The sequence below is a fragment of the Nocardioides sp. YIM 152315 genome, assembly GCF_029210375.1.
Taxonomy (GTDB): Bacteria; Actinomycetota; Actinomycetes; order Propionibacteriales; family Nocardioidaceae; genus Nocardioides.
In genome coordinates this window covers 274270-329884 of the sequence record NZ_JARGER010000038.1, presented here as the reverse complement: position 1 = coordinate 329884, position 55615 = coordinate 274270, and the positions used below count along the sequence as shown (strand labels likewise).

Below are 55615 nucleotides of genomic sequence, written 5' to 3'. Positions count from 1 at the left end.
CGCACCAGGTCGCCGTCGAGACCATGGTCCTGCATCAGGTAGGTCAGGATCGAGGCGCCGCTGCCGCTGTAGTGGGGGTAGCGGTCCTGGAACGCGTCGCGCTGCTCGTCGGTGAGCTGCCAGGTCGCGTGGCGGACCAGATCCTGGCCGAAGCCGTGGTCGTCGAAGGACGGGTCGTCACCGGCGGTGCCGAGGGTACGCCGGATGTCGGCCGCCAGGTCGGCCACCTTGTCGGGGTCGGTGCCGCCGAGGCGCAGGTAGCTCTCGATGCTGCCGAGGGTGGCGACGGTGCCGTCGGCGCCGAGGTCCTCGTAGAGCGACGACGCGATCTCCGGGTCGCCGCCGTAGGAGTCCAGGAGCGTCGACAGCCGGTCGACGGTCTCGTCGTCGAGGTCGAAGTCGTCGTCGTTGACCTCGCTGTCGAGCAGGTCGGACAGGCCCTGGCCCAGCTCGTGCTTGAGCGGCTCGGGGAGGCTCGGCACCAGGATGTCCGCGAGATCGGGGTGGTCGAGGAGGTAGTCGACCTGCTCCTCGGTGGTCAGCCCGCGCAGCGCGTCGGGCAGCGCCTGGTCATCGAGACCGCCGCCCGCGTCGACGTCGCTGGTGCGGGCCGACCGGAGCGACGCGGCCAGCGCGCTGTCGGCCTCGGCGGCGTCGGCGAGGGCGTCGGTGATGGCCTGGGCGATCTCGTCGGCGATCCGCTGGGCGTCGGCCTGCTCGTCCTCGTCGGTGAAGGTCCGGTCGCTGGTGACGGTGCCGCTCGAGCTCACGGTGAACCCGTTGCTGCTCGCCCGGGAGAGGGCGTCGTCGAGGGTGGTGCGGGCGCTGCGGACCTGGCCGCTCGCGGTGTCGAGCGCGGAGATGACCAGGTTGAGCTCGGCGACCTGGTCGGTCAGCCGGTTGGCGAGCTGGTCGTGGTCCTGCTCGGCGTACACCGAGGCGCCGCCGACCCAGGACGCGGGCGGACGCCCGGCGTCGACCTCGTCGGCGAGGTCGGTGAGCGAGCCGCGGCGGGTGTGCAGCTCGTCGGCGACGACGCCGAGCCGGTCGGCGTCCCACTGCTTGAGCTGGTCGATGGTGACCATCACATCCCCTCTCGCGCGAGCCGCTCCATGCGCGCCGCCTGCGCGAGGTCGGTCTCGACCCAGTCGTCGGCGTGCCGGCGCAGCGACGCCACGTGGGCGGTGCCGTCGGTGACCCAGGTGCGGTACGCCGTGCGCCAGGTCTCGGACAGCGACGTCGCCGCCCCCGCGCTCTGGCTGCCGGGGAGGGCCGTGCTCACGGCGCTCACCCCGGTCGGGATGTTGGCGTCCACCGCGGTGACGGCGGCCTCCATCTTGTCTGCAGCTGCACGGATGTCCTGCGGGACGATCTCGGTCATCGCGGCCCCCGAGTCGGATGCTCCTGTGGTCGCGGACCTCATTCCCAGTCGCGCGGACCGGGTAAACCCGCGGCGGGGCGGGCGGCGGCGGGAGTCACTCGAACGGGTTGGGCAGCGCGCCGGGCAGCCCGGCGAGCAGCTCGCGTGCCTGCGCGGCCACCTTGTGCTCGACGAGCACCTCGTAGCGGGTCGCGACGACCTGGGTGACCGAGGAGAAGTCGCGCCGGCCGCGGGTGAGCGCGTAGCCGAGCAGGGCCCAGACGACGCCGAAGACGGCTCCCAGCAGCACCGTGGAGAGGATCATCGCGAGGATGTCCTCGTCGACGAAGAACGAGAAGATCAGCCCGACGAAGAGTCCCAGCCACAGGCCGGAGAGCACCCCGCCGAGGGCGACCCGGCCGGTGGTGAGTCGGCCGGTGATGCGTTCGACCCGCTTGAGGTCGGTGCCGACGATCATCAGGTGCTCGACGGGGAACTTGCTGTCGGAGAGGAAGTCGACGGTCTTCTGGGCGGCGGCGTAGTCGTCGTACACGGCCAGCGACTGCGGGAACTCCAGGCGCAGCGGGTTGGTTCCCGGGAATCCTGTGGGCAGGCTCATGCCGCCCAGTCTGCCGCACCCTTCTAGAATGAGCGCGTGCCTCGCGTAGTCGTCGACGTCATGCCCAAGCCGGAGATCCTCGACCCCCAGGGCAAGGCGGTGCACGGAGCCCTGCCGCGGCTGGGCTTCTCGGGCGTCACCGACGTGCGTCAGGGCAAGCGGTTCGAGCTGACCGTCGAGGGCGAGGTCACCGACGCCGTCCTCGCCGAGGTCGACAAGATGGCGGAGACACTGCTGTCCAACCCCGTGATCGAGAACTACACCGTCCGCGTCGAGGCCCTCGCCGACGAGGTGTCGGCGTGAGGGTCGGGGTCGTCACCTTCCCGGGGTCGCTGGACGATGTCGACGCGCAGCGCGCGGTCGTCCTCGGCGGCAACGAGGCCGTCCCGCTCTGGCACGGCGACCACGACCTGCGCGGCGTGGACGCCGTCGTCCTGCCGGGCGGGTTCTCGTACGGCGACTACCTGCGGTGCGGCGCGATCTCCCGCTTCTCGCCGGTGATGGCCGAGGTGGTCGCCGCCGCGGGCAAGGGCATGCCGGTCCTCGGCATCTGCAACGGCTTCCAGATCCTGTGCGAGTCCCACCTGCTCCCGGGTGCGCTGATCCGCAACGACCACCGCAAGTTCGTGTGCCGCGACCAGCGGCTGCGCATCGACAACAACCGCACGCCGTGGACCTCGTCGTACGACGAGGGCGCCGAAGTCACCATCGTCCTCAAGAACGGCGAGGGCGGCTTCGTGGCCGACGCCGACACCCTCGACCGGCTCGAGGGGGAGGGCCGGGTCGTGGCGCGCTACCTCGACGCCAACCCCAACGGCTCGGTGCGCGACATCGCCGGCATCTCCAACGACCGCGGCAACGTGGTCGGCCTGATGCCCCACCCCGAGCACGCCGTCGAGAGCCTCACCGGCTCCGGGACCGACGGCCTCGGTTTCTTCACCGGCCTCGCAGAGCGGACCTTCGCATGAATCCCACCCTTCTCTTCCGTCGCGTCGCGATCGCCGAGGCGATCACGTGGGCGCTGCTGCTCCTCGGGATGTTCCTCAAGTACGTCACCGAGACCACCGAGCTCGGCGTCCGGGTCTTCGGCATGGTCCACGGCGTCGTCTTCGTCGCCTACTGCCTGACCACCGTGCTCGTGGCGGTCGACCAGCGCTGGTCGGCCGGCCGGGCCCTGCTCGGCCTCGCCGCCGCGGTCCCGCCGTTCTTCACCGTGCTTTTCGACCGGTACGCCGAGCGGCGCGGTGCCCTCGCCGACACCTGGCGCCTCACGACCTCGTCGCCGCAGCGGGGCCTCGACCGGCCGGTCGCCTGGCTGCTGCGCAACCCGGTCCGCGGTGCCGCCACCGGCGTGGTCGCCGTCGCCGCCCTCACCGGCCTCGCGCTGCTGGTCGGCCCTCCCGCCAGCTGACGGCCGCGCCCGCGCCTGTCGGGTGGTGCGGGTGCCGGTGGCGGCGGTTCATCAAGGGATGAAGGCGAAGTCGCGCTTCCCTTGCCGGGCTCGTCGCGGGAACCGCGGCTTGACCTACATCCCTTGATGAACCGCGACCGCCGAGACCCCCGAAACCGACGGCCGAAGCCGACCGCCGAAGCCGACGGCCGGCACGAGAGCCGACGTCACAGCAGGTCGGCCAGCATTCGAGCGGCCCGCGCCGCCCCGTCGGTCTCGACGGCCCGGTAGTCCACGTCGCGGCCGAGCTCCTTGACGATCGCCTCCGCCAGGCCGTCGGGGTCCAGGGCGGCGGCGTAGTCGAGGCAGGTGCCGGCGCGGTACTGCTCGAGCCGGCGCCGCACGTGGAAGCTCTGCTCGAAGTGGTGCCGCAGCGGCAGGTAGAGGAAGGGCTTGCGCAGCGCGGTCAGCTCCATGCAGGTGGTCAGCCCGCCCTGCACGACCGCGACGTCGCACGCGGCGAGATGAGCGGTGAGGTCGGGCAGGTAGCCGCGGACCCGGGCGCCTCGCCGTCGCGGCAGTGCTGCCGGGTCGATCCGCGGGCCGGTGACCACGAGGAAGCGCAGGTCCGGCGCCAGCCGCCGCGCCAGCGGGATCGCGTCCATCACCCGACGCAGCAGCGGCAGCCCGACCCCGGAGCCGCCGACCGTCACCACGCACACCCGCTCGTCGGGCCGGTAGCCGAGCCGCGCGCGGACCTCCTCGGGCTCGCCGTACTGCCGCGGGTCGAAGCCGGTCACGTAGCCGGCGAAGTCGAAGTTCTGCTCCGTCCACTCCCGGATCGCGGGGAGCCCCGGTCCGAACGTGTCGGGCACGATGTCGTCGGCGCGACCGACGAAGATCGAGCGGTCCCGGAGCCCGCGGTGGCGGGCCCGGTGCTCGATCATCTCGGCGTTGAGGTCGGCGGTCAGCGCCGCCTCGCGGTCGCCGCCGTCGGGCATGGGCAGCCAGCCCACGAAGTCGGTGAACCAGGCGTACGCCGACCGCTTCAGCTCCGGGTTCTCGTGCAGGAAGTAGTCGACGTCCCAGGCCTCGTCGCCGATCACCAGGTCGAACGGCTCCTCCTCGAGCAGCTCGTCGAAGACCATGAAGTTGTTGACCAGGATCTCGTCCATGCGGCGGATCGCCCGAAACGCGTGCAGGTCGTGCTCGCCGGACTCGTGCTCGACGTGGCCGGACTCGCTGGCGAGGTGGGCCGAGGCGGGGTGGACGTGCTCCCCGCGGTCCGCGAGCACCAGGGTGACCGGGTCCTGGGCGAGCCACTCGATCCGCAGGTCGGGGTGGAGGGCGCGCAGCTCGTCGGCGACGGCGACGTCGCGGCGCGCGTGGCCGAGACCGATCGGCGAGGAGAGGTAGAGGGCCCGCTTCGGGCGGCTGCGGCTCCTGGTCCAGGTACGCCGACGCACCGGCGCCTCGATCCGCTCGGCGAACCTCCGGATCTCGTGGTTGACCAGCACCGGGTCGCGGGCCAGGACGCCGTGGCCGCCGCCCTCGACGAGGATCAGGGTGCCGTTCGTCAGCTCGGCGAGGCGCTCGCCGACCCGCCAGGTCCGGATCTCGTCGTCGGAGCCGTGCAGCACGGTGACCGGGCAGTGCACCTCGGCACACAATGCCTCGACGTCGTGGCAGACCACTCCGTCGCACCCGAGCCGGGCCGCCGTCGTGTCGACCAGGACCCGCGGCCCGGCGTCGAGGCCCCAGGCGACCGCGTCCTCGATCTGCTTCGTCGAGTGCGGCTCGGTGTACATCCGCTCGAAGAAGAACCGGACGAACTCCTCGAAGTCACCCTCCAGCCAGTTGAACCGGTTGTACTTCGCCCAGCCGTCGGTGTGCGGGTAGCGCCGGTCCCAGGCGTACTGCTCCCGGGCCTCGTCGTGCACGCCGATCCCGCAGGCCGGACCCATGACGAAGAGGCCCTGCACCCGGTGCGGGTGACCGGCGGCCACCTGGATCGACCAGGTGCTGCCGCAGGAGAGCGACACCAGCACCGCACGGTCGACGCCGGCGGCGTCCATGACCGCGAGCGTGTCGGCGGCGTACTCCTCGTCGGAGTACGCCGCCGCACCCGCCGGCCGCGACGACCCCCCGCTGCCGCGGCCGTCGAAGGTGACCACGCGGAAGTGGCGGGCCAGGTAGGGCACCTGCGCCTTCCACATCCGCGACGGCACGATCGACCAGGTGGGCATCAGCACCAGCGTCGGCGCGCCGGTGCCGTAGCTCCTCCACGCGATCGACACGCCGTTGCGCTCGGCGACGCCCTCCCGGTCGGGGAGCCGGGCGCGGCTCGCGACGGCGGAGGCGTCGCCGAGCGCGGTGCTCACCTGCGCACCTCCAGCACGTTGTTGAACGGAGTCTGCGCCGCGATCCGGAAGCCCGAGAATCCGGCCGCGGTGACGATGTCACGGATCCGGGCCGGCCCGGCCTGGGTACCGATGGCGAGGCCGACGTCCTGGGAGAGCGACCCCGGCGTGCACAGCAGCGTGGAGAACCCATAGTAGGCCCGCCCGACGGGGTTGAAGTTGTCCTCGATGCGGTCGCCGGCGGCGGGCTCGACGATCATCCAGGTGCCGTCGGGCGCCAGGAGGTCGTGCACCCGTCGTGCCGCGCCGACCGGGTCGCCCATGTCGTGCAGCGCGTCGAACGTGGTGACCAGGTCGAACCCCTCGCCCGAGACCTCCGTCGAGGACGCGGTCTCGAAGCCGATCCGGTCGGCCACGCCGGCCGCCGCGGCCCGCGCGCGGGCGATGTCGATCGAGCCGGCATGCGCGTCCGAGCCGGCGAACGACGAGGCCGGGTAGGCCTGCGCCATCAGGATCGTCGACGATCCGTGGCCGCAGCCCAGGTCGTGGACCCGCGCGCCGCGCTCCAGCTTCTCGACGACGCCGTCGAGCGCCGGCAGCCAGCTGGGCACCAGGTTGGCGGCGTACCCGGGACGGAAGAAGCGCTCGCACCCGTCGTGCACGTCGCTGTTGTGCTCGCCCCACCCCAGGCCGTCGCCGTCGCGGGCGAGGTCGAAGATCCGGTGCGCGTCCCGGATGGTGCCGAAGGCGATCTGGAAGAAGCCGGGCAGGTACGCCGGGCTGGTCTCGTCGGTGAACGCCACCACCTGCTCGGGCGGCAGCGTGTAGCTGTGGGTCGCCGGGTCGTAGGTGACGATCGCGCCGGCGGCCTGGGAGTTGAGCCACTCGGTCGCGTACTTCTCCCCGGTGCCGGTGAGGCGGGCCAGGTCGGGTGCCGTGACCGGTCCGTGGTCGGCCATCGCCTGGTAGTAGCCGAGCTTGTCGCCCATCACGACCAGGGCGCAGTTGAGCGCTGCCCCGACCTCGTCGACGCAGCGGAAGACGAAGCTCATCAGGGCGGCCTCGTCGAGCGGGGCGGTCGCGGTGGGCGTGGTGGGCGTGGTGGGCGTGGTGGTGTCGGTGCTCATCGGTTCTCCTCGGGTCGTCCGGTTGACCCGACCGACGGTGCCGCCGCACGCCGTCCCCGCGCATCAGGGGACCCCCCTGGTCCGGCGCACGACACTAGACTTCGACCATGCTGGTCGGCCGGCATGAGGATCAGCGCACCCTCGACGCGCTGCTGGCCGGCGCGCGGCTCGGGCACAGCGGCGTCCTGGTGATCAGCGGGGAGGCCGGCATCGGCAAGAGCGCCCTGCTGGGCTACGCCGTCGACGAGGCGCGTGGGTTCCGGGTGCTGCGGGTGACGGGCACGGAGTCCGAGCGCGACCTCCCGTTCGCCGGGCTGGCCCAGCTGCTGCGACCGATCGTCGAGCGCGTCGACCTGCTGCCCGCCCCCCAGGCGCACGCGCTGTCGGTGGCGCTGGCGCTCGAGGAGGGGCGGGAGGTCGACCGGTTCGCCGTGTCGGCCGCGGCGCTCGGGCTGATCACCGCCGAGGACAACCCGATCGGCATCGTCGTCGACGACGCGCACCTCGTCGACCGCCCCTCGGCCGAGGCCCTCACCTTCATCGGTCGGAGGCTGCTCGCCGACGCCGTCTTCCTGCTCGCGGCGGTCCGGCCGGGCGAGTCCCAGGTCTGGTCGCAGAGCGGGCTTCCGGAGCTGGCCCTCGGGCGGCTCGGTCCGGATGCCGCCGCCGAGCTCGTGGCCGCGGTGGCGGCCGAGCCGCTGGCCCGCGACCAGGTCACCCGGATCGCGGAGCTGGCAGCCGGCAACCCGCTGGCGCTCCGGACGCTCGCGGCCGCGCCCGAGGCGCTCGCCGCGACCCCGGACGGCGGGCCGGTCCCGGTGCCCGCGATGGTCGTCGACGCGTTCGCCCGCCAGCTGGACCGCCTCGACCCGCCCGCGCTGCACGCGCTCCGCGTCGCCGCGGTCGTCGGCAACGACCTCGCGGTGGTCGCCCGGGTGTGCGCGCCCGCGGGCGTGGGGGCGCTGGGCCGGTCCGAGGAGCTCGGCCTGGTGGCCGTCGCGGGGGACCGCGTGGAGTTCACCCACCCGCTGGTCCGGTCGGCGGTCTACTCCGGCATCCCGGCGGAGCAGCGGCGGAGGATACACGCCGCGGCCGCGGACGCCATCCCCGCGGCCGATCCGGACCGCCGCGCCTGGCACCTCAGCGCCGCGGCGTTCGGCCCCGACGAGGAGGTGGCCGCGCTCCTCGACGACGTCGGTCGCCGCGCCGAGCGCCGTGCGGCGTACGCCGTGGCGGCGTCGGCGCGTGAGCGGGCGGCGCGGCTCTCCGGGTCGGATCCCGCGCGGGCGGCGCGGTTCCTCGCGGCCGGCGAGGCGGCCTGGCTCGCCGGGGAGGACGCCCGGGCGACGGTGCTCGTCGACGCGGCGATCCGCCACGGCAGTGCGCCCGACCTGCGGGCCGGCGCCCACACCCTGGTCGGCCTGGTCGCCGCGCGGAGCGGTCAGCTCGCCCGCGCGCGCGACCTGCTCCTCGCGGCGGCGGAGGAGGCGGAGGGGAGCGCGCCCGCCGAGGCGCTCCAGCTCTACGCCGAGGTGGTGGACATCTGCTGGTACCTGCTCGACATCGTCGGCAGTGCCGCCGCGGCCGACCGCGCGCAGCGGCTGCTCGACGCGCGCGCCGCCGCAGGCCTCCCGCCGGACCGCGCCGAGGCGGTCGCCTCGATCGCCGTCGGGATGGCCCGGATCTTCGAGGGCGGCGCCGGCGCGGACGCGATCCGTCACGGCGTCGACACCCTGACCGCGCTCCCCGCCTCCGCCCGGCCGACGCGCTCGGCCTGGGAGATGATCGGGCCGCTCTACCTGCGCGAGTTCGGCGCCGGTCGCGAGCTCGTCCTCCAGGCGCTCGAGCAGCGGCGCGCGGTCGCCGCGCTCGGCACCCTGCCGCACCTGCTCTTCCACCTCGCGCGCAACGACGCGACCTCGGAGCGGTGGGCGCAGGCGGAGGCGGCGTACGGCGAGGCGGTCGCGCTGGCCCGCGAGTGCGGCCAGGCGACGGAGCTGGGGATGTCGCTGGCCGGCCTCACCTGCCTGCTGGCCCGTCAGGGGCGGACCGAGGAGTGCCGGTCGGTCGCCGCCGAGGCGACCGAGGTCGCGCGGGGACGGCAGCTGCACGTGGTCACGGCCTGGGTCGAGTTCGCGCGGGCCGAGCTGGAGCTGTCCCTGGGAGACGTGGCGTCGGCGGTCGACGGCTTCACCCGGCTCAAGGAGTTCCTGACCGAGCGGGGCGTGCTCGACCCCGACCTGTCACCGGTCCCCGAGCTCGTCGAGTCGCTGGTGCGCAGCGGCGACCACGAGCGCGCGCGGACCTCCGCGGGGTCCTTCCTGGGCCGCGCCGAGCGCAAGGCGCTGCCCTGGTCGCTGGCGCGGGCGGCGCGGGTGCAGGCGATGCTCGCGCCCGACGACCTCGCCGACGAGCGCTTCCGCGAGGCGCTGGCCTGGCACGGCGCCACCCCCGACCGGTTCGAGGCGGCGCGGACCCGGCTGCTGTACGGCGAGCGGCTGCGCCGGGCGCGTCGGCGTACCGAGGCCCGAGAGCAGCTGCGCGCGGCGCTCGACGACTTCGACCGGCTGGGCGCCCACCGGTGGGCGGACCTCGCCCTGGCCGAGCTGCAGGCGAGCGGGCAGACGGCCCGGCGCCGCGAGACCGGCCCCGTCGTCGACCTGACCGCGCGCGAGCTGCAGATCGGGTTGCTGCTCGCCGACGGCAGGACCACGCGCGAGGCGGCCGCGGCGCTCTTCCTCAGCCCGAAGACCGTGGAGTACCACCTGCGCCACATCTACACGAAGCTCGACATCGCCTCGCGGGCCGAGCTGGCCGAGCGGCTGCGAGACCGTCCGGACTGACCGGCTACCCCCGCTTGCCCGCCTGCAGGGCGGCCCAGGTCTCGGTGCCGGCGACGCCGGAGACCTCGACCCCCACCTTCTTCTGCCACGCGCGCAGGGCCGCTCCGGTCCGCGGGTCGAAGACGCCGCTGGCGCGGACCGCGCGCGACACGGCGCTGCGCCTGCCGGCGGCGACGAGTGCCCGCTGGAGGCGACGCACCGCCGGGCCGGTGGAGCCGAACTTGACGACCGGGGTGTCGCCGGCGCTGAGCAGCGACACCCAGCTGCGCATCGTCCACCTCGGGCGGACCTTCTGACCGTGAGCGCTCTGCCACGCGTTCACCGCGGCGACGGTGGCCTTGCCGAAGCGACCGTGGATCCGGCGGTCGTAGAGGCCGTGCTGCTGCAGCACGCACTGCAGCGCCTTGACCTGGGCGCGCGGTGGGACGTAGGTCGCCGTGGCCCGCTTCAGCACGGCGTACTTGCGGGAGACGAGGCGTACGCCGCCGCAGTTGATCTCACGCGGGGCGACGGCCCCGGTGCCGAGCTGGAGGTAGTTGCGGTCGATGTTGATCGTGACGCCGCCCCACTTCTCGTTGTGGCCGCCCTGGTACTGCTTCACGCGGGCGTTCGGCCAGCCGTCGGAGCGGATGTAGTGGGTGCTGGTGTTGGCGACGCCGTCCCACCGGGCGATCCAGATCTGGTCGGGCAGCACGTAGGCGGTGGGGCGGTTGACGCGCGCGTTGTCGAGCATCTTGATGCCCGAGCCGGCGCTCGAGTAGACGCCGGAGACGTAGCCGAGCGCGTGGATCTGGGTGGTCCAGCCGCTGAGGAAGGACAGCGCCGACTCGCGGCACGGCGTGTTCGCCATGTTGAAGCCCTCGAGGTCGTACCACAGCGTGCTGCCCGGCACGATCCCCAGGCCGCCGGCGACGCCCACCGACTGGGTGGCCTGGGCGACGCCCTGGTTGTAGGCGTTGACGAACGTCCTGGTCACCGGGTCGCGGGTCGGGTCGATCGTCGGGTCGTCGCCCCAGCGCGGGAAGCGCGGCTGGCACGACGCCTGCGGTCCGAGCGTGATCGGCAGCAGCGCCCAGCCGTTGGCCAGCTGCGTGCTGATCCACTGCGGCGTCAGGTTGGGCTGGTCGCGGCAGAAGCGCGAGGCCCCGTCGATGTAGATGCCGACGGCACGGAACGGCGAGCTCTGCAGCCAGGCGTCCATCTTCGCCTGGTCGGGCGCGTGGCACTGGTCGAAGCCGTAGCCGGTGAAGTTGCCGGGCGTCACGACGTTCGCGCGCTTGGCCTTGGCGCCCTTCGCCGCCTTCGGTGCGTGGGCGACCGAGCCGGAGGCGGTCGGCGCGGCCGACACCGCCCCCAGGGTGCTCACCGCCAGGACGACGGCGAGCAGGGCTGCGTGGAGGGGGGAGGTACGGCGGGCGGTGGTGCGGGCCGGGCGAGGCATGTCGTGCTCCAGAGAAAGCCGGGGGAAGCCAGGGGATCGGTGGTCTGCCTCGCGGCGAGGCCACGTCACCATAACCTCAGAAATCACACGAGTAACAGCAATCCGCCCTAACTACAGGCGTGTAGTTAGCGCGACGCCGACCCGCCCGAAAGTTTCGGGCGGGTCGGCGTCGGTGGGGTCAGGCCGCGTCGGCGACCACCGCGGCGGCGAGCTCCGGCTCCGGGGCCTCGGCCGGGCGGGTGCGGCGACTCGGGCGCAGCACCGCGAACGACACCAGCACCGCCAGCGCCGCGAACGACGCGGAGGTGAGGAACGCCGCCTGCATGCCCGGCACCAGCTGGCCGGGCACCGCGCCCGCGGCGTACGCCGACACGATCGCGGCGACGCCCACGGCACCGCCGAGCTGCTGGGTGGTCTGCAGCAGGCCCGAGGCCGCCCCGGCGTGCTCGGGCTCGACTCCGGAGAGCACGACCACGGTGACCGGCATGAACACCAGCGCCGACGAGACACCCGCGAGCACCATCGGGCCGAAGACCGCCGCCAGGTAGGTGTCGTGCACGCCGATGGTGCTCAGCCAGGCGTACGACGCCGCCAGGGTGGCCGTGCCGACCAGCATCATCGTCCGCGGGCGGAACCGGCCGAGCAGCGCCGGGGTGACCCGCGAGGTCGCGAAGATGCCGAGGCTGAACGGGAGGAACGCGACGCCCGCCATCAGCGGCCCGAACCCGAGGACGCCCTGGACGTACTGGACGACCAGGAAGAACATCGAGAGGTTCGCGCCCATCAGCAGGGCCATCACCGCCAGGGCGCCGACCCGGTTGCGGTCGCGCAGCAGCCGCGGCTGCACCAGCGGGTGCGGGTGCCGGGTCTCGGTGCGGGCGAGCAGGGCGAGGAGGGCGAGGCCGACCGCGAAGCCGCCGATCGTGCGCGCGGACAGCCAGCCGTGCTCCGGCGTACCGATCAGGGACCACACGAGCAGGACCGCGCCGCCGGTCGCGGCGAACGCCCCGACCACGTCGAAGCGCCCGGTCCGGCGCGGCGTCTCGGCGACGAACCGCGGCGCGAGCACCAGCACGGCGAGGCCGATCGGCACGTTGATGAAGAGCGTCCAGCGCCAGGAGCCGACGTCGGTCAGCAGCCCACCGAGGATCAGCCCGATGGAGGCGCCGCCGGAGGAGACGGCCCCGAACAGCGCGAACGCGCGGTTGCGCGCGGCGTCGTCGGGGGCGCTGGTGGTGAGCAGGGCGAGGACGCTGGGCGCGGCGAGCGCGGCCCCGACGCCCTGGAGCGTGCGCGCGGCGACGAGCTGGCCCGGCGTCTGGGCGAGGCCGCCGAGGGCGGACGCGACCGTGAACGTCGCGAGCCCGATCTCGAAGACCTTGAGCCGGCCGAGGACGTCGCCGAGGCGACCGCCGAGCAGCAGCAGGCCCCCGAAGGCGAGGGTGTAGGCGTTGAGGACCCACGACAGGGACGCCGGGCCGAAGCCCAGGGCGGCGTCGATGCGGGGGAGGGCGACGTTCACGACGGTGGCGTCGAGGACGATCATCAGCTGGGCGACCAGGACGATCGCGATGCCGGCGGCCGCGCGGCCGGCGTTCGGCGGCAGCTCGGTGGGCAGGGTGGTGGTGCGAGACGACATGGAGAGAGGTCCTGTTCTGGCCTCGTGGGCCGAGGTACAGTAGATCCGGAGGATGACTCCGCTTCCCGAAGAACAATACGGAGACTGTCTCCGTTTAGCAAGGGCATTGGTGAGATTTCGGTGCGTGCCGACGCGAAGCGCAACTACGACCGGATCGTCGAGGTCGCGCGCACGGTCTTCCGGGAGCAGGGGTACGACGCCTCGCTCGACCTCATCGCCAAGCAGGCCGGCGTCGGTCCCGGCACGCTCTACCGCCACTTCCCCAAGCGCGACGACCTCATCGACGCCGTCATGCAGAGCTGGGTCGACGGGGTCAACGAGACCGCGGAGAAGGTGCTCGCCCACCAGGGCAGCCCCCGTGACCTGCTCCTCGCGTGGTTCGAGGAGTACGTCCGGCTGATCAGCGTCCACAAGGGCGGCCCCGCGAAGATCACCTGCGCGATGGGCGACGACGGCTCCCCGATCCGCACCAAGTGCGAGGTGCTGCGCGCGGCCGGCGACCGAGTGCTCGACCGGCTCCGGGCCGAGGACGCCGTCCGCGACGACGTCACGGCGCTCCAGGTGGCCCGCCTCGTCGGCGGGGTCGCGACCGTGGCCGACCAGTCCGAGCTCGACCTGGCCGCCGTACGCCCGATGCTCGAGGTCGTCGCCGACGGCCTGCTGAAGTAGCGGTCATCGGCGCTCGAGGTGCGTGGGCCGCTGGGCCCGAGCCTCGAAACCACCGATAGATTGACGCCGTGCTGGACACCGTCGCTGTCGCCGCCGAAGACCCCCACCGCGAGCAGCCGTGGGCCGACCTCGGCCTCAAGGCCGACGAGTACCAGCGGATCCGCGAGATCCTAGGTCGCCGGCCCACCAGCTCCGAGCTCGCGATGTACTCCGTCATGTGGAGCGAGCACTGCTCCTACAAGAGCTCCAAGGTGCACCTCAAGCAGTTCTCCGAGCTCAGCCAGGAGACCTCGGTCGGCAAGATGCTGGCCGGCATCGGCGAGAACGCCGGCGTCATCGACATCGGCCAGGGCTACGCGGTCACCTTCAAGGTCGAGAGCCACAACCACCCGTCGTACGTCGAGCCCTACCAGGGCGCGGCGACCGGCGTCGGCGGCATCGTCCGCGACATCCTCGCGATGGGTGCGCGCCCGGTCGCCGTGATGGACCCGCTGCGCTTCGGCCCGCTCGACGCCGACGACACCCACCGGGTGCTGCCGGGGATCGTCGCGGGCGTCGGCGGCTACGGCAACTGCCTGGGCCTGCCCAACATCGGCGGCGAAGCGGTCTTCGACCCGACGTACGTCGGCAACCCGCTCGTCAACGCGCTCTGCGTCGGCGTGCTGCGGCACGAGGACCTCCACCTGGCCAAGGCTTCCGGCGTCGGCAACCAGGTGATCCTCTACGGCGCGCGCACCGGCGGCGACGGCATCGGCGGCGTGAGCGTCCTCGCGAGCGAGACGTTCGACGCCGACGGCCCGGCGAAGCGGCCCAGCGTGCAGGTCGGCGACCCGTTCATGGAGAAGCTGCTCATCGAGTGCACGCTCGAGGTCTTCGCCGCCGGTTTGGTCGCCGGCATCCAGGACCTCGGCGGTGCCGGGCTCTCGTGCGCCACCTCCGAGCTCGCCTCGGCCGGCGACGGCGGCATGCACGTCGAGCTCGACCGGGTGCCGCTGCGCGACTCCACGCTCGCGCCGGAGGAGATCCTGATGAGCGAGTCGCAGGAGCGGATGATGGCGGTCGTCGAGCCCGGCGACGTCGAGGCCTTCATGGCGATCTGCGCGAAGTGGGACGTCGAGGCGGTCGTGGTCGGCGAGGTCACCGACACCGGCCGGCTCGAGATCGACTGGCACGGCGAGCGCGTCGTCGACGTTCCCCCGCGCTCGGTCGCGCACGACGGCCCGACCTACCACCGGCCCCTGGCTCGACCCGAGTGGCAGGACGACCTGCAGGCCGCCGCGGCGGAGACGCTGCCGCGACCGGCCTCGGGTGACGACCTGCGCACGACCCTGCTCACGCTGCTCGCGAGCCCCAACCTCTGCGACAAGTCCTGGATCACCGACCAGTACGACCGCTACGTCCGCGGCAACACCGTGCTCGCGCAGCCCAGTGACAGCGGCATGATCCGCGTCGACGAGGAGACCAACCTCGGCGTCGCGGTGTCGACCGACTGCAACGGACGGTTCGCCAAGCTGGACCCGTACGCCGGCGCGCAGCTCGCCCTCGTCGAGAGCTACCGCAACGTGGCGACCGGCGGCGCCGTGCCGCTCGCGATCTCCGACTGCCTCAACTTCGGCTCGCCGGAGGACCCGGCGGTGATGTGGCAGTTCGCGGAGGCCTGCCGCGGGCTCAGGGACGCGTGCGCCGAGCTCGGCGTCCCGGTCACCGGCGGCAACGTCAGCCTCTACAACCAGACCGGCGAGACCGCCATCCTGCCGACCCCGGTCGTCGCCGTGCTCGGCGTGATCGAGGACGTGACCCGGCGTACGCCGTCGGCCTGGTCGGTCGCGGGCGAGCGGGTGTTCCTGCTCGGCGAGACCCGCGAGGAGCTCTCCGGCTCGGAGTGGGCCCACGTCGTGCACGGTCACCTCGGCGGGCTGCCGCCGCAGGTCGACCTCGACGCCGAGCGCTCGCTCGCCCGGTTGCTGCACGCCGGCGTCGGGCTGCTCACCTCCGCGCACGACCTGTCCGACGGGGGTCTTGCCCAGGCGCTCGCGGAGGCCGCGCTGCGCCACGGCGTCGGTGTCTCGGTGACGCTGCCCGGCGACGCGTTCCTCGGCCTCTTCAGCGAGTCCGCCGGTCGGGTGCTCGTCAGCGTGCCCGACGGCCACGCCGAGCGGCTTGTCGAGCTCGCGGACGAGCACGGCGTGCCCCTCACCGCGCTCGGCGTCACCGGTGGCGACTCCCTCGCGGTCGACGGGCAGTTCGAGATCCCGCTCGACGAGCTGCGCGCCACCTGGACCGCCACCCTCCCCGCCGCGCTCGCATGAGGCGGATCCCGTACGGCGACCACCCGTCGCAGTTCGGGATGCTTTCGCTCCCGGCCCATGACCCCGTCGGCGTGGCGGTGCTGGTGCACGGCGGGTTCTGGAGGCCGGCGTACGGGATCGAGTACGCGCTCCCGCTGGTGCCCTCCCTCCTCGACCGAGGCTGGGCGACCTGGGTCGTCGAGTACCGCCGCGGCACCGGCGCCGCCGACACCCTCGCCGACGTCCGCGCGGCCCTCGCCGCCTGCCCCGTCGACTCCGGCAGCGTCGTCGGGATCGGTCACTCGGCCGGCGGCCACCTCGTCGCCTGGGCGGCCGGGCACGGCGGCCTGACCCATGTCGTGAGCCAGGCCGGCGTGCTCGACCTGCGGGCGGCGTACGGCGCCGGCCTGGGCGACGGCGCCGTCGAGCGCTTCCTCGGTCACCCGCCGACCGCCGCCGACGACGACGTCGACCCGATCCGCCAGGTGCCGCTCGGCGTCCCCGTCTGGTGCGTGCACGGCAGCGACGACGACGTCGTGCCGATCTCCCAGTCCCGGGCCTACGTCGGCGCCGCCCGCGCGGCCGGTGCCACCGCCGAGCTCGTGGAGGTCGACGGCGACCACTTCACCGTCGTCGACCCGGACTCCGCCGCCTGGGAGCAGACCCTGGCGATCCTCGACGGGTCGAATCGGGACTTCTGACGGTTGAATCGGGACCTTTCGTCAGTTGGGTCCGGACTTTCTGCCGCCGGGTGTCCAGAACTCCCGATTCGAGTGACCGAAAGTCACGACTCAACGTCGGGGAGGTGCTCGGCGAGGCGGAGGGCGGCGTGCCGGACCAGGTCGGCCATCTCGGGGTCGGTGACGGCCTTCTCGGGCGCCTGTCCGAGCGTGAGCGCGGCCGGCTGGGTGAGCCAGGCCCACGCGCGCCAGGGGTCCATCCCGGCCGCGAGGAGTGGCTCGAGCAGTGGAGCGACCTCCGGGCGCACCTCGCCGTCGGAGCCCAGCTGGAACGCCGGGACGACCACCCGCTCGTCGACCGGCACGACGAGCAGCCGATGCGTCTGGGCGGCCTTGTGCACGGCGTACCGCGTCGCGTCGACCGACGCGCCCCGCACCTCCGCGAGTGTCTCGTAGGTGAACCACGGGCTCTCGAGGAGCTCGGTCCGCAGCCGCGCCTGGCGGGCCAGCAGCACCAGCGCGACCGGTACGGCGTGCTCCGGCTCGCTGCCCTGGCCGCGCAGGGCGCGGTCGAGCTCGGGCACCCGGTCGGGTTCGCTCCAGACGGCTCGTCCCGACGAGTCGCGGGTGAAGGTCGGCAGCCCGGCCTCGGCCAGGGCGTCGGCGAGCCCGAGGTCCTCGAGCCAGGTGGCGAGTCGCTCGCCGTCAGTACTCACGCCGCAACCCTCTCGCACGGCCGTCAGTGGACGTGCATCCGCTCCCCCTGGGGGCCGTAGAGCGCGAGCACCTCGGTGGTGTGCGGGCCGGGGTTGCCGATCCAGTGCGGGGTGCGGGTGTCGAAGTCGACGACCTCGCCGGGGCCGAGCAGCAGGTCGCGGTCGCCGATCACCAGCCGGAGCTGGCCGGAGAGGACGTACATCCAGTCGTAGCCCTCGTGGGTCCGCAGGTCGACGATCGCGGAGGGCTCCGGGGGGAAGACGATCTTGTAGGCCTGCAGCCCGCCCGGGCGCTGGGTGAGGTGGAGGTAGGTGCGGCCGTGCCGCCTCGACGTGCGCAGCTGCACGCGGGGGTCGCCGGTCGCCGGGGCGTCCACGAGCTCGTCGAGCGAGACCCGGTGGGCGCGAGCCAGGGGGAGGAGCTGCTCGAGCGTCGGTCGTCGCTGCCCGGACTCCAACCGCGACAGGGTGCTCACGGAGATGCCGGTCTCGTCGGCGAGGTCACGAAGCGTGACGCCGCGCTCCTGGCGCAGCGCGCGCAGCCGCGGTCCGACCCGGGCGAGCTCGTCCATGGGTCCAGTTTGCCAGGCCGGCAACAACTGTTGTTGATCCGCAAACCGACCGCTCATACTCGGGACATGAGCAGTGAGCACCAGCATGCCGAGATCACCCGCGAGCACTTCGAGCAGCCGTCCTGGGACGAGCGGTACGGCGGCGAGGGCCGCACGTGGAGCGGCCGGCCGAACGCCGTACTCGTCGTCGAGGCGAGCGACCTGCGACCGGGCCGCGTGGTCGACCTCGGCTGCGGCGAGGGCGGCGACGCGATCTGGCTGGCCGAGCAGGGCTGGCAGGTGACGGCGATCGACTTCTCCGAGGCCGGGCTGCGCAAGGCCGCCGAGCACGCCGCCGAGCGCGGGGTCGCCGACCGCATCGAGTGGCGGCACGCCGACCTGCGCACGTGGACCCCGGACGGCGAGCAGTGGGACCTGGTCACCTCGTGCTTCCTGCATCTGCTCGACGACGGCATGCTCCGGGCCACCGGCGCGATGGCCGAGGCGGTCGCGCCGCGCGGGACCCTGCTGGTCGCCGGCCACCACCCCGACGACGAGCACACCGGCCTGCGCTGGTCGCTGCCCGGCGTGCTCTTCTCGGCCGATGACCTGCTGCCGGCCGTCGACCCGGACGCCTTCGACGTCCGGGCCGAGGCGCGCACGCGCGACGAGGTGCGCCACGAGGAGAGCCACCACGTCACCGACGCCGTCCTCGTCGCCCGGAGACGCTGACCCGCCCGAAACTTTCGGGCGGGTCGGCGCTCAGCTGGAGCGGTTCATCGCGCGGACGCCGATCAGCAGGCCGGCCAGGGCGGTGACGCCGGCGGCCACGAAGCCGGCCAGCACCGTGTCGGCCGGGAACGCCCCGGTGAAGAGTGCGCGCTCGGCCTCGACCACATAGGTCAGCGGGTTGACGTGCGAGGCCACCTCGAGCCACCTCGGCGCCTCGTCGAGAGGCAGCAGCACGCCGGCGGTCAGCAGCAGTGGGAAGATCAGCGTCTGCTGCACCGTCCAGAAGAGCCACTGCTGCTCCTTCGACACGAGCGCCAGCGTGAAGCTGAGCGCCCCGATGCCGACGGCGAGGAGCGCCAGCACCAGCATCCCGACGAGCACGCCACCGAGGTGCAGGTCGAAGGAGAACGGCGTGACCGCCACCAGGATGATCGCGGTCTGCATCAGCATCGGCACGACCTCCTTCAGCGCCCGCCCGACCAGCTGGGCCGGACGCGACAGCGGCGACACGAGCAGCCGCTCGTGGGAGCCGGTCACGATCTCCTCGGTCAGGTTGGCGCCGGTGAAGCTGGCGCTCATCAGCGCGGTCATCGCGACGATGCCGGGCACGAACCACTGGAGCGCCGAGCCACCCGGCCCGCCGTCGGGCAGCAGCGGCGCGAAGAGCGCCAGGAAGACCAGCGGCTGCACCATCGCGAAGAGCACCGAGACCGGCTGCCGGAGCACCGGCCGCAGCTCGCGGGTCATCACGTTCCACGTGTCGGCGAGGAAGCCGGGGTCGCGGGCGGGGACGGTCCTCAGGGTGCTCATGCTGCCGCTCCTTCGAGCTCGGACCGGTCGGGCTGGTCGGCTGGGGTGGACTCGCGCAGGCTGCGTCCGGTGAGGTCGAGGAAGACGTCGTCGAGCGTCGGGCCGACGACCTCGATGCGGCTCACGGGGGTGCCCGCGGCGGCGAGGTCGGCGACGAGGCCACCGGCGAGGTCGCGCCCGTGGGCGACGCGGATCGCCACGTCGGTCCCGGACACCTCGACCTGCGCGCCGTCGAACCGCTCCGCGCGGGCGGCGGCCGCGGCGGCGTGCGCCGGGTCCGCGAAGCCCAGCGACACCAGGTCGCCGAGCGCCGACTTCAGCCGTGGCGCGCTGTCGTCGGCGATCACCTCGCCGTGGTCGATGACGACGACGCGGCCGGCAAGGGCGTCGGCCTCCTCGAGGTAGTGGGTGGTGAGCACGATCGTGGTGCCGAGGTCGGTGTGGAGGCGGCGCACCTGCTCCTGGAGGTTGACGCGGTTCTGCGGGTCGAGCCCGGTCGACGGCTCGTCGAGGAAGAGCAGCGGCGGCGCGGCCACGAGGCCGATCGCCACGTCGAGCCGCCGGCGCTGGCCGCCGGAGAGCGTCGCGACCGGCCGGCCGGCGTGCTCGGTGAGGTCGAACGCCGCGAGCAGCTCCTCCGCCCGCGCGTGCGCGGCGCTCCGGGACATGCCGTAGGCGCGCGCCTGGCTCACGATCTCGTCCCGGCCGCGCTGCTGATGGCCGGCGGCGTTGCCCTGCCCGACGTACCCGATCGACCGGCGCACGGCGGCGCGCTCGCGCACCACCTCGTGGCCGACGACCTCGGCCGTCCCCGACGTCGGCGCGATCAGTGTCGTGAGCATCCGCAGCGTGGTCGACTTGCCGGCGCCGTTCGGGCCGAGGAAGGCGACGAGCTCGCCGGCGGCGACCTCCAGGTCGAGGCCGCGCACGGCCTCGATCGTGTGCTTCTGTCGGGTGAAGCTCCGGGTCAGCCCCCGGGTCCTGATCATCGGTGGAGTGGTCATGGGGCCACGCTAGGAAGTATTGCGGCCAGTTCCTGGCCTCAATCAGTTCTATCCTCGATCCATGAGCACGAGCGCCCGGATGCTGCGCCTCCTCTCCCTGCTGCAGACCCACCGCTACTGGCCCGGAGGCGAGCTCGCCGGGCGGCTCGAGGTCAGCCCGCGCACGCTCCGCCGCGACATCGACCGCCTGCGCGAGCTCGGGTACGACGTCGACGCCGTCCGCGGGGTGTCGGGCGGCTACCAGCTGCGCGCGGGCGGGGCGCTGCCGCCGCTGCTCCTCGAGGACGAGGAGGCGGTCGCGATCGCGGTCGGCCTGCACACCGCCGCCTCCGGCGCGGTCGCCGGCATGGAGGAGACGGCGGTGCAGGCGCTGGCCAAGGTGATCGCGCTGATGCCGCCCCGCCTGCGCCGGCGCATGGACGCGTTGCGGTCGCAGACCGACGGCGTCCCGTGGGGCGGTGGCCCCGCCGTCGACGCGACCGTGCTGTCGGTGCTCGCCCAGGCCTGCCGCGACGACGAACCGGTGACCTTCGACTACACCGCCCGCAACGCCGAGCCGTCGCAGCGTCGCGTCGAGCCCCACCGCCTGGTCTCGCTCGGCCGCCGCTGGTACCTCGTCGCCTACGACCGCGACCGCCAGGACTGGCGCTCCTTCCGCGTGGACCGCATGTCCGACGCGGCGGCCACGGGTCAGCGGTTCCGGCCGCGCGAGCTGCCCGCCGCCGACGCCGCGACGTTCGTGCAGGCCGGCGTCCGCTCGGCGCCGCAGCGGTACGACGTCCGCGTGCGGCTCGACGCCGACGCCGAGACGGTGACGGCGTTCGTCGGTCGCTGGGCCACGGTCGTGCCGGACGGCACGGGGTGCGTGATGCACATGCCCAGCGACAGCCTCGACTGGCCGCTGATGGTGCTCGCCCACCTCGACAGCGACTTCACCGTCGAGCACCCGCCCGAGCTCGTCGACGCCGTCGCGCGGGCGGCGGAGCGGTTCGGCCGGGCGGCGCCGCAGATGTAACGGGGTGTCGTGGGCACTTCTGCCCCGTCATAACGGGTCAGCAGACCCCACGACCCACCGTTACATCCGACGACGGCGACCGGCTCAGGCCGCCACGGCGTACCGCTCCCACGCCGCGGGCCGGGGCACCGAGCGGACGCTGAGCGACAGGGTGGGGATCAGCGCGACCAGTGCCGTGAACACCCCGAGCGCGGCGATCGCGGCGCCGCCGCCGACGCCGGTGAGGAGGGCGCCGGCGAGCACCGGCGCGAGCGGCATCGCCGACATCGACACGAACTGCGACGTCGACTGCACCCGGCCGAGGAGCGCCGGCGGGGTGATCGCGATCCGGTAGGAGCTGATGCCGGCGTTGCCGGCGGGGTTGAGCAGCATGCCCAGCGACAGCGCGGCCGCGACGACCGCGGGGGTGTTCCAGAAGATCATCGGGACGACCAGCGGGAGGAAGCTCCACGCGATCGCGATCGTCAGCCAGCCGGTCGCCATCCGGTCGATGATCCACGGCGCGACGACGGCACCGACGATCCCGGCCAGCCCGGCCGCGGTCTCGACCAGGCCGATGTGCAGCGGGTCGAAGCCACCCTCGATCAGCCGCAGCACCGCGACGAAGAACAGCGCGTTGATCGCCAGGTTGGTCAGCGCGCCCCACACGGTCAGCACCCGGAAGAACGGCCGCGACGCGATGAAGCGGATCCCCTCGGCGAGGTCCTGGCGCGGCCGCCGGCGCGGACCCTCCACGCTCGGGGCGGCCAGGTCGGCCCGGACCCGGCCGAGCAGCAGCCAGGAGACGGCGAAGCTGATCGCGTCGGCGGCGAAGGGCAGCCACCGGGCGGCGGCGTACAGGATGCCGCCCACCGGCGCGCCGAGCAGCCCGGCGACGTGTAGGCGCGCCTGGTTCTGGCTCAGCGCCGTCGGCAGGTCGTCGGTCGGGACGACGGTGCGCACGGCCGAGATCTCCGCGGGCGCGAAGAGGCCGGCGCCGGCGCCGGTCAGCAGCGCCACGACCATCAGGTGGGGGACCGTGAGCGCGTCGGCGATGCCGGCGACGGCGAGCGAGGCGTAGAGCAGCACGCCGGAGCCGCTGGCGACCCTCATGATGCGGCGCCGGTCGAACCGGTCGGCGAGCACGCCGGCCGGCAGCAGGGTCCCCGCCAGGCCGAGGAGGTGCACGGCCTCCGCGAGGGCCGCCAGCAGCGCCGAGCCGGTCATCGCGTAGGTGATGAGCGGGAAGACGAACATGCTCACCCGGCTGCCGAGCTCGCTGATCGTCTGGCCGATCCAGAGGACGGTGAAGTCGTGGTTGCGAGCGAGGCTCCGGTAGCTGGTCATATCCGCAACTTATAGTGCGCACCACTAGATGCGCAATAGAACGTGCGCAACTAGTGGTGCGGGTTTCGCCTAGACTGGCGCCCATGGCGACGTACGACGACCCGCGCATCCTGCGCGCGATCGCCCACCCCACCCGCAACCGGATCCTGGCCGAGCTGCACGCGTCCGGATCGATCCGGGCCGCCGACGTCGCGCGGATGCTCGACATCCCCGCCAACCAGGCGAGCTTCCACCTGCGCCAGCTCGCGAAGTACGGCGTGGTCGAGGAGGCGCCGGACGAGGCGCGCGACAGGCGCGACCGGGTGTGGCGGCTCGTGGACGCGGACGGCATCCGGTTCCGCACCCAGGACCTGCTCGACCAGCCGGGGGGCGAGGCGGCGTGGGAGGTGTTCCGCCGCAACGCCGTCGCCTGGGGCCACTTCCTCGTCGACCAGGCCCTGGGCGCCCCCGACCCCGACAACAGCCGGAGCCTGACGGACTCCTCGCTGCGGCTCTCGAAGGACGAGGCGGACGAGCTGCTGGAGGAGCTGGGCGCCGTCGTCCAGCGCTGGCGAGCGCGCACCCAGGGCACCGGCGACGGCCGGGTGACGTACTCCGTCTACCAGCTGATCCAGCCCTACCCGGTGCCCGCCGGGACCGCGGAGGACGCCTGATGCCGGGCCGGCTGCGCCGGCTCACGTCCGCCGAGCTCGCCGTCGCCACCGAGGCCGGCGACCTGCGCGCGCTGACCAAGCACTTCCTCGCCGTGCTCGAGGAGCGCGCGCCCGGACACTCGGTCGAGGTGCGGGTCCCGCCGTACGCCGCCGTGCAGGTCGTCCCCGGCGTCCGCCACACCCGCGGCACGCCGCCGGCCGTCGTCGAGATGGACGCCCGGACCTGGATCGACCTCGCGACCGGCGAGCTCGCCTGGCACGACGCCGAGGAGGCCGCCCGGGTCCGCGCCAGCGGCGAGCGGGCCGACCTCTCGCCGTACCTGCCGCTGCGATAGTCCCTGACGTGTCTCCGGGGTCAGCGCGCCCGGTCGACCCCGAGAACGTCAGGGACTATCGCGACGATCTAGGGTCGCCCCATGAGCGACGACATCCGCAGCAGGGTCCAGGCCATCCTCCCGAGCGTCCGGTCGGACCTCGAGGACCTGGTGCGGATCCAGTCGGTGAGCGCCGACCCGGAGCGACTCGGCGAGGTCGAGAAGAGCGCCCGGCGCACGGCCGAGCTGTTCGCCGCCGAGGGGGTCGACGTGGAGATCGTGCGCGCCTTCGACGGCGCCCCGCCGGCCGTGGTCGGCGAGAAGCGGGGGCCGGAGGGCGCGCCGACGGTGCTGCTCTACGCACACCACGACGTGCAGCCCGAGAACGATCACGCCGACTGGGACTCCCCGCCGTGGGAGCCGACCGAGCGCGAGGGCCGCCTCTACGGCCGCGGCGCCGCCGACGACAAGGCCGGGATCATGGCCCACGTCGGCGCACTGCGGGCGCTCGGCGACGACCTGCCCGTCACCGTACGGCTCTTCATCGAGGGCGAGGAGGAGGTCGCGAGCGCGACCCTGCCGCAGCTGCTCGAGCAGTTCCAGGACCGGCTCAAGGCCGACGTCATCGTGATCGCGGACTCCGGCAACTGGGACATCGGCGTGCCGGCGCTCACGACCAGCCTGCGGGGGCTGATCCGCGTCGACCTCGAGCTCCGCACTCTCACCCACGCCGTCCACTCCGGCATGTGGGGCGGCCTCGCCCCCGACGCGATCATGGCCCTGATCCGGCTGCTCAACAGCCTGTGGACCGAGGACGGCGCCCCGGCCGTCGCGGGCCTGGCGAGCGGCCCGGCCGCCGACGTGGAGTACCCCGAGGACCGGCTGCGCGCCGAGTCCGGCGCCATCGCGTCCCTGGACTGGGTCGGCCAGGGCCCCGCCGTCGAGCGGCTCTGGACGCAGCCGGCGATCACCGTCACCGGCTTCGACGCCCCGAAGGTCGCCGGCGCGTCCAACACGCTCAGCCCGGTCGCCCGGGCTCGCGTGACGATCCGCATCGCGCCCGGCGACACGGCCGACAACGCCGTGGCCCGGCTCGAGGAGCACCTGCGCGCGCACGTGCCGTGGGGCGCCTCGCTGAGCACGACCGTCGTCGACACCGGCGAGCCGATCGCGCTGCCGGCCGACGGCCCGGCGTACGACGCGGCGCGCGCGGCGTTCGCGGAGGCCTGGGACGGCACCGCGCCGGTGGACATGGGCGTCGGCGGGTCGATCCCGTTCATCGCGGAGTTCCTCGAGGCGTTCCCGGAGGCCAGCGTCCTCGTGACGGGGGTCGAGGACCCGGACACGCGGGCCCACGGCGCCAACGAGGGCCTGCACCTGGCCGAGTTCGAGCGGGTGGTGCTCGCCGAGGCGCTGCTGCTGACGAACCTGGCGCGCTGACGGCTCACGCCGAGGCGGGCAGCCGCACCCGGAAGGTGCTGCCCGCCCCCAGCGCCGACTCCAGCTCGATCCGGCCGCCGTGCCGCTCGACGACCCGGCGCACGATCGCGAGCCCGAGGCCGGTGCCGGACTGCTGCGACGCGGCGGGGTCCGTGGAGCGATAGAACTCCTCGAAGACGTGCTGCTGGTCGGCGTCGGAGATGCCGATCCCGTCGTCGCTGCAGGTCAGCACGACCTCGCCGTCGGCGTTCTCGAGGCGTACGTCGACCCGCCCGCGGTCGCGCGTGTACTTCACGGCGTTGCCGACGAGGTTGGCGACCACGTGCTCGAGCTCGTGGGCCACCCCGGTCACCGGCGCGACGCTCGGCTGGAGGCTGGCCGCCACGGTGATGCCGCGCGACTCCGCCGGACCGCTGTTGAGCTCGATGATGTCGGCCACGAGCGGGGAGAGGTCGACCGGCTGGGCGTGGTCGAGCCCGGTGGCGTCGGCGGTGTGGTGCAGCACGAGCAGCTCCTCGACGACCCGGGAGAGCCGCGTGCTGCCGCGCTCGATCGCCGCGATCGCCGTGCGCGAGCGCTCCGAGAGGCCGGGGTCGCCCGCCAGCAGCTCGAGGTAGCCGACGATGCTCGTCAGCGGGGTCCGCAGTTCGTGGGAGACGGTCGCGACGAGGTGGCTCTTGTAGTCGGCCACCTCCTGCAGCTCCTGGACCAGTTGGTGCTCGCGCTCGAACATCCGGGCGCTCGCGAGGGCCCGCCCGAGGTCGCGGCCGATGTCGAGCGCCATCGCGGCCTCGGCCTCGCTCCACTCGGCGCCGCCGTGGCCGCGACTCATGCCGATCCAGCCGAGGCAGTCCGGTCCCGAGCCGAGCGGGGCGAGCAGCAGCGACTCGGCGTGCGTCTGCCCGAGGAACGCCGTCATCGCGGCGTGGTCGGCCACGTCTCGCGACGGCGGTGCCGGCCGGTCGGGTGCGAACACCGCGACGTCCTGGGTCTCCCACAGCGCCCGCGCGTAGCGTTCGAAGACCGCGACGGTCTCGGGCGGCGGCGCGACCGGGGCGTCGTCGTGCACCGCGCGCGGCTGCTCGCCGACCAGCTGGGTCCACAGCGCCTGCGCCCGGAAGCCGTCGACGATGGCGGTCGCGCACTCGGCCAGGGTCCGCTCGGCCGACATGGACGCCGCCGCGCGACGCACGATGTCGGCGGCGGCCGCCGCCAGTCGCACCTGCTCGGCCATCCGCTCGCGCTCGAGCGTCGCCACCACCGCGCCCGACGCCTGCCGGGCGTAGACGTCGAGCAGCGGCCGCTTCGACTCGTCCGGGACCAGCCCGTCGCGAGGCACGTCGAGGCCGAGCACCGCGATCAGGCGTCCGTCGTCGCCGTGCAGCGGCGCCACCAGGACGTCCTCGGGGTGCCAGACGCCGTCGGGTACGTCGCGCGGCCCGTCGGAGGTCCAGCCCCACCTCTCGATGTCGAGTGCGTGGCGATCGTGTCGCACGTACTTCAGCCGGCCCCAGTCCTCGGCGTCCTCGAGCGCCTCCAGCAGCGGCGCCAGGGGTGCGAGCGTGTCGGCCAGCGTCTCGCGCGCGTCCTCGGGCCCGACGACGCACAGCAGCTGCAGGTAGCCGTCGTCGCGGACGGCGCTGACGCCGACGACGTCGAACCCCGCGACCTCGCGGATCGCCTCGATGATCGACTGCAGGGCCTCCCGGGAGCTGTCGTCCGACCAGCGGGAGCCGCGCACGGGCCGCTCGGCGCCGGGGGCGTCGGTCATGGCCGGTCCCTGCCGTCAGGCGGCCGGCAGGTGCACGGTGAAGGTGCTCCCGCGGCCCAGCTCGGACTCGATGTCGATCCGGCCGTCGTGGCGATCCACGATCCGGCGCACGATGGCGAGGCCCAGCCCGGTGCCCGGCTGGGAGACGGCCAGCGGGTTGGAGGAGCGGAAGAACTCGGTGCCGAGGCGTTCGAGGTCGTCCTCCGAGATGCCGATGCCCTGGTCGGCGCAGGTGAGCACCACCTCCTCGGCGACGCGTTCCAGGCGCAGGGTGACCGCGCCGCCCTCGGGGGTGTACTTCACCGCGTTGCTGGCGAGGTTGGCGCACACCCGGTCGAGCTCGGTGGCGTCACCCAGGGCGACCACGGAGTCGTCGGGCAGCTCGACCCGGAGGTCGATGCGCTTCTGCTGCGCGGCCAGGCCGACCAGGTCCACCACGTCGTCCACGACCTGGCGCAGGTCGACGGGCCGGGCGATCACCGGGTTCTCGGGGTCGCCGACCTTCGAGAGCAGCAGCAGGTCCTCGATCACCTTGACCATCCGCTGGGCGCCCCGCTCCATCGCGGCGAGCGACCCCTTCGTCGTACCGGACAGGTCCGGGGAGGACTCCAGCATCTCGAGGTGCCCGAGCACGGAGGCGAGCGGGTTCTTGAGCTCGTGGGCGACGGTCGCGATCAGCTGGCCCTTGTAGGCGTCGAGGGCCTGCAGCTCCTGGACCAGCCGGTGCTCGCGCTCGAAGGTCCGCGCGTTGAGGATGGCGCGGCCGAGGTCGTGGCCGATGTCCAGCGCCGCCGCCGCCTCCGCCTCCGTCCAGTCGGGTCCGCCCCGGAGGCGGGTGAGGGCCAGGTTGCCGACGCACTCGGGCCCGGCGCCCAGCGGGACGAAGAGGATCGACGCGACGTCGATCGCCCGCATGAAGCTCAGGACGAGCTCGTTCTGGTCGTCGTCGAGGGGCGACTCGCTCGCGCGTCCCGGCGCGATGACGGCGACGTGCTGGATCCGCCAGGCCTCGTGGGCGGCGGCCTCGGCGATCCGCCGCAGCTCGTCGGTCAGCACGACGTGCGCGCCGTCGGAGGAGTAGATGTGGCCGGGGCTGTCGTCGTTGCGGCGGCCGAAGGTCTGGATCCACATGCCGGCGGCCTGGAACCCCTCGACCATCGCCTCCTGGCTCTCGGCGAAGATCCGGTCGAGGCTGAGCTGGGCGGTGGCCCGCCGGACGATCCGCCGCGTCGCCTGCGCCATCCGCACCTGCTGGGCGAGCGCCTCGCGCTCGAGGGCCACGACGACGGCGCGGCCGGCCTGCTCGGCGTACTGGTTGAGCATGGCGCGCTGCGCCTCGTCGGGACGCCGACCCGAGACCGGCAGGTCCATCGCCAGGCTGCCCCGCAGCACGCCCGCGTCGTCGTAGAGCGGCGCGATCAGCAGGTCGAGCGGGTGCCAGGCGTCCGGGGCGTCGTCGATCGGCTCGATGTCGGGCACCCAGCCCCAGGTGTCGCCGTCGGTCGGGTCGAGTCGCTCGTGCGGCACGAAGCGCAGCAGGCCCCAGTCGTCGGCGTCCGTGATCTCCGCGAGCAGGCGCCCGACCGGTGTCGAGGTGCCCTCGAGCTCGGCCCTGGCCTCCTCGTTGCCGGCGATCGCGACCGACTCGAGCATGTCGTTCTCGCGCACGACGCTGATGGCGGCGATGCCGAAGCCCGCGACCTGCGTGACGCCCTCGGCGATCAGCTGCAGGGCGTCCCGCGACGCGGCGTCCTCCAGGCTGGGGCGCCGGTCGTCGGGCAGTGCGGGGGTGTCCGCAGGCATTCTTCCTCGTCCGTGTCAAAGGGTTCCGGAGCATGGTAGAGGCGCGACGCGATATTCGGACGGCTTGTCACGAAGTACCCGGATTGGCCGTTCGGCAGGAGTGCCCCCCTAGACTCGGATCGTGCCCTTCCAATCGAGCCCTCGCAAGGGCGGCGACGGCAGGCTGACGGCGGCGCTCGACCCCCACGAGCAAGGCCCGCAGGACGCCTGCGGCGTCTTCGGCGTCTGGGCACCCGGCGAGGACGTCGCCAAGCTCACCTACTTCGGCCTCTACGCGCTCCAGCACCGCGGCCAGGAGTCGGCGGGCATCGCGGTGAGCAACGGCCGCCAGATCCTGGTCTACAAGGACATGGGCCTGGTCTCCCAGGTCTTCGACGAGACCACGCTCGAGTCGCTGAAGGGCCACCTCGCGATCGGCCACAGCCGCTACTCGACGACCGGCGCGAGCACCTGGCAGAACGCCCAGCCGACGTTCCGCCCCACCGCAGACGGCTCGATCGCCCTCGGCCACAACGGCAACCTGATCAACACCCACGAGCTGGCCCAGATGGTCGTCGACCTGCCCGGCCCCGAGGACGAGCTCGAGCTGCACACCCGCCCGGTCGAGTCCTCGACCAACGACACCGGGCTGGTCACCGCGCTCCTGGCGCACCACCCCGACACCTCGCTGGAGCAGCGGGCGCTGGAGGTGCTGCCGAGGCTGCAGGGCGCGTTCTGCTTCGTCTGGATGAACGAGGACACCCTGTACGCCGCGCGCGACCCGCAGGGCATCCGCCCGCTGGTGCTCGGTCGGCTCGACCGCGGCTGGGTGGTCGCCAGCGAGGACGCCGCCCTCGCGACCATCGGTGCCAGCGTCGTCCGCGAGGTCGAGCCCGGCGAGATGATCGTCATCGACGAGAACGGCCTCCGGTCCCACCGCTTCGCCGAGCCGGCGCCCAAGGGCTGCGTCTTCGAGTACGTCTACCTGGCCCGCCCCGACGCCACGATCAGCGGCCGCAACGTCCACGAGGCGCGGGTCGAGATGGGCCGCCGCCTCGCCCGCGAGTTCCCGGTCGAGGCCGACCTGGTGATGCCGGTGCCCGAGTCGGGCACCCCGGCCGCGTCCGGCTACGCCCAGGAGTCCGGCATCCCGTTCGGCCAGGGCTTCGTCAAGAACGCCTACGTCGGCCGCACGTTCATCCAGCCCAGCCAGACCCTGCGCCAGCTCGGCATCCGGCTGAAGCTCAACGCGCTCGAGCACATGATCCGTGGCAAGCGCATCGTGGTCGTCGACGACTCGATCGTCCGCGGCAACACCCAGCGCGCCCAGGTGCGGATGCTGCGTGAGGCCGGCGCCCTGGAGGTGCACGTGCGCATCTCCAGCCCTCCGGTGAAGTGGCCGTGCTTCTACGGCATCGACTTCGCGACCCGCGCCGAGCTGATCGCCAACGGCCTCGACGTCGACGAGATCGCCGCGAGCGTCGGCGCCGACAGCCTCGGCTACATCTCGCTCGAGGGCATGATCGAGGCGACAGGCCAGCCCACCGACAGGCTGTGCCGGGCGTGCTTCACCGGCGAGTACCCGATCGCGCTGCCCGACGAGAGCCTGCTCGGCAAGCACCTGCTGGAGTCGTCGATCCAGGCGCCGACGTACGGCAAGGCGCTGCCCGTTCTCAACAACCCGTAGGAGCCCCGTGTCCGAGAACCCGTACGCCGCAGCAGGCGTCTCCATCGAGGCCGGCGACAAGGCCGTCGAGCTGATGAAGGTCTGGATCGACAAGGCCCGCCGGCCCGAGATGATCGGCGGCATCGGCGGCTTCGCGGGACTCTTCGACGCCTCCGCGCTCAAGTCCTACGACCGGCCGCTGCTGGCCACCTCGGCCGACGGCGTCGGCACCAAGGTCGCGATCGCCCAGGCGCTCGACAAGCACGACACGATCGGCTTCGACCTGGTCGGCATGCTCGTCGACGACCTCGTGGTGTGCGGCGCCGAGCCGCTCTTCCTCACCGACTACATCGCGACCGGCCGGGTCGTCCCCGAGCGCATCGCGGCGATCGTGAAGGGCATCGCCGAGGCCTGCGTCGAGGCCGGCTGCGCCCTGCTCGGCGGCGAGACCGCGGAGCACCCCGGGCTCCTCGGGGCCGACGAGTACGACGTGGCCGGCTCGACCACCGGCGTCGTCGAGGCCGACCGGCTGCTGGGCCCGGGCCGGGTCCGTCCCGGTGACGCGGTGATCGCGATGGAGTCCTCGGGGTTGCACTCGAACGGCTACTCCCTGGTGCGCCACGTGCTGCTGGGCTCCCCAGACCGTGAGGGGGCGGGCTGGTCGCTCGAGCGGCGCGTCGACGAGCTCGGCCGCACGCTGGGGGAGGAGCTCCTCGAGCCGACCCGGATCTACGCCCGCGCGTGTCTGGCGCTCGCCGACCGCACCCGCACCCACGCGATGTCCCACGTCACCGGCGGTGGCCTCGCGGCCAACCTCGAGCGGGTGCTGCCCGTCGAGCTGACCGCCACCGTCGAGCGCGCCACCTGGACCCCGCCGCCGGTCTTCGACCTGGTGCGCCGGGTCGGCGACGTACCCCAGCCCGACCTCGAGCTGACCCTGAACTGCGGGATCGGCATGGTCGCGCTGACCGACCCGGACGACGCCGACGCCGCGATCGCGGTGCTCGGCGAGCACGGCGTGCGCGCCTGGGTCGCCGGCGAGGTGGCCGCCGACGCGGAGCGCGGAGGCACCGTCCGGCTGGTCGGACAGCACCCCGGCTGGTGAATTTCGGAGGGATCTCGTGTGATTGTCGAGACTCACGGTCGAACCGATGTGCGGGAACAGCCACCCAGCAGGTAGCGTTGGCTCCACGAGAACTCTGAGAATCAGCCCGGGAGCCTGAGCGCCCCGGCCGAGTGTGCGAGGGGGCTGACCCTATGGGGCGCGGCCGAGCTAAAGCCAAGCAGACGAAGGTCGCCCGCGACCTGAAGTACCGCACTCACGAGACGGACTTCGGGGCGCTGGCCAACGAGCTGCACGGGCAGAGCCAGCAGGACGACACCGACCAGCTCGAGCCGGAAGAGCTCGAGAAGTGGTCGGACTACTCCGATTCCCGACGCGACTGACTCTCAGCCGCTCGTCGTTCCCCGGTTCACCGGTGAAACCCTCACGTCTGAGGCGTGGCGACACCCGAGAAGTGACAGGTTCCCCGGTTCACCGGTGAATCCATCAGACGGTCAGAGTCGCGGCAGCCACATCCCGCGCAGCCGGCCGACCTCGCGCATCCGCCGCTCGGCGAGCCGGTCGGCCGCGATGGCGGGCGGTACGCCGTCGGACGCGGCGAGCTCGAAGACCTCCAGGGTGGTGTCGAAGATCCGCGCGGCGCGCTGCTGGGCGCGGTCGAACGAGAATCCCTCGAGCTCGTCGGCGACCTGCACCAGGCCGCCGGCGTTGACGCAGTAGTCGGGCGCGTAGAGGACGCCGCGCTCCTCGAGCGCCTTCTCGATGCCGGGGTGGGCGAGCTGGTTGTTGGCGGCGCCGCAGACGATCCTCGCCGACAGCACGTCGACCACCGCGTCGGTGATCGCGTCGCCCATCGCGCACGGCGCGTAGACGTCGAGCTGCGACGCGACCAGCTCGCCCTCCGACGCGACGACCCGCACGGCGGGGTGCTCGGAGCGCACCCGCTCGACCGCGGGCGCGTGGACGTCGGTCACCACGACCGAGGCGCCGTCCTCGACGAGGTGGCGCACCAGGTGGCTGCCGACCTTGCCGACGCCGGCGACGCCCACCGTGCGCCCGGCCAGCGAGGTGCTGCCCCACGCCACCTGGGCGGCCGCGCGCATCCCCTGGAAGACGCCGTACGCCGTCAGCACCGAGCTGTCGCCCGCGCCCCCGTGGGCCACGGTGCGGCCGGTGACGAACGAGCACTCCCGCGCGATGTGGTCCATGTCGACCGAGTAGGTCCCGACGTCGCACGCCGTGTAGTAGCGCCCGCCGAGCGACTGCACGTGCCGACCGTAGGCGCGCAGCAGCGCCTCGTTCTTCGCGGTGGCCGGGTCCCCGATGATGACGGCCTTGCCGCCGCCGAGGTCGAGGCCGGCGAGCGCCGCCTTGTAGGACATGCCGCGCGAGAGGTTGAGCACGTCGCGCAGGGCGTCGGCGGTCGAGGCGTAGGGGTGGAACCGGGTCCCGCCCAGCGCGGGGCCGAGGGCGGTCGAGTGGATCGCGATGATGGCCTTGAGGCCGGTGGCGGGGTCGTGGGCGAAGACGACCTGCTCGTGCTCGGATCCCGGTTCGAAGACGTCGGACATGGATGGTCCTGCTTTCTGGTGTGACGCCACGGGGTGGTGTGGCGGGCGGGAGGCATCCAGGGGTGGCGGGTGCCCTACCTCACACAGTAGGCGCCGCCGCGGGTCGCATGAAAACCACCTCGCCGTGCGTCCCGTAGCCCGGGATCCGGCCGCCGTACGCCGCGCCGTTGAACCCGACCAGCAGCCAGCTGTCGCCGTCCGGGACGAGCGTCGGCCAGGGGATGTTGGTGGGGTACGGCGCGGCCAGCGCGCCGGTCTCGCGCATCGCCAGGTCGTAGGTCGGGTAGCGCGCGGCCCGCTTGTCGCTGGCGAGCACCCGCCAGGCTCCGTCGAGGTGTGCGAGCGTCGTGCCCTCGGCCTGGGTGAGGCCGGTCGCGGCGCCGCGCAGCGTCAGCGCGTCGAGCGAGGGACCGCCCGCCAGCGCCGGGTGGAACCGGAAGAACCTCGTGGCGCTCACGAACCCGACGAGCCAGCCGTCGTCGGTGCGTGCCAGGTGGGGGTCCCAGACCCCGACCGACCGCAGCCCGTCGACGGGCAGCGGCAGGGCCTCGGTCACGAGGAGGTGTACGCCGGTGAGCAGGTCGGCCGTGGTCCGCGCGATCGTCACGCCCACCGCGGGCCGCCTCCGGTCGAAGTCGCCCCACGTGCTGGTCGCCACCAGCCACTCGTCGCCGTCGCGCAGGACGTGCGTCGCGTGGTCACCGAACGTCCCCGCCCGGTCCGGGCGCCGGAAGAACACGTCCGAGAGGTGGGTCAGGGTCAGCGACCGCGGCTCGAGCTCCCAGAGCGAGGTGTGGGCGGTGTCGAAGAAGCCCGGCCCCGCGCTGGTCGCGGAGAGCACGATCCGGCCGGCCGGCAGGCCGGACACCAGGCGGAGGTCGCGCAACCCCAGCTGACCGAACCGGCCGGCCGCCGCGCCGTCGCCGGCGAGCCGCGCCAGCCAGGCCTCGTCGCGGGTGTCGATCCGCTCCCGCAGGTCCACCCGGGCGCGGGCGACCCACGGCCCGTCGTCCCGGGTGAGCACGGTGAGATGGGTGCCGGTGAGGGTGAGCCCGACCTCGTGGACCGGCCCGTTCGGGCGCGCGAGCCGCCGCGAGCGGTGCCGGGTCGTGCGGCCGCCCGTGGTCACCTCGAGCCAGACCGCATCGCCGTCGTAGCGCCCCACGAGGCGGTCGGCGCCCGCCGCGAGCTCGAGGGAGCCCAGGCCCGTCACCGCGGCGTACGGCGCCACGACCTCGCCGAGCGACGATCCCGGCACGACCAGGTCGACGGGGCGGCGGCGGTCGACGATCTCGAAGCGCGGGAGCACCGCAGGATTCTCCCAGTCGCGGTCACTCACCTCGGGCGGTGGCCTGCTGGAGCGCCGACACGGCGACGTCGACCTCCGCGGAGAGCTCGTCGAGCATCTCCTCGGCGCGCTCGGTGCGGCCGGCCGCGCCCAGCGACTCCAGCCGCTCGGCCGCCGCGGCGACGCGGGGAAGGCCGAGGTTGAGGGCGCTGCCCTTGAGCTGGTGGGCAGAGCTGAGCAGCGCGTCCGGGTTGCCGCGCTCGATCGCCCCGCGGATCGCGAGGAGCAGGTCGCCCACCCTGCCCATGAACGACGCCGCCGTGCGCTCGAAGAAGGTCGTGCCGTCCTTGACGAGCCCCTCCAGGACGCGCACCCGCTCGGGGTCGAGGACACCGATCAACGCGGCGGCCTCGACCGACGCCGGATCGGGCGCGGTGGGCGGGACGACCGGGGCGGGCGGCGCCGGCGGCAGGCCGCCCCAGCTGCGCAGCGCGCGCTCCACCTCGCCGGCGTCGACCGGCTTGGTCAGGTAGTCGTCCATGCCGGCCGCGAGACAGCGCTCGCGCTCGCCCTCGAGCGCCGAGGCGGTCATGGCGACGATCGGCACCCGCTGGCCCGGAGGCTCCTGGGCGCGGATGAGGCGGGTCGCGTCGAAGCCGTCCATCGTCGGCATCCGGCAGTCCATGAGCACGACGGCGTACCCGTGGGCGCCGGCCAGTTTCTCCACCGCCGCCCTGCCGTCGTCGGCCACGTCGACGGTGCACCCCAGGCTCTCGAGCAGGCCGGTCGCGACCAGCTGGTTGACGGGGTTGTCCTCGACGACCAGCACCCGCAGGCCGAGGTCGGCACCGGCGCCGCCGCGCGGACCCGGGCCGACGTAGGGGCGCGGGGCGAGCACGCCGAGCAGCGCGTCGTGGAGCTCGACGTGTCGCACGGGCTTGCTCAGGCTGGTCCGGATCCCCGCGTCGGCGACCTGCTGGCGCGGCACCTGCTCGGAGCTGAGCAGCAGCATCTCGGCGGGCGGCACCCGCGGGTCGGCGCGCACCATCCGCGCGAGCTCGAGCCCGTCGGTGCCCGGCATCCGCAGGTCGAGCACGATCACCTCGAAGGGGTCGTCGAGCTGGGCCGCCTCGCGCAACACCGGCATCGCCTCCTCGGCGGACGGTACGGCGAACGCGCGCATGTGCCACGCCGCGAGCTGGCCCTCGAGGATCATCCGGTTGGTCTCGTTGTCGTCGACGACCAGCACCCGGCGGCCGCGGAGCTGGACGGGCACGTCGAAGTCGCGGTTCGTCGTGCCCGTCACCCGGTCGAGCCGCGCCGTGAAGGAGAAGGTGCTGCCGACGCCCGGCTCGCTGGTCACCCACAGCTCACCGCCGAGTGCCGCGACGAGCCGGCGGGAGATCGCGAGCCCGAGACCGGTGCCGCCGTGACGTCGGGTGGTGGACGGGTCGGCCTGGGTGAAGGCCTCGAAGAGCCGCTCCCGGGCCGCCTGCTCGATGCCGACGCCGGTGTCGGTGACGTCGACGCGGAGCACCACGTCGCGTGGGGTCTGCCGCTCGACGCGGGCCTCGATCACGACCTCGCCGCTGTCGGTGAACTTCACGGCGTTGCTGCCGAGGTTGCTCACCACCTGCCCGAGGCGCACGGGGTCGCCGCGCAGCAGCAGCGGTACGTCGGGGTGGCAGGCGACCACGAGCTCGAGCCCCTTCTCGTGGGCGGGGCCGCTCAGCACCGCGGCCACCTGGTCGAAGGCCGCGCGGATGTCGAAGTCGGCGACCTCGAGCTCCAGCTTGCCCGCCTCGATCTTCGAGAGGTCGAGGATGTCGTTGATGATCCCGAGCAGGGTCATGCCGGCGTTCTGGAGGTTGCCGGCCAGCCGGCGCTGGTGCTCGTCGAGGTCGGTGCGGAGCAGCAGGTCGGTCAGGCCGATGACGCCGTTCATCGGCGTCCGGATCTCGTGCGACATGGTGGCGAGGAACTCCGACTTCAGCCGGGACGCCTCCATCGCCTCGTCGCGCGCCTCGGCCAGCTGGGCGGCGCTGCGCTCGCGCTCGGCGACCACGCCGAGCTGGTGGGCGATCTGGGCCATCAGCTGGTGCGAGTGCTCGTCGGGAGGGATCTCGTCCGCCAGCAGCTCGACCACGCAGGCGACCTCGTCGCCGGCGCGGACGGGCATCGCGACCAGCCGATGGGTGTCGGCCAGCGTGGACGGGACGCCGATCGTGACCTCGCCGGTCGACCACGCCGAGTCCGCGAGGGCGCGGTCCGGGTCGACGCCGGCCTCCTCCGCCCCGAGGTCGAGCAGCTCCGGGGCGTCGCCCGGCACGTCGTACCGGAACGCGCAGACGGCCGCCCAGGTCGTGTGCTCGGGCACGCCGGCGCCCATCATCAGCAGCGCCTCGCGCAGGCTCCGTGCGCGATTGGCGGCCATCGTCATCTGCTGGAGCAGGACGAGCCGGCGGGTGGCCTCGGCAGCCTGCTCGGCGGCGTCGTGGACGTCGGTGATGTCCTGGGTCGTGCCGCTCATCCCGACCACGGTGCCGTCGGGCGACCGCTCCACGATGCCGCGACCGCGCACCCAGCGCACCTCGCCGTCACCGCGCAGCACGCGGTGGTCGAACTCGTAGCTGTCGGCGCCGGAGTCGGCGGCGGCCCGGATCGACGCCGCGGCGTGCTCGCGGTCGTCCGGGTGCACCAGCTGCAGGTAGCCCTCGAAGTCGAGACTCGAGCCGAGCGGGGCGCCGAAGATGCGGCACATCTCGTCCGACCACTCGACCCGGTCGGCCGCGACGTCCCACGCCCAGCTGCCGAGGTGGGCGATCCGCTGCGCGGTCGCCAGCTGCTTCTCCTGCTCCACGAGCGCGTCGTGCAGCTCCTTGCGCTCGGTGTACGGCGTGACCCGGTGCAGCCAGCCGGCCCGGTTGCCGTCGTCGTCGAAGACCGGGGCGAAGCTGATCAGGCCCCAGACCGCGGTGCCGTCCGGCCGCACGAAGTACGACTCGACGTTCTGGTCGCCCGCGCCCGTCGCGACCATGGCGCCGAGGTGGCGGGCGAAGTCCAGGCGGCCCTGGTCGTCCAGCGTGTCCGCGACGGGGAGGCCGACCATCTCGCTCGGGTCGCGGCCGAGGATGCGCGCCATCGCGGCGTTGGCCCACGTCGTGACGCCGTCGTCGTCGAAGAGCCACAGGCCGTCGGGGAGCGCCTCGAAGAGACGCCGCAGGAGGGCGGGGTCACTCCCCGGCCCGTCGGGACCTGCGGCTGCCATGTCCCATTCCTACCCGACCCGTGGCAGCGGCGTCGTGGGCTTCAGAAGCTGCCGATGCCCTTGCCGACCATGGTGGCGCCGACGACGAGCAGGAGGACCGCCATGACCGCGGCGTTGTTGTGGACCAGCCACACGCGCAGGGACTGCAGCGGAGCGGTCATCCGCTCCCGGGCGACGAGGTAGCCCGTCACCGGCACCGCGACCGAGGCGCCGGCGACCACCGTGAACACGGCGATCACGACCGCGACGTCGCCGACGGGCAGGTCGGCCGTGCCGATCAGGACCCCTGCGCTCGCCGTCATCAGCAGGTTCTTCGGGTTGATCGCCGAGAGCGCGAAGCCCAGCGCGGTCGCCCTGGCCAGCGTCATCGTGTCGATCGCCGCCATCCAGGCCGGGAGTGCCGGCTCCGCGCCCTCGTGCGGGCGCCCGCGCCACTGCCGGAGGGCGAGCGCGAGCATCAGCAGCCCCAGCACGATCTTGACGGTGCCGGCGACCGGATGCGACACGTCGTCGTCCTCCTGCGGGATGACCGCGGCGAGCGCGACGAACACGACGAGCGCGACGACGATGCCGACCAGCCAGCCGACCATGAAGCCGACGCTGGCCGCCCTGGCCTGCGGTGCGAGCAGCATCAGGATCGCCGCGATGACCGGGATCGGGCTGATCAGGACGGCGACCGCGAGCGGCAGCACGTCCCCGATGACGGCACCCATGTCGGCCTCCTCAGGGTGTGACGATCGGGTGCAGCGGGTGGGTGGCATTCGCTCCCGGGCAGCGGGCGCCGTGATCCGGGAAGCGGGCGTTCGTCTCGGCCGCCACATGGGTGCCGGGCGTCATGCGGGAGCCGATCCGGAGGCCGTCGAGGGCCCTGGACTCCAAGCGGGCAACCGGGCCGAGGGTGCCGTCGTCGAAGTCCGCCCGGTCCGAGAGATCGAGGGCCATGCCGGCAACGCTAGGGCCGAGGGATTGCTGCGGGTTCACCCGAAGGGGGTGACGTGGGAGATCGCACGGTCCCGCGACAGTGAGCGGGTGCGCCGACCGAAGCTCCGCGTGGGTCGCCCGACGCCCAAGGACGCCGTCGCTGGCTTCGTGACGGGACTCTTCAGCATCCCCGAGGGCATGGCCTACGCGAGCATCGGCGGCTTCAACCCGGTGCTCGGCCTCTACTCGGGCATGGTGCCGACCACGGTCGGCTCGCTCTTCTCGCGCACCGTGCTGATGACGACCACACTCACGTCGGCGATCGCGCTGACCTCGCAGAGCGTGCTCTCCAGCGCCGGCCTCGATCCCGACGACCTCGACAACGTCGCCACGCTCACCGTGCTGGTCGGCGCGATCATGGTGGTCTTCGGCCTGCTCCGGCTGGGCTCGGTGATGAGCTTCGTGTCGAACGCCGTGATGACCGGCTTCACCAGCGGCATCGCCCTGCAGATCGTCGCCGGCGTGCTCGGCGACGCGACCGGCTACGAGACCGACGCCCACAACACGATCGCGAAGGTCGTCGACTCGTTCGCGCACGTGGCCGACTGGGAGGTCACCACGCTCCTCGTCGCGCTCGGCACGGTCGCGGTGTGGGTCGCCGTACGCCTGGTGCCGCGGCTCGAGCCGTTCGCCATCCTGGCGGCGTTGGTCGTCGTCACCGTCGTGGTCGTCGTCTTCTCGATCGACGTGCGCGACGTCGGCGACATCGGCCAGGTCCCGAGCGGGCTGCCACACCCGATCCTCCCCGACCCCGGGGTGATGCCCGACCTGCTCGCCGGCGCGGTCGCCGTCGCGCTGGTCGCGCTGGCGCAGGCGGCCGGGATCGGCGCCGCCGTACCGAACCCGGACGGGAGCCGCACCAACCTGTCCGGGGACTTCACCGCGCAGGGCCTGGCGAACCTCGCCGGTGGGTTCTTCCGCGCGCTCCCCACCGGCGGGTCGCTGTCGCGCACCGGGGTGGCGACGAGCGCCGGCGCGCGGACCAGGTGGGCCGGCATCTTCGCCGGCGTCTTCCTCGCGCTCGTCGTGCTCGTCGCCGGCGGCGTGGCCGAGCTGATCCCGATGCCGGTGATCGGCGGCCTGGTCATCGTGATCGGCGCCGAGCTCGTCGTCGGGCGGCTCCCGGACATCCGGCTGGTGCTGCACACCGGCTTGCTGCCGGCCGCCGCGATGCTCGCGACCTTCCTCGCCACGACCGAGCTGCCGCTGCAGCAGGCGATCCTCCTCGGCGCCGGCCTCTCCCTGCTGCTCTTCTGCGTCAGCGCCGAGCGCAGCGGACGCCTGCGTGCCCTGGTCCGCGAGGACGGCCGGTGGCGCGCCACCGCGGTCCCCGCCGAGCTCCCGAGCGACGCGGTCACCGTCCTCCACCACGAGGGCGCCGGCCTCTTCGCCGAGGTGACCCGCCTCGAGGAGGTCTGGCCGCGCAGCGCGGATGCCCGCAACGCGGTGGTGATCCTCCACGCCCGCGCGGTGCCCGACATCCCGTCCTCGACGGTCCTCAAGTCGCTCCGCCGCCGCGCCCGCCAGCTCGACGACCACGGCTGTCGCCTGATGGTCGTCGGCATCGACCCGGAGCAGGCCGAGCTCCTCTCCCGCACCGGCCTCGCCGACGATCTCGGCACCGACAACATCGTCCAGCAGGCGCCGGTCTTCTTCGAGGCCCTCGACGCGGCGTACGACGACGCCACCCGCTGGGTCGAGGACCGGCGAGGAGAGGGCCCGTCGTAGGCAGGCTGCGATGGAACCGCCGTCGCTGGTCGATCCCGTCGAGAGCCGTGCGGCCCCAAGCAGCCCCGTCCGGACCGTCCGTCCTGTCGAACCTGTGAATCGGTACGGCTCGCGGCATTGCGGCCCAGAGTGAAGCAGCCCGAGGCGTCCCAACGGGATAGCCAGTGACGAGATGGTCGTTTCCAGTCCCAGTGGACGACCATTCCGTCGTTGGCTATCCCGCCGATGAGGTTCACGCGCGTCACTCCGGCGGACGTGGTGGGCCGGGAGGAGATCCGGCTCGCTTGGACATCGCTGGTGCCGGTCGCGAGACGGCACCGCGACTCCGATGCGTTCTGGCCATCGGGGGTGGCGGGAGGGGCGGGTTCAGTGACTGAGTAGCGTGCGAGACATGTCTCGTCATGCTCTCGTCACTGGCGGCGGAACCGGTCTCGGGCTCGCTGTCGCGCGCAGGCTGGTCGCCGACGGGCTACAGACCACGATCGTTGGCCGACGTGCCGAGGTGCTCGACCGTGCCGCCGCCGATCTCGGAGCGTCGGTCTCGACCGTCGTCGCAGACGTGACCGACGCCGACGCGGTCGCACGCCTGGCGCACGCGCTTCCCGAACGGATTGACGTCATCGTCCACAACGCCGGCGGCAACTCCCCGTCCACCGGCGACACGCTCGCCGACCTGGCCCACGACTGGTTGACCGACTACCGACTGAATGTCGTCTCCGCAGTCCTCGTGACGGAGGCGCTCAGGTCACGACTGTCGAGGCCCGGTGGACGGGTCATTGCGATGTCCTCGGTGGCGGCGCTCCGCGGCGCAGGTTCCTACGGGGCCGCGAAGGGTGCCCTCAATGTCTGGGTAACCGATCTCGCTGCCCAGCTCGCCCCCGACGGCATCACCGTCAACGCCGTGGCGCCGGGCTTCATCCCTGAGACCGGCTTCTGGGACGGTCGGCGCACTCCGGAGCTGGTCGAGCAACGCATCGCCCGCATCCCGATGGGACGCCCTGGCACCCCCGACGAGGTCGCGGCGCTGGTGGCCCACCTCGCCTCGCCCGACGCGGGTTTCACGACTGGACAGGTGATCGGCATCCACGGGGGTACCGTTCTCGCCCGGCTCTGAACGCCACCGCGTGAGCTGGTGGACGAGCTGTCCGACCAGATCGCCGTCGGTCGGACCTGTCGTGACTAGTCGAGCCGCTCGACCACCTCCAGCACGGTGTCGGCCACCTCGTCGGGGGCGGTGAGCAGGTGCAGGTGCTCACCGTCGAGGCGTCGCACCTCCCAGCCGTTGGCCTCAGCCAGCGACGCCTGCGCGGCGTAGCCGTGGCCGAATGCGATGTAGCCCGAGCGACGCGCGAGCCAGTCCTGCGAAGCCGGCGGCTGCTCGAGCAGCAGCCGCAGCGGCACCCGCGGCTCGTCGGTGACGAGCAGATCCCAGTACTCCCCGACAGAGGCTTGGACGTCCTCTCGAGGCCACCAGGTCGACCAGGGGGCGAGGAGTCCGTCGGGCAGCTCCCGTGAGCGCATGAACTCCGTCCACTCGGGGTCCGGGTCGCCCCCGGGCAGGAGCGAGTCGAGGCAGACGAGCTTCGCCCCGACCGCGTCGGCCACCGCCGGGGCGAATCTGCCGGCGTTGGAGTGGGGTATGACCACGTCGGCGCCGCTAGCGGCCGAGACGAACCCAGCCAGCATCTGAGTCGTGTTGACTCCGCCGCGTTCGGCGACCACCGCCCGGTGCCCACGGTCTTCCAGTGCGGACGCGAGGCGACCCGCCACCGCTGGCGTTGCCAGAGGGCTGGGCAGTAGGCAGAGCCTCACGGTCTCGATTGTGCCGGAGAGAGATCAATCCGCTCTGCGACGCAGCCCTTGGTCAACGTGGACGGTCGGCTGCGCCCTGCTGGGTGCCGGACTTCTTCGTCGGCGCCGGGTGCGGGGTCTTGCCCTGGGCGAGGGCGTCGGTGAGCTGCTCGATGCGGCGGGTGCGGGTCTCGGGGCGCACCGCGGTCTGGACGCGGTTGAGGATGGCGAAGCGGTTGCGGCCGTCCAGCGCGGCGTAGACGTCGGTGAGGCCGCGCGCGGTCAGGGCGGCGGCGAGGTCGTCGGGCACCACCGCGGTGGCCGGGCTGTCGTAGGCGGCGTCCCAGCGACCGTCGGCCTTCGCCCTCTCCACCTCGGCCAGGCCGGCGGGGCGCATCCGCCCCTCGGCGGTGAGGCGCTCGATGCGCTCGCGGTTGATCTTCGACCAGACGCTCCTCGCGCGCCGAGGGGTGAACCGCTGCACGTACCACTCGTCGTCGAGCCGCCGCGCGATGCCGTCGATCCAGCCGAAGCAGAGCGCGACGTCCACGGCCGTCGTCCAGTCGATCGAGGCGACTCCGGTGCCCTTCTTGGCCATCCGGATCCAGACGTGCGAGGTGGTCGACGCATGGGCGGCCAGCCAGGCCTCGAATGCCTTGTCGTCCTCGAAGAACACCGCATCGGTGTGGACCATCGACATGGCGGCAGCCTAGCCTCGCGCACCGACCACCTGCCGGACGGAACCACGGAGCCTGTGTCACCTCTAGCAGCCGCGAGAGGAACGCGGACCTGCCGACGTGGAGGAGTTGTCCGAGTGGATCCGCATCCTTGCGCTAGCGTGCTGCGACTACCTGGTGAGAGCTGCAAGCCATCACCAGCGCCACCACCCAGCCGACGAACGTCCAGCCGAGCAGGAAGTTGACCAGGCCGACGGCCCAGCTGTTCGACTTGCCGCGGGTGGCCGCGATGGCCCACGGCAGCATGTAGCCGAGCGTGAGGACGGTGGCGATCCAGGCAATGACGACCTCGGCGCCGTTGGTGCGAGCGTCGGTGTAGAGAACCGGGCTCGTTCCGTACCGGTAGGTGGCAGCCTGGGTCGGGTAGCCGACCGGCTGGGCGGCGGGCGACGCAGGACCAACGAGTGGAGCGCGATGCTCGGTCCACTGGTCGCCGTCCCACCATCGCAGCTCCCCGTCGGCCGGGTACCAACCGGGCGGGACCTTCTCCGGGCTGCCGCCGACGGTGTCGCTCATGGCGCACACCGTAGGTACCGCATCGCTCGCGCGCAGGAGATCTCGCAGATGGATCCCCTGTTCGGTCATGGGAGCGATGCCGCCGCCTGCTCGACCTCCGGCGCTTGCCGATGACGGTTGCGCTCACCGGCGGCGCTCTTGCACCTCTTCGACCAGGAGCACCACACCTGCCAGATCGCAGTACGTCATGGTCATGGCGCTGGTGTCGGCGACCCACTTCTCGAGCCCGCTTCTCGCCAGGCCCTCGGACATCTCGAGGTAGGAGGTCTGGCCATCGCCGTGACGTCGGAGGTGCTGAATGAACGCGTCGCGGTCGCTCACCTCGGCGATCTCGAGCACCTCGTGGTGCGCCGGTGAGACGACCACCTGTCCGTCGGCTCCGTGGAACTCCGAGCGGCCATCGGACACGAAGGACTCGAAGCGGACGACCCCTATCGCCGCCAGGCCCTGCAGGTAGTCGGCCAACGAGTCCGCGCGACCGAGGCGTGCATGGAGGTCGTCGACCTGCTCCATGGTGAACACGACAACGAGACTAGAGCGCGTCCGGCATCACTGCCCGGATCTGCCGCTGACCGCGCGACCTGCGGGTGCGTCACTCCAACAGGCCCCGGCGCACTGGATCCTCGACCGGGCCACGGGGGACCGACAGGCGAGAGACGGCGTCATCGTTCCGCCACGTCTGACCGGGTGGTGCTCCTTCGGCTCCTTCGTGGCGTGCGCCGCTTCCTGGAGTGCACCGGCTCCGCCGGACGTAGCATGCCGACGCATCGTTCAGTCTTCGGCAGACGGGGGAAATCGTGGGCAACGCGCAAGCAGGCTGGTACGACGACGGCGCGGGCACGCAGCGCTGGTGGGACGGCGAGAAGTGGACCGACCAGGTTCGGCAGCCCCACGCCGACAGCGGTGGCGGCGTGGCCGGGGTGATCCGCAGGATCGAAGCCGAGGCCGTCGCCGGCGCCCAACCGCGTCCGGCCCCGCAGAGCGCAAGCTACGTCGTCCTCCAAGTGATCCTGAAGGAGAAGATGTGGGGCACCGGGTCTGGGAACCTGACGGAGCTCGAGAACGCCATCAACGCCCAGGCCGCACTCGGCTACCGACTCCACACCATCACGACTGCCTCCTCAGGCAGCAAGGGCCTCGGGGGCGGTGATCGGATCCAAGCGACGATGGTCTTCGAGCGACTGACCTAGCCGCAGCCCGCCCCCGTGGGAGCTCTGCGGCCAGGGCCGGCGAAGCGACCGCGACCGACCTCGACCGTCTCCCGCACCTTCCGGACGGACCAGGGGCGCCGCGACAACTCATCGCGACCCCCGAGCCCGTCGCCCAACTCGCAGGCCGGCTGCGAGAGCGGCCGAGTGCGCCCTGAGGGCTCACGAGGTTCACGCCAGACGTCAGGTGCGACGTACGCGCCGACTCCGTGCCTCGAGCGCCGCGCGCTCGGCGGCGTTCTGGGTGAGCTCGATCGCGCGACGGTAGGCGATCGCCGCGCCGTCCGCGTCGCCGGCCCGGGCCAGCAGCTCGGCACGAGTGGCGTGCAGCGGCTGGTAGCGCTCGAGCCGCTCGTCGCCATCGAGGTCGGCCAGCAGGGCGAGTGCGACGTGTGGACCGTCCGCCATCGCCAGCGCGGCGGCCCGGTTGATCGTGACGACCGGTGACGGGGCCAGCCGGGAGAGCTCGCCGTACAGGGCTGCGATCTGCGGCCAGTCGGTGGCGTCCCGGTGCGGCGCCTCGGCGTGCAGCGCGGCGATGGCCGCCTGCACCTGGAACGGGCCCGGTGACCGGAGCCCGAGGGCTCGCTCGAGGATCGCCGTGCCCTCGGAGACGGCGGCCTGGTCCCAGCGGCCGCGGTCCTGGTCCTCCAGGGCGACGGGCAGGCCGGCGGCGTCGGTGCGGGCCGGGCGCCGGGCGTCGGTCAGCAGCAGGAACGCCAGCAGGCCGAGCGCCTCGGAGTCGGCGGGCAGCAGCTCGACGACCAGGCGGCTGAGCCGGATCGCCTCCCGGCACAGGTCGACCCGGACGAGGTCGTCACCGGAGCTGGCCACGTGCCCCTCGGTGTAGACGAGGTGGATCACGTGCAGTACGCCGTGCACCCGGTCGGGGAGTTCCTCCGCGCCGGGCACGCGGTAGGGGATCCGGGCGGTCTTGATCTTCCGCTTCGCCCGGACCAGACGTTGGTACATCGTGGTCTCGGTGGTCAGCAGCGCGCGGGAGACCTCGGGCACCTCCAGGCCGCCGACGACCCGGAGGGTGAGCGCGACCCGGGCCTCCAGCGCGAGCGCCGGGTGGCAGCAGGTGAACAGCAGTCGCAGCCGGTCGTCGTCCACGCCGCTGCGGTCGGGCGGCTCGGGATCGGTCGTGTCGTCGTCCCTCATCAGCGTCTCCAAGCGGTCGAGCGCGGCCGAACGGGTGGCCTCGCGCCGCATCCGGTCGATCGCCCTGCGGCGCGCGACGGTGGTGAGCCACGCTCCCGGCCGGGAGGGGACTCCCCGGGTGGGCCACTCGGCCACCGCGGCGGTGAACGCCTCGGCGACCGCATCCTCGGCGAGCCCGACGTCGCCGCCGAGCTGGCCGGCGAGCGTCGCGAGGAGTGCGGTCCACTCCTCGCGATACGCCCGCTCGACGGCCTCGGCCGCCTCGGTCACCCGTCCTGCTCGTGCTTGGACAGCGGCCGGACCTCGACCGAGCCGTACGTCGCGTTGGGCATCTTCCTCGCCCAGCCCAGGGCGGCGTCGAGGTCCGCGACGTCGATGATGATGTAGCTGAAGAACGACTCCTTGGTCTCCGCGAACGGTCCGTCGGTGACCAGGGCCTCGTCGTTGCGGATGCGCACGGTGGTGGCGGTCGCCTCGGCGTCGAGGCCGTGGGCCGCGACCATCGAGCCGGCCTGGCCGAGCTCGCCCATCACCTCTCCCCAGCTCGCCATCTCGGCGTCGAACTCGGGAGTGCCCTCGGCCGGGCCGGCGTCGGGTTCGTGGCGGAGCAGCAGCATGTACTTCATGGGAGCCTCCTGGGGCTTCGGTGGTGCGGAACTTTGCCTTTCACCCTGACGTCGGAGCGTCCAGCCGGATTCGACACCTTCGACGCAGAAGTCTTCAGAAGTTTTTCTACCGTCCCCGACCGGCGGAGCCCAGCACCACGAATCGGCTGGTCGGAGGAGCGCACGAGTCGGCGGCGTGCGGCGAGAGGATGTCGAGATCCGCGCTGTGGCTCCGTCCCGGGGTGGAGTCGACAGGACCGACCGATGGAGGGTGGATCTCATGGCACACGTACGACGCTTCGACCATGTCGGCATCACCGTCGCGGACCTCGGCAGGGCGACGGCCTTCTTCGTCGGGCTGGGGCTCGAGGTCGAGGGCACCGGATCCGTGGAGGGCGAGTTCGTGGAGACCGTCTGCGGCATCCCTGGTGCACACTGCGAGATCGCGATGCTGCGCCCGCCCGGCGGCGGGTCCCTGCTCGAGCTCTCGAGCTTCGTCACTCCCGACCACCTGCCCGGATCGCCGAATGCGATGGCCAACGAGCTCGGCCTGCGCAACGTCTCCTTCGAGGTCGGCGACCTCGACGCGGCGGTGGCGGCGGTGGCGGCGGACGGGTACGGGCTCGTGGCCGGCATCGGCGAGTACGAGGGAAGCGTGCGGATGGCCTACGTGCGCGGGCCGGACGGGATCGTCGTGTCCCTCTTCGAGCAGCGAGACCCAGGCACCGTGTGACCGCCACCGCCCACCGTCGTTGACGAAGGCATGTCCGTCCGGTTGATCGTCGCCACGCTGCTGGGCACGCTGCTCGTGCCCCTCCACCAGGAGGCGGCGAGCCCGGCCCCGGTGCCCAGGCGCCGGGTGGAGGTGCTGTCCAACCGGGCCGACCTGGTGAGCGGGGGAGACGCGCTCGTGGCGGTGCGGGTCCCGAAGGGCATCCGCGCGAGGACCGTCACGATCACCGCAGGCGGACGCGACGTCACCAAGCACTTCTCGGGGCACTTCTCGGGGCACTTCTCGCGCACCGGCGCGCGGACGCTGACCGGCCTGGTCACCCGCCTCCGCCTCGGCACCAGCACCATCCGTGCCACGGCCCCGGGCGCCCGCAGGGGCAGCATCGAGGTCACCAACCATCCCAACGGCGGCCCGGTGTTCAGCGGCCCGCAGACCCGGCACTACCGCTGCCAGGAGACCGCGCGCGACCGCGCGTGCAACCAGCCGGCGCGCTACGACTACCTCTACCGGTCGACCAGCCCGTTGCAGACCGCGCTCCAGCCCTACGACCTCGACGACCCGCCCAGCGACGTCGCGACGACGACCACCGACACGGGCAGGACCGTGCCGTTCGTCGTACGCCGCGAGCAGGGCTTCCAGGACCGCGACCGCTACACGATCCTGACGCTCTTCCGGCCCGGGCGGGACTGGACCGCGACGAGGCCCCAGCGGCAGTGGAACCACAAGCTCCTCGTCACCCACGGCGGCGGCTGCGGGTCGTCGTACGCGCCGGGCGAGCCGCCGCTCGCCGACTACTCCGGCACCTTCGACGGCATCCCCGGCGCGACGCCGAGCTTCGTCACCGCGCTCGGGAAGGGCTTCGCGGTGCTCTCGACCGCGCTCGACAACACCGGCCACAACTGCAACGTCGCGCTCAACGCCGAGTCGGTGATGATGGCGAAGGAGCGGCTGGTCGAGCGCTACGGCACGCTGCGCTACACGATCGGCACCGGCTGCTCCGGCGGGTCGATCGCCCAGCACACCGTGGCCAACGCCTACCCCGGCATCTACCAGGGCCTGATCACCACCTGCTCCTACCCCGACACCTTCACCGCGGGCGCGCAGTTCGCCGACTACCACCTGCTCCGCCGCTACTTCGAGGACCCGTCGCGCTGGGGCCCGGGCGTGCTCTGGCTCCCGACCCAGATGGCCCAGGTCGAGGGCCACCTCTCGCACCTCAACGCGGTCGTCGCCGACGAGGGCCTCTTCAAGGCGGCGCTCGACCCCGAGCACGACTGCTCCGGCACGGACGCGACCGTCCCGGGCGACGTCTCGACGCGGTACGACGACGCCACCAACCCGGCCGGCGTGCGCTGCTCGGTCCTCGACCTGCTCGTCAACCAGCTCGGCCCGCGACCGAAGCAGGCGTGGGGACCGGAGGAGAGCGAGGTGGGCCGGGGCTTCGGCGGCATCCCGTTCGCCAACACCGGCGTGCTCTACGGGCTCTCCGCCCTGCGCGCCGGCGCGATCACCCCCGCCCAGTTCGTCGACCTCAACGCCAGCATCGGCGGCATCGACGTCGACTCCCGCCCGACGGCCGAGCGCATCGCGGGTGACCCCGCATCGATCGCCAACGCCTACCGCACCGGGCTGATCAACGAGGCCAACCACCTCGACGAGGTCGCGATGATCAACCACGGCGGCCCCGACCCGGGCCTCGCCCACGACTACGCGCACGCGTTCTGGACCGAGGAGCGGCTGCAGGCCGACCAGGGACACACCGACAACCGGGCGATGTGGTTCGGGCCCGTGCCGCTGATCGGCAGCCTCACCTGGGCGACCGAGGCGCTCACGAAGATGGACGCCTGGTTGAGCGCGATCGAGGCCGACCGCTCGCGCCGGCCCCTCGCCCGCAAGGTCGTGGCCGACAGGCCGGCCGACCTCACCGACCGCTGCGTGGTCGACGCCCTCGGCCCGCTGTGCGACGTCAAGGAGCTCCAGGTGCTCCAGACCCGGCTGTCGACGCCGCGGCAGGAGGCCGGCGGGCCCCTCGCCAACGACATCGTCGCCTGCAGCCTGAAGCCGCTCGACCGCGCCGACCTCGGATCGCCGCTCCCGTTCACCGCCGCGCAGTGGGACCGGCTCGCCGCGGTCTTCCCCGACGGCGTCTGCGACTGGTCGCAGCCCGGGCGCGGCCAGGGGCCGGCGCACACCTGGCTGCGGTACGACGCGCGCGGTGACGGGCCGGCGTACGGCGGTCGGGAGCTCCGCCCCCTGCCGGCCCGGTCGGCGACCGGTGTCGTCAGCCCGTCGTTCCGTCCGATGCTGCGTCGCTGACGCCGGGTCGGTCGACGGAACCGGGCGGAGCGTCGGACCGTCGCATCGCCATGACGTCGCCGCGATTGCTGCTCGCCGGCCTGCTCGTGCCCGTCGGTCTGGGCCTCGTGGCCCTGACCCCGACCGCGTTGTACGCCTGCTCGTGCGCGGCCGCCGGGCCGCGGCAGCTCGTCGACCACGCCGACGCGGTGTTCGTCGGGACGCTCGCCGAGATCGAGGTGCCACCCGCGGACGGCGACGCCGTCGTCTCGTCGACGGACCCGGTCACCTACCACTTCGACGTCGATCGGGTGCTCGAGGGCGGGGTCGGCGCGACCGTCGACGTCGCCTCGGTGCGGTCCGGAGCGTCCTGCGGGCTCGAGGGCATGCGCGAGGGCCGGGAGTACGTCGTCTTCGCGACGACGACCGGACCCGCGCTCGAGGCCGGCCTCTGCGGCGGCACCCGGCCCGCCGACGCCGCCTTCGTCGCGCAGGTCGAGAGGCGCACCGGCCCGGCCCGGCCGCCGGCACCGGACCTCGACGCGATCGTCGCCGCGATCGTGGCCTTCGTGGGCTTCGGCTCTTGACGAAGGCGCGGGCCGCAGGGAAGCGTGCGCGCATGGAGCGCGTGCCTCACGAGAACGTCGCGACCGTCCTGGTCGATCCGGCGGCGCTGCGTGAGCTCGAGGTGCACCTGATGACCCTCGACCTGCGCCTGTGGCCGATCGCGACCGCGCCGATCTGCGCCGACGGCCCGCGCCGGGCCTTCCAGGAGCGCCGGCGCCTGCTGATGGCCCGCCGCGGTGCATGGGACGTCGCCGCCGACTGGACGCCGGTGTGGATCTCGTTCGGCGACAGCTGGTACGACGGCGCCGAGCCGCTCCCGTGGACGGCCCACCAGACGCTCTACCGCACGCTCGAGGAGTACGCCGACCGCGTGCGCTACCGCCCCGGACTCGGCGGCGTCCCGCGGCTCGCCGTACCCCGCGAGCGGATCGCCTGACCGGCTACCCGACGGCGTACGTGCCGATCGCGGGCCGGTGGTCGGAGCCACGGACGCCTCTCATGATCCGGGTCGTGAGCGGCCGCGCCGGGCTCCAGACCTGGTCGATCAGCGAGTCGTTGTCGTGGGTGCCGAAGCGCCGGGGGAGCACGCGGCTCCGCTCCCACATCGAGCGGAAGCCGATGGCGCCGAACTGCCGGACCGGCAGCGCGCGCCGGTGGGTGCGCAGGTCCTCCTCGTAGCCGGCGTTGAAGTCGCCGAGGACGTAGACGGCGCTGCTGGTCTGGCGCTCGAGGCCCACCACGCCGACGAGGGTGCGCAGCTGCTGGCGGTAGAGGCGCGCGGTGCGTGGCCGCTCCGGGATGAACCGGCCGGCGCTGATCGCATACGCGACCAGGTGGACGTTGACGAACGTGACGAGCTCGCCGGTGGCGAGGTCGCGCAGCCGGACGATCGTGGCCCAGTTGGCCGACTTCGGCTCGTCGTACGCCCCGCTGAGGGGCTCGACCAGGTCGGCCTCGGAGAGCAGCGCCCCGTCGCCGGAGACGAACTCGAAGCGGCCGCGGTCCCAGATCACGGGGTTCTGCTGGAGCGCCGGCGGCCGGTAGTAGCCCCAGGCCGGGTCGTCGAGCAGCCACCAGTTCTTCTCGTTCATGCCGATCTCCTGCAGACCCAGGACGTCGACGTGGGGCTTCACCCGGCTGACGGCGGCCTCGAACGTCTCGAGGGTCGCCCGCGAGATCACGTTGTAGGTGCCGATCCGCAGCTCGACGGGCTCGGCCTGCGCCGCGTGGCCGGCACCCGCGGGGAGCACGACCGCCAGCGCGCACAGCGAGGTGACGGCGGAGACGAGGCGGGCGAGCGACACGCCTGCGGAATCGGCGGAACCCCGCGGATCCTGAGGGTCCGGACACGGAACGAGGCCGCAACCGGTTCGGCTGCGGCCTCGTCGCTCGTGGGCAGGGGCGGGGTCGAACCGCCGACCTTCCACTTTTCAGGCGGACGCTCGTACCAACTGAGCTACCTGCCCGAGCGACGCACACCCTACAGGAGCCCGACCGGCCCGACGAAACCGCGGGTTCAGGGTCGAGACGGGTCGAACTCGAGCACCTGGGTGAGCCGGACGTTGTTGCCCGACGGGTCGCGGAAGGAGGTGTCGATGCCGTAGGCCTGCGCCGTCGGCGGGTCGTTGAAGGTGACGCCGCGGGCCGACAGCTCGTCGTACGCCGCCTGGCAGTCGTCGGTCTCGAGGAAGAGGGTGCCGCCGGCGCCCTGGGCGACCAGCGACGCGAGCCGTGCGCTGGCCTCGGCGTCGAGCATCGGCGGCCCGGGCACCGGCATCAGCACCAGCCCGGGGCCGTCCTGACCGGGCGGGGCGACGACCAGCCAGCGGAACCGCCACTCCTCGATGGTGGCGTCGGAGCGGACCTCCCAACCGAGCACCCGGGTGTAGAAGTCGAGGGCTACGTCCTGGTCGTGGACCCAGAACTGTGCGTTCGCGATGCGGATCATGGCTCGACGCTAGGCCGCCGAGCCGGACCCGTGCTTCTCCGGAACTGCTGTCTGCGGGCGCCCGTAGGCCATCGTGACGCAGGCCGGGATCCGCAGGTGCCGCTGCGCGGGCGGGAAGGTGGCGCGGTACGTCGTGGGTGGCACGCCGTACACGCGGGTGAAGCGGGCCGTGAACGACCCGAGGCTGCTCAGCCCGACGGCGTGGCAGATCTCCGTGACCGGGCGGTCCGTGTCGCGCAGCAGCGCCGCCGCCCGCTCCATCCGCCGGCTGAGCAGGAACCGGTGCGGCGTCTCTCCGAAGACCCGGCGGAACTCCCGCGCGAAGTGGGCCGTCGACCAGCCCGCCTCCCGCGCCAGGTCGTCGACGGTCAGCGGCTCGGCGTACCGCCGGTCCGCGAGGTCGCGGGCCCGCAGCAGGTGTCGCGAGGGATGGGTGGACACCACCGGATCGTCCCACGGCCCGTATGCTTCTGCGTGCGTCAAGGCCCCCATCGTCTAGCGGCCCAGGACCCCGCCCTTTCACGGCGGTAGCGCCGGTTCGAATCCGGTTGGGGGTGCGAGCACGAGCGGCACCCGCTGCCGATTGTGAAGGTGGGAGGCGGGTGGGTTAGAGTTCCACCGCTTCCGCAAATGAAGCACCTGGCCCCGTAGCGCAGTTGGTTAGCGCGCCGCCCTGTCACGGCGGAGGCCGCGGGTTCGAGTCCCGTCGGGGTCGCCACCGCAGAGACACAGCGAGGCCCCGGACCGTGTGGTCCGGGGTCGCTGTCATTTCGGGCGGCCGGACACAATGAGCGCATGCCGGTGGAGCTGTCGCCCGAGGACTTCGACGCGCTGGTCGACCGCGCGCTCGACGGCATCCCGGACGAGCTCGCCTCGCTGGTCCGCAACGTCGTCGTGCTCGTCGAGGCCGAGCCGCCCGACGGCGAGCCCCGCGACCTCCTCGGCCTCTACGACGGCGTCGCGCTCACCGAGCGCTGGGGTGGCCCGATGATGGACCTGCCCGACCGCATCTTCGTCTTCCGCAACCCCCTCCTCGACATGTGCGCGAGCGTCGAGGAGCTCGAGGACGAGGTGCGGATCACCGTCGTCCACGAGGTCGCCCACCACTTCGGCATCGACGACGACCGGCTGCACGACCTCGGCTACGCCTGACCGATCATCCAGCCCGCGGTGCAGGCGGCCAGGCCGAGGCCGACCGTCGCGACGACGTACGCCGCGCCGCGTCGCGCCCCGAGGTCGTGGGACTGCACCGCGAAGGACGAGTACGTCGTGAACCCGCCGCAGAAGCCAGTGCCGAGCAGGGCGAACGCGTGCCCGGAGAGCGCGAGCGCGGAGAACAGCCCGAGCAGGAACGAGCCCAGCACGTTCGCCACGAACGTGCCGCGGTGCCACGTCCTGTCGTAGCGGGTGCCGAGCAGGAACCGCAGGCTGGCTCCCGCGGCGGCGCCGAGGGCCACCAGGAGCGGGGTCACTCGTCGCCGCCTTCGTCCGCGAAGGCACGGCGCTGCTGCGTCGTCGACCAGTGGTCGGCCGCGGCCACCGCGACCAGGCAGGCCGCGAGGGTGCCGAGCACGTAGCAGCCGGCGGTGAGCGTCTCGCCACGGTCGAGCAGGGCGCGCGTCTGCTCGGAGTACGTCGAGAGCGTCGTGTATCCGCCGAGCACACCCGGCCCGAGCCCGACGGCCAGCGCCCGGCTGCGCCGTACCGCAGCGAAGGCGGGGAGGAGCGCGAGCGCGAAGGAGCCGCTCACGTTGATGACGAAGGTCGTCCAGGGGAAGGCGTCGGCACCGGGCGGGAGCGCCTCGCTGAGCCACCAGCGCGCCAGCGCACCGACCGCTCCGCCGACCGCGACCGCGGCGACCAACCGGGGCATCGGGGTGTCGCCGGTGGCGCCGTCGGTCAAGACACGCTGCTCTGGGGACGCGACACGGGCGCATCCTTCCACGACAGCGGCGCCTCGCCGCCGTGCTGGCGCACGAACTCGCTCAGGAACCACCGCTGGAAGCGCCGCTGGTCGGGGGTCCGGGCCAGTGAGAGCAGTCGCTCCTCGCGGCAGAACGCGTCCGCCAGGTCGAGCAGCTCGATGAAGTGGCCGATCGTGGCCGCGGTCGGGCGGGGCATGGCGACGTGGAGGTCCGCCGTGGCGGCGCCCGAGGTGAGCGCGTGCTCGATCTGGCCGGCCCCGATGCCCTCGCGCAGGTCGCGCTCGAGCGAGCCGAAGAGGTCGGAGAGGTCCTTGGCGAGCGGGTAGTCGGACTCGTGGGCGAGCGCGAGCAGCCGGACCTCGCGGCGCAGCTCGCGGTAGTGCCGCTGGAACTCCACGAACATGCGGAGCGGTACGCCGACGATGTCGATGCGCATCTCATCGGGCGACGGCGCGGCGGTGGTGGCCGGCGGCTCGCCGGTGACCCGGCCGGGCACCGGGTCGCCGCCGGGTCGGGCCGCCGGGGCGAACCAGACGGTCTTGCCGTCCTCCTCGACGTCGACCCCCCACGCGGTGGAGCAGCGCGCCACGATGCCGAGGCCGCGGCCGAACGTGAGCAGCAGGTCGTCCTCCTCGCGCGGGCCGGTGGTCGGCATCGGCGGCACGTCGGTGGACTGGTCGCGGACCTCCACGCGCGGGTGCTCGCGGGTGCCCCTGACCCGCACCGACAGCGGTGGCCGGCCGTGCAGCAGGGCGTTGGTGACCAGCTCGGAGACCCCGAGCTCCGCGCACTCCACCAGGTCGTCGCGGCCGATCTCGTGGCAGGTGTCGACCACCCAACGGCGTGCGTCCTGCACGCCGCGAGGCCCGGGGCCCAGGGACAGGGCGGGCCTGTTCAGCGGCACGGTCGTCTCCACGGGATGCAGATCTGGGCACGCCTCAGCGAGGCGTGCCATCGCGCCTCGTCTACCCCAGCGAATTTGTGCCGAAACCTCGGCCCCACGGGTGATTCCAGCGGTCCAGACCTCCCCCTGCGACGAAACCGAGGGTCACCGCCCGATGTGACCAACGGGACTCCCCCGATTGCGTCGATCCGGGTCGTGAACGGAACAATGGGTACCGCGGAGCGTGTTTTCCCGACACGATCCCCACAGCGGTAGTGAAAGGTCCGTGATGGCAACCCAGCCCAGCCCCGAGAAGTCCCAGCAGTCGACCGGCAAGCACCGGGTGGTGGTCATCGGATCGGGGTTCGGCGGACTCTTCGGCACCAAGGCGCTGCGCCGGACCGACGTCGAGGTGACGATGGTCGCGAAGACCACCCACCACCTCTTCCAGCCGCTGCTCTACCAGGTCGCGACCGGCATCCTCTCCCAGGGCGAGATCGCGCCGCCCACCCGCGAGGTCCTCAGCGGGCAGGACAACGCCAAGGTGCTGCTCGGCGAGGTCACCGCCGTCGACCTCGACGCCCACACGGTGACGTCCCAGGTCCTCGGTCGCTCCACCGTCACGCCGTACGACTCCCTGATCGTGGCCGCGGGCGCGGGCCAGTCCTACTTCGGCAACGACCACTTCGCGGAGTTCGCGCCGGGCATGAAGAGCATCGACGACGCACTGGAGCTGCGTGGTCGCATCTTCGGGGCCTTCGAGATGGCCGAGCTCGGCGCCAGCCGGGGCGAGAACGTCGACCACCTGCTCACGTTCGTGGTCGTCGGAGCCGGCCCCACCGGGGTCGAGATGGCCGGCCAGATCGCCGAGCTCGCGCACCGCACGCTGAAGAAGGACTTCCGCGCGATCAACACCCGGCACGCCCGGGTGGTCCTGGTCGACGCGGCCCCGCAGGTGCTGCCGCCGTTCGGCAAGAAGCTCGGCGAGAAGACCAAGGTCGAGCTCGAGAAGCTCGGCGTCGACGTGGTGCTCGGTGCGATGGTGACCGACGTCGACGAGCGCGGCATCGAGATGAAGTTCAAGGACGGCCGCGTCGAGCGCATCGACAGCGTCACCAAGATCTGGGCGGCCGGCGTCGCCGCGAACC

General features: G+C 72.9%; 55 protein-coding genes and 3 tRNA genes (2 of these 58 running past the window's edge). 26 read left to right on the top strand and 32 right to left on the bottom strand.

Translation table 11 applies throughout. The annotated features are described in order from the left end of the window. From PZ894_RS16070 to PZ894_RS16060, 3 genes are all read right to left on the bottom strand, one after another. Nucleotides 1–1085 carry the beginning of a hypothetical protein gene (locus PZ894_RS16070; RefSeq protein ID WP_275746306.1) on the bottom strand. The gene continues 1243 nt to the left of window position 1, outside the view, so the window shows 1085 of its 2328 coding nt (coding positions 1–1085); the start codon lies at nt 1083–1085; the stop codon falls past the left edge of the window. Next, on the bottom strand, nt 1085–1381 hold the full coding sequence (locus PZ894_RS16065) for a hypothetical protein (RefSeq protein ID WP_275746305.1): 297 nt from the start codon (nt 1379–1381) through the stop codon (nt 1085–1087). The genes PZ894_RS16070 and PZ894_RS16065 overlap by 1 nt, the downstream gene beginning before the upstream one ends. 94 nt (nt 1382–1475) lie before the next feature. Then, on the bottom strand, nt 1476–1979 hold the full coding sequence (locus PZ894_RS16060) for a general stress protein (protein ID WP_275746304.1): 504 nt from the start codon (nt 1977–1979) through the stop codon (nt 1476–1478). 36 nt (nt 1980–2015) lie between these two features. On the opposite strand from PZ894_RS16060, the gene purS reads away from it, so the two are divergent. From purS to PZ894_RS16045, 3 genes are read left to right on the top strand one after another with little or no spacing between them, the layout of a single operon-like run. Beyond that, nucleotides 2016–2282 carry a phosphoribosylformylglycinamidine synthase subunit PurS gene (gene purS / locus PZ894_RS16055; RefSeq protein ID WP_275746302.1) on the top strand — a complete coding sequence of 89 codons (267 nt, stop codon included), beginning with the start codon at nt 2016–2018 and terminating at the stop codon, nt 2280–2282. Next, entirely contained in the window at nt 2279–2947 is a 669-nt protein-coding gene (purQ, locus tag PZ894_RS16050; protein WP_275746300.1) for a phosphoribosylformylglycinamidine synthase subunit PurQ, read from the top strand. The genes purS and purQ overlap by 4 nt, the downstream gene beginning before the upstream one ends. Continuing rightward, the gene (locus PZ894_RS16045; RefSeq protein ID WP_275746298.1) at nt 2944–3390 is read left to right on the top strand and encodes a DUF3817 domain-containing protein; all 447 of its coding nucleotides are present in this window, start codon (nt 2944–2946) and stop codon (nt 3388–3390) included. The genes purQ and PZ894_RS16045 overlap by 4 nt, the downstream gene beginning before the upstream one ends. Before the next feature lie 206 nt (nt 3391–3596). Here the strand turns inward: PZ894_RS16045 and PZ894_RS16040 are convergent, their stop codons facing one another. Both PZ894_RS16040 and PZ894_RS16035 read right to left on the bottom strand, forming a co-directional pair. Next, a complete protein-coding gene (locus tag PZ894_RS16040; RefSeq protein ID WP_275746296.1) occupies nt 3597–5750 on the bottom strand; it encodes an alpha/beta fold hydrolase in 2154 nt (717 codons plus the stop codon). Beyond that, nucleotides 5747–6856 carry a class I SAM-dependent methyltransferase gene (locus PZ894_RS16035; RefSeq protein WP_275746295.1) on the bottom strand — a complete coding sequence of 370 codons (1110 nt, stop codon included), beginning with the start codon at nt 6854–6856 and terminating at the stop codon, nt 5747–5749. Before PZ894_RS16035 ends, PZ894_RS16040 begins: the two co-directional genes overlap by 4 nt. A 107-nt stretch (nt 6857–6963) precedes the next feature. Between PZ894_RS16035 and PZ894_RS16030 the strand changes: the two genes are divergently transcribed. Beyond that, a complete protein-coding gene (locus PZ894_RS16030) occupies nt 6964–9699 on the top strand; it encodes a LuxR family transcriptional regulator (RefSeq protein WP_275746294.1) in 2736 nt (911 codons plus the stop codon). 4 nt (nt 9700–9703) lie between these two features. Here PZ894_RS16030 and PZ894_RS16025 read toward each other — a convergent pair whose 3' ends face one another. Together PZ894_RS16025 and PZ894_RS16020 are read right to left on the bottom strand one after the other, a co-directional pair. Continuing rightward, nucleotides 9704–11140 carry a glycoside hydrolase domain-containing protein gene (locus tag PZ894_RS16025; protein ID WP_275746292.1) on the bottom strand — a complete coding sequence of 479 codons (1437 nt, stop codon included), beginning with the start codon at nt 11138–11140 and terminating at the stop codon, nt 9704–9706. 178 nt (nt 11141–11318) lie between these two features. After that, nucleotides 11319–12779, bottom strand: coding sequence for an MFS transporter (locus PZ894_RS16020; protein WP_275746291.1), 1461 nt, complete (start codon nt 12777–12779; stop codon nt 11319–11321). 120 nt (nt 12780–12899) lie between these two features. On the opposite strand from PZ894_RS16020, the gene PZ894_RS16015 reads away from it, so the two are divergent. From PZ894_RS16015 to PZ894_RS16005, 3 genes are all read left to right on the top strand, one after another. Then, a complete protein-coding gene (locus PZ894_RS16015; RefSeq protein ID WP_275746290.1) occupies nt 12900–13448 on the top strand; it encodes a TetR/AcrR family transcriptional regulator in 549 nt (182 codons plus the stop codon). Nucleotides 13449–13516: 68 nt separating this feature from the next. Next, nucleotides 13517–15757 carry a phosphoribosylformylglycinamidine synthase subunit PurL gene (purL, locus tag PZ894_RS16010; RefSeq protein WP_275746289.1) on the top strand — a complete coding sequence of 747 codons (2241 nt, stop codon included), beginning with the start codon at nt 13517–13519 and terminating at the stop codon, nt 15755–15757. Continuing rightward, nucleotides 15754–16437: a prolyl oligopeptidase family serine peptidase gene (locus PZ894_RS16005; RefSeq protein ID WP_275746287.1), complete on the top strand. Its 684-nt coding sequence runs from the start codon at nt 15754–15756 to the stop codon at nt 16435–16437. Before purL ends, PZ894_RS16005 begins: the two co-directional genes overlap by 4 nt. An 83-nt stretch (nt 16438–16520) precedes the next feature. Here the strand turns inward: PZ894_RS16005 and PZ894_RS16000 are convergent, their stop codons facing one another. Beyond that, nucleotides 16521–17132 carry a hypothetical protein gene (locus PZ894_RS16000; protein WP_275746286.1) on the bottom strand — a complete coding sequence of 204 codons (612 nt, stop codon included), beginning with the start codon at nt 17130–17132 and terminating at the stop codon, nt 16521–16523. Between the two features lie 23 nt (nt 17133–17155). After that, nucleotides 17156–17704, bottom strand: a complete 549-nt coding sequence (locus PZ894_RS15995) for an XRE family transcriptional regulator (RefSeq protein ID WP_275746284.1) — start codon at nt 17702–17704, stop codon at nt 17156–17158. Nucleotides 17705–17770: 66 nt separating this feature from the next. Between PZ894_RS15995 and PZ894_RS15990 the strand changes: the two genes are divergently transcribed. Further along, nucleotides 17771–18415 (top strand): class I SAM-dependent methyltransferase, encoded by a 645-nt coding sequence (locus tag PZ894_RS15990; protein WP_275746283.1) that lies wholly within the window; start codon nt 17771–17773, stop codon nt 18413–18415. Between the two features lie 30 nt (nt 18416–18445). Here PZ894_RS15990 and PZ894_RS15985 read toward each other — a convergent pair whose 3' ends face one another. Both PZ894_RS15985 and PZ894_RS15980 read right to left on the bottom strand, forming a co-directional pair. After that, a complete protein-coding gene (locus PZ894_RS15985; RefSeq protein WP_275746281.1) occupies nt 18446–19225 on the bottom strand; it encodes an ABC transporter permease in 780 nt (259 codons plus the stop codon). Next, on the bottom strand, nt 19222–20229 hold the full coding sequence (locus PZ894_RS15980) for an ATP-binding cassette domain-containing protein (RefSeq protein ID WP_275746279.1): 1008 nt from the start codon (nt 20227–20229) through the stop codon (nt 19222–19224). The genes PZ894_RS15985 and PZ894_RS15980 overlap by 4 nt, the downstream gene beginning before the upstream one ends. A 61-nt stretch (nt 20230–20290) precedes the next feature. On the opposite strand from PZ894_RS15980, the gene PZ894_RS15975 reads away from it, so the two are divergent. Then, entirely contained in the window at nt 20291–21244 is a 954-nt protein-coding gene (locus tag PZ894_RS15975) for a YafY family protein (protein WP_275746277.1), read from the top strand. An 84-nt stretch (nt 21245–21328) separates the two neighbouring features. Here the strand turns inward: PZ894_RS15975 and PZ894_RS15970 are convergent, their stop codons facing one another. Continuing rightward, nucleotides 21329–22570, bottom strand: coding sequence for an MFS transporter (locus tag PZ894_RS15970; RefSeq protein WP_275746275.1), 1242 nt, complete (start codon nt 22568–22570; stop codon nt 21329–21331). Nucleotides 22571–22653: 83 nt separating this feature from the next. Between PZ894_RS15970 and PZ894_RS15965 the strand changes: the two genes are divergently transcribed. From PZ894_RS15965 to PZ894_RS15955, 3 genes are all read left to right on the top strand, one after another. Further along, nucleotides 22654–23223 (top strand): helix-turn-helix domain-containing protein, encoded by a 570-nt coding sequence (locus PZ894_RS15965; RefSeq protein WP_275746273.1) that lies wholly within the window; start codon nt 22654–22656, stop codon nt 23221–23223. After that, nucleotides 23223–23558 (top strand): sterol carrier family protein, encoded by a 336-nt coding sequence (locus PZ894_RS15960; RefSeq protein WP_275746271.1) that lies wholly within the window; start codon nt 23223–23225, stop codon nt 23556–23558. The genes PZ894_RS15965 and PZ894_RS15960 overlap by 1 nt, the downstream gene beginning before the upstream one ends. A gap of 81 nt (nt 23559–23639) precedes the next feature. Beyond that, nucleotides 23640–24977, top strand: a complete 1338-nt coding sequence (locus tag PZ894_RS15955) for a dipeptidase (protein WP_275746270.1) — start codon at nt 23640–23642, stop codon at nt 24975–24977. A gap of 4 nt (nt 24978–24981) precedes the next feature. On the opposite strand, the gene PZ894_RS15950 is transcribed toward PZ894_RS15955, so the two are convergent. Together PZ894_RS15950 and PZ894_RS15945 are read right to left on the bottom strand one after the other, a co-directional pair. Continuing rightward, entirely contained in the window at nt 24982–26748 is a 1767-nt protein-coding gene (locus PZ894_RS15950) for a GAF domain-containing sensor histidine kinase (RefSeq protein ID WP_275746268.1), read from the bottom strand. A gap of 15 nt (nt 26749–26763) precedes the next feature. Further along, complete coding sequence (locus tag PZ894_RS15945) at nt 26764–28551, bottom strand: HAMP domain-containing sensor histidine kinase (RefSeq protein WP_275746266.1); 1788 nt, start codon at nt 28549–28551, stop codon at nt 26764–26766. Nucleotides 28552–28672: 121 nt separating this feature from the next. On the opposite strand from PZ894_RS15945, the gene purF reads away from it, so the two are divergent. The 3 genes from purF to PZ894_RS15930 all read left to right on the top strand — a co-directional run bounded on the left by purF (nt 28673) and on the right by PZ894_RS15930 (nt 31642). Next, nucleotides 28673–30217, top strand: coding sequence for an amidophosphoribosyltransferase (purF, locus tag PZ894_RS15940; RefSeq protein ID WP_275746264.1), 1545 nt, complete (start codon nt 28673–28675; stop codon nt 30215–30217). Nucleotides 30218–30224: 7 nt separating this feature from the next. Then, a complete protein-coding gene (gene purM / locus PZ894_RS15935) occupies nt 30225–31301 on the top strand; it encodes a phosphoribosylformylglycinamidine cyclo-ligase (protein ID WP_275746262.1) in 1077 nt (358 codons plus the stop codon). A 152-nt stretch (nt 31302–31453) separates the two neighbouring features. Then, nucleotides 31454–31642, top strand: coding sequence for a DUF3073 domain-containing protein (locus PZ894_RS15930; RefSeq protein WP_275746261.1), 189 nt, complete (start codon nt 31454–31456; stop codon nt 31640–31642). Nucleotides 31643–31753: 111 nt separating this feature from the next. On the opposite strand, the gene PZ894_RS15925 is transcribed toward PZ894_RS15930, so the two are convergent. The 5 genes from PZ894_RS15925 to PZ894_RS15905 all read right to left on the bottom strand — a co-directional run bounded on the left by PZ894_RS15925 (nt 31754) and on the right by PZ894_RS15905 (nt 38328). Continuing rightward, nucleotides 31754–32830 (bottom strand): Glu/Leu/Phe/Val dehydrogenase dimerization domain-containing protein, encoded by a 1077-nt coding sequence (locus PZ894_RS15925; RefSeq protein ID WP_275746260.1) that lies wholly within the window; start codon nt 32828–32830, stop codon nt 31754–31756. A 79-nt stretch (nt 32831–32909) separates the two neighbouring features. Continuing rightward, the gene (locus PZ894_RS15920) at nt 32910–34139 is read right to left on the bottom strand and encodes a hypothetical protein (protein ID WP_275746257.1); all 1230 of its coding nucleotides are present in this window, start codon (nt 34137–34139) and stop codon (nt 32910–32912) included. A 22-nt stretch (nt 34140–34161) separates the two neighbouring features. After that, nucleotides 34162–37386 carry a PAS domain-containing hybrid sensor histidine kinase/response regulator gene (locus tag PZ894_RS15915; protein ID WP_275746255.1) on the bottom strand — a complete coding sequence of 1075 codons (3225 nt, stop codon included), beginning with the start codon at nt 37384–37386 and terminating at the stop codon, nt 34162–34164. A 41-nt stretch (nt 37387–37427) separates the two neighbouring features. After that, on the bottom strand, nt 37428–38099 hold the full coding sequence (locus PZ894_RS15910; protein ID WP_275746253.1) for a GAP family protein: 672 nt from the start codon (nt 38097–38099) through the stop codon (nt 37428–37430). A 10-nt stretch (nt 38100–38109) separates the two neighbouring features. Beyond that, nucleotides 38110–38328, bottom strand: a complete 219-nt coding sequence (locus tag PZ894_RS15905; RefSeq protein WP_275746251.1) for a hypothetical protein — start codon at nt 38326–38328, stop codon at nt 38110–38112. 87 nt (nt 38329–38415) lie between these two features. Between PZ894_RS15905 and PZ894_RS15900 the strand changes: the two genes are divergently transcribed. Beyond that, a complete protein-coding gene (locus PZ894_RS15900) occupies nt 38416–40095 on the top strand; it encodes a SulP family inorganic anion transporter (RefSeq protein ID WP_275746250.1) in 1680 nt (559 codons plus the stop codon). A gap of 391 nt (nt 40096–40486) precedes the next feature. Continuing rightward, nucleotides 40487–41209 carry an SDR family oxidoreductase gene (locus PZ894_RS15895; protein ID WP_275746249.1) on the top strand — a complete coding sequence of 241 codons (723 nt, stop codon included), beginning with the start codon at nt 40487–40489 and terminating at the stop codon, nt 41207–41209. A gap of 65 nt (nt 41210–41274) precedes the next feature. Here the strand turns inward: PZ894_RS15895 and PZ894_RS15890 are convergent, their stop codons facing one another. The 4 genes from PZ894_RS15890 to PZ894_RS15875 all read right to left on the bottom strand — a co-directional run bounded on the left by PZ894_RS15890 (nt 41275) and on the right by PZ894_RS15875 (nt 43652). Continuing rightward, nucleotides 41275–41742, bottom strand: a complete 468-nt coding sequence (locus PZ894_RS15890) for a hypothetical protein (protein WP_275746248.1) — start codon at nt 41740–41742, stop codon at nt 41275–41277. A gap of 217 nt (nt 41743–41959) precedes the next feature. After that, nucleotides 41960–42586 carry a YdeI/OmpD-associated family protein gene (locus tag PZ894_RS15885; protein ID WP_275746246.1) on the bottom strand — a complete coding sequence of 209 codons (627 nt, stop codon included), beginning with the start codon at nt 42584–42586 and terminating at the stop codon, nt 41960–41962. Nucleotides 42587–42719: 133 nt separating this feature from the next. Then, nucleotides 42720–43139: a superinfection immunity protein gene (locus tag PZ894_RS15880; RefSeq protein WP_275746245.1), complete on the bottom strand. Its 420-nt coding sequence runs from the start codon at nt 43137–43139 to the stop codon at nt 42720–42722. A 123-nt stretch (nt 43140–43262) separates the two neighbouring features. Next, on the bottom strand, nt 43263–43652 hold the full coding sequence (locus PZ894_RS15875) for a DUF1398 family protein (RefSeq protein WP_275746421.1): 390 nt from the start codon (nt 43650–43652) through the stop codon (nt 43263–43265). 284 nt (nt 43653–43936) lie between these two features. On the opposite strand from PZ894_RS15875, the gene PZ894_RS15870 reads away from it, so the two are divergent. Beyond that, nucleotides 43937–44329 (top strand): DUF2510 domain-containing protein, encoded by a 393-nt coding sequence (locus PZ894_RS15870; RefSeq protein ID WP_275746243.1) that lies wholly within the window; start codon nt 43937–43939, stop codon nt 44327–44329. A gap of 201 nt (nt 44330–44530) precedes the next feature. Here PZ894_RS15870 and PZ894_RS15865 read toward each other — a convergent pair whose 3' ends face one another. Together PZ894_RS15865 and PZ894_RS15860 are read right to left on the bottom strand one after the other, a co-directional pair. Then, nucleotides 44531–45781: a DUF6596 domain-containing protein gene (locus PZ894_RS15865; RefSeq protein ID WP_275746241.1), complete on the bottom strand. Its 1251-nt coding sequence runs from the start codon at nt 45779–45781 to the stop codon at nt 44531–44533. After that, on the bottom strand, nt 45778–46137 hold the full coding sequence (locus tag PZ894_RS15860) for a YciI family protein (protein ID WP_275746240.1): 360 nt from the start codon (nt 46135–46137) through the stop codon (nt 45778–45780). Before PZ894_RS15860 ends, PZ894_RS15865 begins: the two co-directional genes overlap by 4 nt. A gap of 259 nt (nt 46138–46396) precedes the next feature. Here PZ894_RS15860 and PZ894_RS15855 point away from each other — a divergent pair, with 259 nt between their 5' ends. From PZ894_RS15855 to PZ894_RS15840, 4 genes are read left to right on the top strand one after another with little or no spacing between them, the layout of a single operon-like run. Next, on the top strand, nt 46397–46849 hold the full coding sequence (locus PZ894_RS15855) for a VOC family protein (protein WP_275746239.1): 453 nt from the start codon (nt 46397–46399) through the stop codon (nt 46847–46849). A 30-nt stretch (nt 46850–46879) separates the two neighbouring features. Next, the gene (locus tag PZ894_RS15850; RefSeq protein ID WP_275746237.1) at nt 46880–49165 is read left to right on the top strand and encodes a DUF6351 family protein; all 2286 of its coding nucleotides are present in this window, start codon (nt 46880–46882) and stop codon (nt 49163–49165) included. 50 nt (nt 49166–49215) lie between these two features. Further along, the gene (locus PZ894_RS15845; RefSeq protein WP_275746236.1) at nt 49216–49731 is read left to right on the top strand and encodes a hypothetical protein; all 516 of its coding nucleotides are present in this window, start codon (nt 49216–49218) and stop codon (nt 49729–49731) included. Nucleotides 49732–49763: 32 nt separating this feature from the next. Continuing rightward, a complete protein-coding gene (locus tag PZ894_RS15840; protein WP_275746235.1) occupies nt 49764–50147 on the top strand; it encodes a hypothetical protein in 384 nt (127 codons plus the stop codon). Nucleotides 50148–50151: 4 nt separating this feature from the next. Here the strand turns inward: PZ894_RS15840 and PZ894_RS15835 are convergent, their stop codons facing one another. The 4 genes from PZ894_RS15835 to PZ894_RS15820 all read right to left on the bottom strand — a co-directional run bounded on the left by PZ894_RS15835 (nt 50152) and on the right by PZ894_RS15820 (nt 52100). After that, entirely contained in the window at nt 50152–51015 is an 864-nt protein-coding gene (locus tag PZ894_RS15835) for an endonuclease/exonuclease/phosphatase family protein (RefSeq protein WP_275746234.1), read from the bottom strand. An 88-nt stretch (nt 51016–51103) separates the two neighbouring features. Next, nucleotides 51104–51177: transfer RNA gene (locus PZ894_RS15830), tRNA-Phe, on the bottom strand. A 50-nt stretch (nt 51178–51227) separates the two neighbouring features. Then, nucleotides 51228–51659, bottom strand: coding sequence for a VOC family protein (locus PZ894_RS15825; RefSeq protein ID WP_275746232.1), 432 nt, complete (start codon nt 51657–51659; stop codon nt 51228–51230). A 9-nt stretch (nt 51660–51668) separates the two neighbouring features. Further along, a complete protein-coding gene (locus tag PZ894_RS15820) occupies nt 51669–52100 on the bottom strand; it encodes an AraC family transcriptional regulator (protein ID WP_275746231.1) in 432 nt (143 codons plus the stop codon). Between the two features lie 43 nt (nt 52101–52143). Between PZ894_RS15820 and PZ894_RS15815 the strand changes: the two genes are divergently transcribed. From PZ894_RS15815 to PZ894_RS15805, 3 genes are all read left to right on the top strand, one after another. Then, nucleotides 52144–52216, top strand: a tRNA-Glu gene (locus PZ894_RS15815). 84 nt (nt 52217–52300) lie between these two features. Further along, nucleotides 52301–52377 (top strand) — tRNA-Asp (locus PZ894_RS15810). A 77-nt stretch (nt 52378–52454) separates the two neighbouring features. After that, entirely contained in the window at nt 52455–52811 is a 357-nt protein-coding gene (locus tag PZ894_RS15805; RefSeq protein WP_275746230.1) for a metallopeptidase family protein, read from the top strand. Here PZ894_RS15805 and PZ894_RS15800 read toward each other — a convergent pair. From PZ894_RS15800 to PZ894_RS15790, 3 genes are read right to left on the bottom strand one after another with little or no spacing between them, the layout of a single operon-like run. Then, nucleotides 52802–53131, bottom strand: a complete 330-nt coding sequence (locus PZ894_RS15800) for a CrcB family protein (protein ID WP_275746228.1) — start codon at nt 53129–53131, stop codon at nt 52802–52804. The two genes, PZ894_RS15805 and PZ894_RS15800, sit on opposite strands and share 10 nt — an antisense overlap. Beyond that, nucleotides 53128–53562, bottom strand: a complete 435-nt coding sequence (gene crcB / locus PZ894_RS15795) for a fluoride efflux transporter CrcB (RefSeq protein WP_275746227.1) — start codon at nt 53560–53562, stop codon at nt 53128–53130. Before crcB ends, PZ894_RS15800 begins: the two co-directional genes overlap by 4 nt. Next, entirely contained in the window at nt 53559–54488 is a 930-nt protein-coding gene (locus PZ894_RS15790) for an ATP-binding protein (RefSeq protein ID WP_275746225.1), read from the bottom strand. Before PZ894_RS15790 ends, crcB begins: the two co-directional genes overlap by 4 nt. A gap of 268 nt (nt 54489–54756) precedes the next feature. Between PZ894_RS15790 and PZ894_RS15785 the strand changes: the two genes are divergently transcribed. Next, nucleotides 54757–55615: the 5' portion of an NAD(P)/FAD-dependent oxidoreductase gene (locus tag PZ894_RS15785; protein WP_275746223.1), read on the top strand. Its footprint extends 644 nt past the window's final position; only the first 859 of its 1503 coding nucleotides appear in the window; it begins with the start codon at nt 54757–54759; the stop codon falls past the right edge of the window.

Coding starts and splice junctions, on each gene's coding strand:
- PZ894_RS16065 (WP_275746305.1), bottom strand. CDS start 1,381: ATGACCGAGATCGTCCCGCAGGACATCCGTGCAGCTGCAGACAAGATG.
- PZ894_RS16060 (WP_275746304.1), bottom strand. CDS start 1,979: ATGAGCCTGCCCACAGGATTCCCGGGAACCAACCCGCTGCGCCTGGAG.
- PZ894_RS16045 (WP_275746298.1), top strand. CDS start 2,944: ATGAATCCCACCCTTCTCTTCCGTCGCGTCGCGATCGCCGAGGCGATC.
- PZ894_RS16035 (WP_275746295.1), bottom strand. CDS start 6,856: ATGAGCACCGACACCACCACGCCCACCACGCCCACCACGCCCACCGCG.
- PZ894_RS16030 (WP_275746294.1), top strand. CDS start 6,964: ATGCTGGTCGGCCGGCATGAGGATCAGCGCACCCTCGACGCGCTGCTG.
- PZ894_RS16025 (WP_275746292.1), bottom strand. CDS start 11,140: ATGCCTCGCCCGGCCCGCACCACCGCCCGCCGTACCTCCCCCCTCCAC.
- PZ894_RS16020 (WP_275746291.1), bottom strand. CDS start 12,779: ATGTCGTCTCGCACCACCACCCTGCCCACCGAGCTGCCGCCGAACGCC.
- PZ894_RS16005 (WP_275746287.1), top strand. CDS start 15,754: ATGAGGCGGATCCCGTACGGCGACCACCCGTCGCAGTTCGGGATGCTT.
- PZ894_RS15995 (WP_275746284.1), bottom strand. CDS start 17,704: ATGGACGAGCTCGCCCGGGTCGGACCGCGGCTGCGCGCGCTGCGCCAG.
- PZ894_RS15990 (WP_275746283.1), top strand. CDS start 17,771: ATGAGCAGTGAGCACCAGCATGCCGAGATCACCCGCGAGCACTTCGAG.
- PZ894_RS15985 (WP_275746281.1), bottom strand. CDS start 19,225: ATGAGCACCCTGAGGACCGTCCCCGCCCGCGACCCCGGCTTCCTCGCC.
- PZ894_RS15980 (WP_275746279.1), bottom strand. CDS start 20,229: ATGACCACTCCACCGATGATCAGGACCCGGGGGCTGACCCGGAGCTTC.
- PZ894_RS15975 (WP_275746277.1), top strand. CDS start 20,291: ATGAGCACGAGCGCCCGGATGCTGCGCCTCCTCTCCCTGCTGCAGACC.
- PZ894_RS15970 (WP_275746275.1), bottom strand. CDS start 22,570: ATGACCAGCTACCGGAGCCTCGCTCGCAACCACGACTTCACCGTCCTC.
- PZ894_RS15965 (WP_275746273.1), top strand. CDS start 22,654: ATGGCGACGTACGACGACCCGCGCATCCTGCGCGCGATCGCCCACCCC.
- PZ894_RS15960 (WP_275746271.1), top strand. CDS start 23,223: ATGCCGGGCCGGCTGCGCCGGCTCACGTCCGCCGAGCTCGCCGTCGCC.
- PZ894_RS15955 (WP_275746270.1), top strand. CDS start 23,640: ATGAGCGACGACATCCGCAGCAGGGTCCAGGCCATCCTCCCGAGCGTC.
- PZ894_RS15950 (WP_275746268.1), bottom strand. CDS start 26,748: ATGACCGACGCCCCCGGCGCCGAGCGGCCCGTGCGCGGCTCCCGCTGG.
- PZ894_RS15945 (WP_275746266.1), bottom strand. CDS start 28,551: ATGCCTGCGGACACCCCCGCACTGCCCGACGACCGGCGCCCCAGCCTG.
- PZ894_RS15930 (WP_275746261.1), top strand. CDS start 31,454: ATGGGGCGCGGCCGAGCTAAAGCCAAGCAGACGAAGGTCGCCCGCGAC.
- PZ894_RS15925 (WP_275746260.1), bottom strand. CDS start 32,830: ATGTCCGACGTCTTCGAACCGGGATCCGAGCACGAGCAGGTCGTCTTC.
- PZ894_RS15915 (WP_275746255.1), bottom strand. CDS start 37,386: ATGGCAGCCGCAGGTCCCGACGGGCCGGGGAGTGACCCCGCCCTCCTG.
- PZ894_RS15910 (WP_275746253.1), bottom strand. CDS start 38,099: ATGGGTGCCGTCATCGGGGACGTGCTGCCGCTCGCGGTCGCCGTCCTG.
- PZ894_RS15905 (WP_275746251.1), bottom strand. CDS start 38,328: ATGGCCCTCGATCTCTCGGACCGGGCGGACTTCGACGACGGCACCCTC.
- PZ894_RS15895 (WP_275746249.1), top strand. CDS start 40,487: ATGTCTCGTCATGCTCTCGTCACTGGCGGCGGAACCGGTCTCGGGCTC.
- PZ894_RS15885 (WP_275746246.1), bottom strand. CDS start 42,586: ATGTCGATGGTCCACACCGATGCGGTGTTCTTCGAGGACGACAAGGCA.
- PZ894_RS15880 (WP_275746245.1), bottom strand. CDS start 43,139: ATGAGCGACACCGTCGGCGGCAGCCCGGAGAAGGTCCCGCCCGGTTGG.
- PZ894_RS15875 (WP_275746421.1), bottom strand. CDS start 43,652: ATGGAGCAGGTCGACGACCTCCATGCACGCCTCGGTCGCGCGGACTCG.
- PZ894_RS15860 (WP_275746240.1), bottom strand. CDS start 46,137: ATGAAGTACATGCTGCTGCTCCGCCACGAACCCGACGCCGGCCCGGCC.
- PZ894_RS15855 (WP_275746239.1), top strand. CDS start 46,397: ATGGCACACGTACGACGCTTCGACCATGTCGGCATCACCGTCGCGGAC.
- PZ894_RS15850 (WP_275746237.1), top strand. CDS start 46,880: ATGTCCGTCCGGTTGATCGTCGCCACGCTGCTGGGCACGCTGCTCGTG.
- PZ894_RS15845 (WP_275746236.1), top strand. CDS start 49,216: ATGACGTCGCCGCGATTGCTGCTCGCCGGCCTGCTCGTGCCCGTCGGT.
- PZ894_RS15840 (WP_275746235.1), top strand. CDS start 49,764: ATGGAGCGCGTGCCTCACGAGAACGTCGCGACCGTCCTGGTCGATCCG.
- PZ894_RS15825 (WP_275746232.1), bottom strand. CDS start 51,659: ATGATCCGCATCGCGAACGCACAGTTCTGGGTCCACGACCAGGACGTA.
- PZ894_RS15805 (WP_275746230.1), top strand. CDS start 52,455: ATGCCGGTGGAGCTGTCGCCCGAGGACTTCGACGCGCTGGTCGACCGC.